Origin of the sequence: Kitasatospora sp. SolWspMP-SS2h (assembly GCF_003259315.1) — a bacterium.
In the GTDB taxonomy this organism is placed as follows: Bacteria; Actinomycetota; Actinomycetes; order Streptomycetales; family Streptomycetaceae; genus Kitasatospora; species Kitasatospora fiedleri.
Map to the genome: position 1 here is coordinate 230,687 of NZ_QLLT01000008.1, position 49,605 is coordinate 280,291.

Below are 49,605 nucleotides of genomic sequence, written 5' to 3' on the forward strand. Positions count from 1 at the left end.
CCGGGTGTTCACCGTCTTCCTGACCGGCGAGATGGAGCGCACCCGCGAGGTGATGGACGACGCGGTGGCCGGCGCCCGGGTGCACGGCGGCCCGCTCGACCTGGCCTTCGCCCTGCAACTGCGGGCCCGGCTGCTCAACGACCTGGCCGGCGCGCTGGACCAGGCGATCGCCGACAGCGAGGAGGCGCTCGCCCTCTACACCGCGCTGGGCGACCGCTGGGGCATGTCCGACGCGCTCTCCGGCAAGGCCGAGAACGCCACCAAGTACGGCGACGCCGTCCAGGCCGAGGCGGCCTTCCGGCAGGCCATCGAGCTCTCCGTCCAGCTCGGCGCGCACCAGGAGGTCCCGATGCTGCGGGCCCGGCTCGGCGAGGTGCTGGCCGAGCGCGACCCGGAGGCCGGCGAGCGGATGGTCCGCGAGGCGGTCGCCGCCGCGTCCGAGGACCGGACCGACGCCGAGGGCGCCCGGATGTACGGGCGGCTGGTGCTGTGCAACCTGTCCGCGCGGCGCGGCGACTACGCCGGGGCGCTCGCGGTGCTCGACGAGCTGCCGGTCGACCCCGGCGCGCGCGGCCCGGTGCCCTCGGTGTTCACCGGCATCGTCGGCTGCATCCGCGGCTGGGTGGTGGCCCGGGCCGGCGACCCGGTGGCCGGGCTGGAGCTGATGCGGGCCGGGCGCCGCGCGATGACCGAGGTCGAGGCCGGCGCCACCGTCTTCGTCGAGCACATGGCGATGATGCTGATGACCCCGGTGGCCGGCGCCCTGGTCGAGTACGCCCGCGCGTTCGACGATCCCGCCGCCGCCCGCCGCGCCGCCGAACTGCTCGGCGCCCACGACGGCATCAGCGGCATGCCCGGCTCGTTCATGGAGCGCAGCGAGCACGCCCGGTGCGTCGCCGCGGCCCGCGAACTGCTGGGCGAGGACGACTACCTGGCCGCGTACGCGCGGGGCGGACGCCTCACGCTGCGCGAGGCGTCCGCCCTGTTGAACGACCCCGGCCCGTTCGGCGCCGGGTCCCGCTGACCCACCGTCAGGTGCGCTTGCGGAAGCGGGCCACCGCCAGCGGCGCGGTCACCACGGTGATCGCCGCCGCCCAGAGCAGCACCGTCACCACCGAGTTGCCCACCGGCTGGTCGTTGATCAGGGCGCGGCAGGCGTCGGCCAGCGCGGACAGCGGGTTGTGCTTGGTGAACGCCTGCAGCCAGCCCGGCATGGTGGTCGGGTCGGCGAAGATCGAGCTGCCGAACTGCAGCGGCATCATCACGATCATCGACATGCCCTGCACGGCCTGGGCGCTGCGCAGCGACATGCCCAGCAGCATCGACACCCACATCAGCGAGGAGCCGAACACCAGCGACAGGCCGACCGCGGCCAGCAGCTTCAACGGGCCGCCGTCGATGTCCATCCCGAGGGCCATCGCGAAGCCGATCAGCACCGCGAAGGCGACCACCGCCCGCAGCGTCTCCGCGATCATCTTCGACAGCAGCACCGCGGAGCGCCCGATCGGCAGGGTGCGGAAGCGGTCCATCACGCCGGTCTGGAAGTCGGTGTTCAGGCCGGTGCCCAGCGCCATCGCCAGGTTGAGGCCGGTGGTGCCGAGCAGGCCGGGCACCATGTACTGCATGTACTGGTGCTGTCCGCCGGCCATCGCGCCGCCGAACACGTAGACGAACAGCAGGATCATGATGACCGGGACCAGCAGCGCGTCCAGCATCGACTCCGGGTCGGCCTTGATCCGCATCAGGTTCCGGCGGGTCAGCGCGCCCAGGTGGCGCAGGTTGGCCCGCAGGCCGATCCGGGTGTCGTCCTCGGTGACGGCGGCCGGCGCGGGGGCGGGGTTCAGGGTGGCGGTGCTCATGCGACGGGCTCCTTGTCACGGGTCTGGGCGGGGACGGCGGACTTGCCGGTGATGGACAGGAACACCTCGTCCAGGCTGGGCAGCTTGGTGTCGATGCCCGCCACCCCGTAGCCGCGGGTGCCCAGCACCCCGATCACGGTGGTCAGCTGCCCGGCGTCGGTCAGGTGCACCGACAGCAGCTCCGACTCGGCCGAGAAGGTGGCCGGGACGCCGGCCTCACGGAGCACCCGGGCCATCTCCGGCAGCTGCGCCGGGTCGGTCGGCCGCACCTGCAGGCTCTGCCCGCCCACCTGCGTCTTGAGCTCCTCGACGCCGCCGTTGGCGATCACCCGGCCCTTGTCGATCACGGTCAGGGCGTGCGCGAGCTGCTCGGCCTCCTCCATGTACTGGGTGGTCAGCAGCACCGTCGACCCCTCGCCGACCATCCGCTGCACCTCGTCCCAGACCTCGTTGCGGGTGCGCGGGTCGAGGCCGGTGGTGGGCTCGTCCAGGTAGAGCACCCGGGGGCGGCCGATCATCGAGGCCGCGAGGTCCAGCCGGCGGCGCATGCCGCCCGAGTAGCCCTTGGCGGGCCGCTTGGCCGCCTCGGTGAGCGAGAAGCGCTCCAGCAGCTCGGCGGCGCGGGCCTTGGCGTCCTTCGCGGACAGGTCCAGCAGGCGCCCGATCAGGTACAGGTTCTCGTAGCCCGACAGCAGCTCGTCCACCGAGGCGTACTGGCCGGTCAGGCCGATGGTGCGGCGCAGCTGCTTGGGCTGGCGCAGCACGTCGTAGCCGCCGACGAACGCGGTGCCCGCGTCCGGCTTGATCAGCGTCGACAGCACCCGGACCAGGGTGGTCTTCCCGGCCCCGTTCGGCCCGAGCAGCCCCAGCACCGTCCCCTCGCGCACCGTCAGGTCGACCCCGTCCAGGGCCTTCGTCTCCCCGTAGTGCTTCACGATGCCGTGGACCTCCACGGCGTTGCGCTCGATTCGTGTCATGGGACCACCGTGCCGGGCCCGGCTGTCACGACGCTGTCAGCCCGCTGTCAGGCGGGCTGACAGCGGGCTGACGGGGGTCCCTGGGGGTCCCGGGGGAGGGGCGGGGTGCTAGCTGAAGCTGTGCTCCGGGCCCGGGAAGGCGCCCTCGCGGACGTCGGCGGCGAACTCGGTCGCGGCCTGGGCCAGCGTCGCGCGGAGGTTCGCGTACTGCTTGACGAACTTGGGGACGCGGCCGGCCGTCATGCCGGCGAAGTCGGTCCAGACCAGGACCTGCGCGTCGGTGCCGGGGCCGCCGCCGATGCCGACGGTGGGGATCGCGGAGTGCTCGGTGACCTGCGCCGCGAGCTCCGCCGGGACGGCCTCCAGGACGACGGCGAAGGCGCCGGCCTGCTGGACGGCCTTCGCGTCGCGCAGCAGCTGGTGCGCCGCCTCGTCGCCGCGGCCCTGGACGGGGTAGCCGCCGAAGGCGTGCACGGACTGCGGGGTGAGGCCGATGTGGGCCATCACCGGGACGCCCGCCTCGACGAGCAGCTCGATGCTGCGGGCGCTGCGCTCGCCGCCCTCCAGCTTGACGGCCTGGACGCCGGCCTCCTTCATCAGGCGGGCGGCGTTGTGCAGGGCCTGGGCCGGGGACTCCTGGTAGGAGCCGAAGGGCAGGTCGGCGACGATGAGGGCGCGCCGGGTGCCGCGGACCACGGCGGCGGACATCATCACCATCTGGTCCATGGTCACCGGCACGGTGGTCTCGTAGCCGAGGTGGCAGTTGCCCGCCGAGTCGCCGACCAGCAGGACCGGGATGCCGGCCTCGTCGAAGACCCCGGCGGTGAGGGCGTCGTAGGCGGTCAGCATCGCCCAGCGTTCGCCGTCGCGCTTGGCCCTGGCGAGGTCCCGGACGGTCACCCGACGGTTGGTGACGCCGCCGTAGAGGGCGGTGCCGGCGGGGGCGTCCTGCGTCTGGGCAGGCTGGAGCGGAGAAGCGTTCATCGAACAGACTCCTGGTGTGTGTCGTCTCGTGGCGCCGTACGGCGTCCCCGGATCTGGCTCCATGCTTGCACGCCGCGGGCCGTGCGCAAAGGGTCGGGGGTCCTCGGCGTGCGCGGGGGACCGGGGGCCCTTGGGGAAGTCTTTGCCTTTCCTTGGCCCCCGGAACCTCAATACGAGACGGTTCCGTATTGAAAAGGCGTCTAGGCTGTTCGTATGACCTCGCCGACCGCCGCTGTCCAGGCACCCCGGGTGCCCGAAGCAATACACCGCCGACGCTGGTGGATCCTGGGCACCCTGGTGCTCGCCCTGCTCGTCGTCGTCCTCGACAACTCGATCCTCAACGTGGCGATGAAGACCATCGCCACCCCCGCCCCGGTGGGCCTCGGCGCGAGCCAGAGCGACCTGGAATGGGCGATCAACTCCTACACGCTGGTCTTCGCGGGCCTGCTGTTCACCGCCGGCCTGCTCGGCGACCGGTTCGGCCGGAAGTGGACGCTGCTGGCCGGCATGCTGGTCTTCGGCCTCGGCTCGCTGCTCTCCGCGCTGGCCGCCAGCCCGGGCGAACTGATCGGCTACCGCGCCGTGATGGGCCTCGGCGGCGCCTTCGTGATGCCCGCCACGCTGGCCATCATCATGAACGTCTTCGAGCGGCACGAGCAGCCCAAGGCGATCGGCATCTGGGCCGGCGCGGTCGGCCTGGCCATCGCCATCGGCCCGATCACCGGCGGCCTGCTGATCGAGCACTTCTGGTGGGGCTCGGTCTTCCTGGTGAACGTCCCGATCGTGATCGTGGCGCTCGGCCTGATGGGCTGGCTGGTCCCGGACTCCAAGGACCCCAACCCCGGCAAGCTCGACCCGATCGGCGTGCTGCTCTCCATCATCGGCCTGGTGGCGCTGATCTACGGCATCATCAAGGGCGGCGAGCTCGCCGACTTCACCGACCCGAAGGCCTGGGTCCCGACCCTGATCGGCCTGCTGGCCCTGGTCGCCTTCGTGCTGTTCGAGAAGCACAGCCGGCACCCGGCGCTGGACGTCACCTGGTTCCGCAACAAGGTGTTCTCGGCCTCGATCGGCGTGGTCGGCATCGTGTTCTTCGCGCTGATGGGCGTCTCGTTCTTCGGCGTCTTCTACACCCAGAGCGTGCGCGGCTACAGCGCCCTGGAGGCCGGCGAGCTGATGCTGCCGCTGGCCGTCGCCCAGCTGGTCTTCGCGCCCCGGGCCCGCCTGGTGGTCGACCGGTTCGGCGTCCGGCTGACCTGCGCCGGCGGCATGCTGCTGGTCACCCTCGGCTTCCTCGGCTACGCCTTCCTGACCGCGACCAGCCCGATCTGGCTGCTGATCGTGCTCGGCTTCGTGATGGGCGCCGGCATGGCGCACGTGATGCCGCCGGTGACGGTCGCCATCATGGGCGCGCTGCCGCGCGAGAAGGCCGGCGCCGGCTCCGCGCTGAACAACACCTTCCGCCAGGTCGGCGGCTCGCTCGGCATCGCGGTGCTCGGCGCGCTGCTCTCCACGGTCTACCGCAACGGCATGGACGACCACCTGGCCGCCGTCCCGGCCCCGGTCCGCGACCGGGCCGGCGAGTCGATCGAGTCCACCCTCGGGGTGGCCGAGCGGCTCCACCTGCCCGCCCTGGTCGACCCGGCGAAGGACGCCTTCATCCACGCCATGCACGTGGTCTCCGGCGTCTCGGCCGGCGTCACCGTGCTGGGCGCGGTGCTGGCCCTGCTCCTGCTGCCCGGCAAGGTCGCCGGCCCCGGCGGCCCGGGCGCCCCGGCGGCCGGCCCGCAGGACCGGACCGGCTCCGGCGCGAGCACCGCCAAGGTGTGACCGCGAGGGTGGAGAATAGGGCCATGACGAGCGCCGACACTCCGCTCCAGCCGTGCCACGGCCCCGCCGGGGAGCAGGACGCTCCCCGGCGGGGCCGCCCGCGCAGCGAGGCGGCCGAGCAGGCGATCTACGGCGCCGTCGAGAAGCTGATGGAGGACGGCACCGGCCTGGCCGAGCTGTCCATCGAGCGGATCGCCGCCGAGGCGGGCGTCGGCAAGGCCACCATCTACCGGCGCTGGCCCAACAAGGAGGCCCTGCTGGTGGACGTGGTGGCCCGGCTGGAGGAGCCGCTGCCCCCGCTGCTCGGCCCGACCTACCGGGACGACCTGATCAACGCCGTCGACTACATGCGCCGGCGCGGCCTGCTCAAGCGCTCCCGCTGGATCGTCAAGTCCGCGCTCGGCCAGATGAACACCTGGCCGGAGCTCAAGCACACCTACCAGGAACGGGTGGTCCGGCCGCGGCGCGAGCTGGTCCGGCAGATCGTCCGGCGCGGCGTCGAGGCGGGCGAACTCCGCTCCGACCTGGACGTCGAGCTGCTCTGCGAGCTGCTGATCGGCCCGATCCTGCTGCGCACCGTCCTGTGGGACGACTCCCCGCTGGAGGACCCGGACCTGCCCCGGCAGATGGTCGACGCCGCCCTCCAGGGCATCGGCGCCCGGCCCGCCCCGTCCCCCGCGCGCTGACCCGCCCTTCCCCCGTACCTCCTCCCTCCTCCCGCCCCGCCTCCCGCCCCTCCTCCCGTGCCGTTCGGCACCCGGTGGAACTCCCGGGGCGCTCCGCCGCGTCCATCCCGTCATAGGCTGAGCCGAGAATCGGATCGGAGCAGGTCAGGGACGGGGTCGGCGGGAGAGCCGGCCGGGTGCGGCGGCGAGGAGCGGACGATGGTGCGGGCGGACGGCCCGGCGGTGGCGGCGGTGCGGGACGGACGGGGCGGGGCCCGGCGGGAGGGGCTGCGCCGCTGGTTCGCCTGGCGCCGGGGATGGCCGCTCACCGTGCTCGGCCTGCTGGTCACCGGGCTGCTGGTGGGCCACGCCCGGGTGCCCAACGCGGTCGGCAACACGGGCAGCCTGCTGGAGACCTTCCTGCCCTGGCTGGGGCTGGTCGTCCCGGTGCTGCTGGCGCTCGCGCTGTGGCGGCGGGCCGGGGTGGCGCTGGTGGCCGCGCTGCTGCCCGGCGCGGTGTGGCTGAACCTGTTCGGCGCGCTGCTGGTCGACAAGAGCAGCGGGCCGGGCGACTTCACCGTGCTCACCCACAACGTGGCCGCCGCCAACGACGACCCGCAGGGCACCATCCGGATGCTCACCGGCTCCGGCGCCGAGATCGTCGCGCTGGAGGAGCTGTCCGCCTCCGCCGCCCCGGTCTACGCCGCCGGGCTGGCCGGGGCCTTCCCGTACCACGTGGTGGAGGGCACCGTCGGGCTGTGGTCCAGCTACCCGATCGACGGCGTCGCCGTGGTCGACATCAAAATGGGCTGGACCAGGGCCTTCCGCGCCCGGGTCAGCACCCCCGAGGGCCCGCTCGCGGTGTACGTCGCCCACCTGCCCTCGGTGCGGGTCAAGTTCGACAGCGGCTTCACGGCCGGCCGGCGCGACGTCAGCGCCCAGGCCCTCGGGGACGCGATCGCGCACGAGCAGCTGGGCAAGGTGCTGCTGCTCGGCGACCTGAACGGCACCATGAACGACCGCAGCCTGGCCCCGGTCACCTCGCAGATGCGCTCCGCCCAGGGCGCGGCCGGCGACGGCTTCGGCTTCTCCTGGCCGGCCGCCTTCCCGCTGGCCCGGATCGACCAGATCCTCAGCAAGGGCGGCCTGGTCCCCACCGACTCGCGCACCCTCCCGGCCGACGCCAGCGACCACCTCGCGGTGGCCGCCGACTACCGGTACTAGGGCCTGTCTTCACACCCCCGTCTGCCCCGCGACGCCTGGCACGCCCTCTCGCCGCACCGGGCGAAAGGCCGAGGACATCCAGTACGCGACCTTCCACCCGGCACGCCGAGAGCACGCACCAGACGCCGCGGGGCTGCGACAGGGGTGTGAAGACGGGCCCTAGCGCCTACCGGCATCAGTTCCTGGCGCCGACCACCACGGTGGCGTCCCGCTCGCCGTCCTGCTCGATCCGGGCCGCCAGGCCGTGCCCGGTCAGCAGTGCGGCGGTGGCCGGGGCCTGGCGGGCGCTGGTCTCGATCAGCAGGCGGCCGCCGGGGGCCAGCCAGCGGGGCGCGGCCGCGGCGACCCGGCGCTGGACGGCCAGGCCGTCGGCGCCGCCGTCCAGGGCCACCGCGGGCTCGTGGTCGCGGGCCTCGGGCGGCAGCAGCGGGATCTCGCCGGTCGGCACGTAGGGGGCGTTGGCCAGCAGCAGGTCGACCCGGCCGCGCAGGGCGGGCGGCAGCGGCTCGTCCAGGTCGCCCAGGTGGACCAGGCCGCCGTACGGGGCCAGGTTGCGGCGGGCGCAGGCCACCGCGGCCGGGTCGACGTCCGCGGCGTGCAGTTCGACGCCGGGGCCGAGCCGGGCGGCCAGTGCCGCGCCGATCGCGCCCGAGCCGCAGCACAGGTCGAGCAGCACCGCGCCGGGGCGGCCCAGCGCGGCGGCCCGCTCGACCAGGAACTCGCTGCGCCGGCGCGGCACGAACACCCCGGGGGCGAGCGCCACGCGCAGGCCGGCGAACTCGGCGAAGCCCACCACCTGCTCCAACGGGTGTCCGGCGCACCGGAGTTCGAGCATCCGGTCGAGCTGTCCGGGGTCGGGGGCGGCGGCCAGCAGCAGCCGGGCCTCGTCCTCGGCGAAGACGCACCCGGCCGCGCGCAGCCGGTCGGTGACGAGGGTGTGGGTGGCGAGGGGGTGGGGGAGTGACACGGGGACCTCTCGAAGAGCCTGGCGGGCTCCCCGTCCGGTCAGGCCGCGACCCGGCGGCGGGGGAGCACCTCGACGACCTGCACGGTGATCTCTCCCACCTCCTCGGTCCGGGCGCGCCGGGCGTGACCGGGCGCGCACTGCGGCGCTCACCCTAACCCCTCGCGCCCCCGCTGTCAGCCCGCCCCCGTACCGCCTGGCCCGGCGCCCCGCTCAGCCCTGCCGCCAGCGGTTGGTGATGGGCAGCCGGCGGTCGCGGCCGAAGTTCTTCGGCGAGACCTTCGGGCCCGGCGGGTACTGCCGGCGCTTGTACTCGGCGGTGTCGACCAGCCGCACCACCCGGTCCACCACCTCGGCCGGGAAGCCGGCCGCGACGATCGCGTCCCGGCCCTCGTCGCCCTCCACGTACCTGGTCAGGACGGCGTCCAGCAGGTCGTAGTCGGGCAGCGAGTCGGTGTCCACCTGGTCGGGGCGCAGTTCGGCGGACGGCGGCTTGGAGATGGTGTTCTCCGGGACCGGCGGCACCTCGCCGCGCGCCTCGGCCGCCGCGTTGCGCCAGCGCGCCAGCCGGAAGACCAGCGTCTTGTAGACGTCCTTGATCGGCCCGTACGCGCCCACCGAGTCGCCGTACAGCGTCGAGTAGCCGACCGCCAGCTCGCTCTTGTTGCCCGGGGCCAGCACGAGCTGCCCCTCCTGGTTGGAGATCGCCATCAGCAGCGTGCCGCGCAGCCGGGACTGCAGGTTCTCCTCGGCCAGCCCGGTCAGCTCGGTGGCGCCCAGGTACGCGTCGAACATCGGCGCGATCGAGACCGTGCGGAAGTGCAGGCCGGTGCGGCGGGCCAGTTCGGCGGCGTCGTCCCGGGAGTGCTGCGAGGAGTAGCGCGAGGGCATCGAGACGCCGTACACGTTCTCCGCGCCGATCGCGTCCACCGCGATCGCCGCCACCAGCGCCGAGTCGATGCCGCCGGACAGGCCGATCAGCACCGAGCGCGCGCCGTTCTTGCGGACGTACGCCCGGGTGCCCTCGACCAGGGCCGCGTACACCTCGGCCTCGTCGTCCAGCCGCTCGGCCACCCGCGGCTCGGCCGGCTCGGCGGGCCGCTCCTTCGGCGCGCCGCCCAGGTCGACCCGGGTCAGCCGGAGGCCGTCGGCCAGCACCGTGCCGTCCGGCAGGCCGCCCTCGGCCGCGGCCGGCAGGTCGAGGTCGACGACCAGCAGCGCCTCCTCGAACTGCGGGCCGCGGGCCAGCAGCTCGCCGCCCTCGGTGACGACCATCGACTCGCCGTCGAAGACCAGCTCGTCCTGCGCGCCGACCATGTTCAGGTACACCAGCGGGCAGCCCGCCTCGGCGGCCCGGCGCCGGACCAGCTCCAGCCGGACGTCGTCCTTGTCGCGCTCGTACGGCGAGCCGTTGATCGACAGCAGCAGGCCCGCGCCGGCCTGGCCGGTGGCCGCGACCCGGCCGCCCTCCTGCCAGATGTCCTCGCAGATCGCCAGCGCGACGTCCACGCCGTGCAGCCGCAGCACCGTCAGCTGGTCGCCCGGCACGAAGTACCGGTACTCGTCGAACACGCCGTAGTTCGGCAGGAAGTGCTTGGCGAACCTGGTCACCACCGCGCCGCCGCGCAGCACCGCCGCGCAGTTCTGCGGCTTGCCCGCGTACCGGGTGCCCGGCTCGCCGCGGCCCAGGTAGCCGACCACCACCGGGGTGTCGCCCAGGCCCTCGGCCCGGAGCTTCTCCGCCAGGTCCACCAGGGCGGCGCGGGAGCCCTCGACGAAGGAGCCGCGGAAGGCCAGGTCCTCCACCGGGTACCCGGTCAGCACCATCTCCGGGAAGGCGATCAGGTCGGCGCCGGACTCGGCGGCCCGCTTCGACCAGCGCAGCACCTCCTCGCTGTTGCGGGCGAGGTCACCGACCCAGGGGTCGATCTGGCACAGGGCGAGACGCAGATTCGGCATGCCCCCGAGTGTAATCGTCTAACTGACGTTATGTCGCGGGGGGACCCCCTCCGGCACGGCGGACGCCGCCGTTCCGGTCCGGACCGTCCCGGGGTCGGCAAGTCGGCGAAGATCCGCCATGATGGGGGGCGACGCGGTCCGTGCGAGGTCCTCGCCGGTCCGGGCCGCCGGTGCGGGCGGCGTAACACGGGCGTAAAGAGCAGAGGTGAGACTGTCCCCATGGGCAAGCAGCAGGAGTTCGTGCTTCGCACGCTCGAAGAGCGTGACATCCGGTTCGTCCGGCTGTGGTTCACCGACGTGCTCGGGTTCCTCAAGTCCGTGGCGGTGGCCCCGGCGGAACTGGAACAGGCCTTCGACGAGGGCATCGGCTTCGACGGCTCGGCGATCGAGGGCTTCGCCCGGGTCTACGAGTCCGACATGATCGCCAAGCCGGACCCGACCACCTTCCAGATACTGCCGTGGCGCTCCGAGAACCCCGGCACCGCCCGGATGTTCTGCGACATCCTGATGCCCGACGGCTCCCCCTCCTACGCCGACCCGCGCTACGTCCTCAAGCGCACCCTGGAGAAGGCCTCCAACCTCGGCTTCACCTTCTACACCCACCCCGAGATCGAGTTCTTCCTCCTCAAGGACCTCCCCGGCGACGGCACCCCGCCGACCCCCGCCGACCAGTCCGGCTACTTCGACCACACCCCGCGCGGCATCGGCCACGACTTCCGCCGCCAGGCCATCACCATGCTCGAATCCATGGGCATCTCGGTCGAGTTCAGCCACCACGAGGGCGCCCCCGGCCAGCAGGAGATCGACCTGCGCTACGCCGACGCGCTCTCCACCGCCGACAACATCATGACCTTCCGCCTGGTCATGAAGGAGGTCGCCCTCGAACAGGGCGTCCACGCCAGCTTCATGCCCAAGCCGTTCTCCCACCACCCCGGCTCCGGCATGCACACCCACGTCTCCCTCTTCGAGGGCGACCGCAACGCCTTCCACGAGTCCGGCGCCGAGTACCAGCTCTCCAAGGTCGGCCGCTCCTTCATCGCCGGCCTGCTCAAGTACGCCGCCGAGACCGCCGCCGTCACCAACCAGTGGGTCAACTCCTACAAGCGCATCTGGGGCGGCTCCCAGCGCACCGCCGGCGCCGGCGGCGAGGCCCCCTCCTACATCTGCTGGGGCCACAACAACCGCTCCGCCCTGATCCGCGTCCCCATGTACAAGCCCGGCAAGCAGGGCTCCACCCGCATCGAGGTCCGCTCCCTCGACACCGGCTGCAACCCCTACCTCGCCTACGCCGTCACCCTCGCCGCCGGCCTCAAGGGCATCGAGGACAACCTCGAACTCCCCCCCGGCGCCGACGACGACGTCTGGGCCCTCACCGACGCCGAACGCCGCGCCCTCGGCATCCAGCCCATGCCCCAGAACCTCGGCGAGGCCATCGACCTCATGCAGCGCAGCGAACTCGTCGCCGAGACCCTGGGCGAGCACGTCTTCGACTTCTTCCTGCGCAACAAGCGCCAGGAGTGGGAGGAGTACCGCTCCGAGGTCACCCCGTTCGAGCTCCGCAAGGTCCTCCAGGTGCTGTAGTCCCTGGTCGGCGGTCCATACGCGGACATGAGAGAGGCCCCGGCCCGGGTGCGGATTCGCACCGGGACGGGGCCTCTCTTCCTTCCTGGGCCGCCTGTGGGCCGTCGGCTCGTCAGACCGGGGGCAGCGCGGGCGCTCCCCACGGCTCGGGCCGCGACCGCGCCAGCACCACGCGGCTCAGCACGAAGTGCTCCCGCTCGGCCGGGCCGTACCGGTCGCTCATGTCCTCGACGCTCAGCACCTCCATGCCCTGTTGCTCGCAGTGCATCGCGAGCCACTGCCGAGCGAACCACGACGCCAGGGGCTGCTCGGGTGCCGGGGCGATCTCGACACGACCGAACACCGGCCCGCCGGCCGACTCCTGGACACCCACCACCCACCGGTCGCCGTACCGGCCGCCGTGCAGATGGACGACCGCGATCCCGTCGCGGAACAGCTCCTCCGGGAGGTCGAGCGTCGTGGATGCCACCTGCTGGAGCAGCATGCCCGCGTACAGGCCCAGCAGATCCGGCTGGAACGCCTGGTCCAGCAGGCCGCGCGAACGGTTCGCGGCGTCCTTGACCAGGTGGGCGTAGACGCGCAGGGTGAACCCCGGATCGCTGTGGCCGAGGTAGCTGCTCAGCGCCTTTGGGTTCTCACCGCGGTGCAGCAGGACCGACGCGAAGTAGTGCCGGAGCGCGTGCATGCCGTGCTCACGGGCGGCCGGCGCGCGTTTACCACGCTCGGGCGCGGGGATGACGCCCGCCTCCACCAGCGCGGGCTTCCACGCATAGGTGTTGAAGTCGCTGCGGCGGATCGGTCCGCCGTCGTCCTTGGTGAAAGCCAGAAGCTTCGTCACCATGCGCCCGCCCGGCCTGATCCATGGCAGGGTCACCTCGACGGGCGGGTACTCCGCCAGGTGGCCCTGCAAGGCCCGTCCGGTGGCCGGAGCCATCGGCGTGTCCCGCTCCTTCTCGCGCTTCGGCGGAGCGAACACCAGGTGGCCGCCGATGTCCTTGATCTGGCAGGTGACGTGCACCCAGCCGGTGGCGAAGTCGATCTCGTCGACCGGCAGGCCGAAGATCTCCCCTTGCCGAAGACCACAGCCGCCGCCCACGTCCACCATTCCCCGGTACCGGCCGGGCAGAGCGGAGCGGACGGCTCCCACCTGTTCGTCCGTCCAGGGCCGCACCCTGGCCCGGGTGCTGCTGGGCTTGGTGACGGAACGGGACCGGCACGGGTTCGTCGTCAGGATGCGGTCTTCGACGGCAGCGGTGAAGATGGCTGAGACGCTGGTGAAGATGACGCGCCGGTAGGACGACGCCGGAACGGCCTTCTCCAGCGCGAACAGCCAGGCGCGGATGTGCGAGGGCTGGAACGACTCCATCGGGCGGGTACCCAGGTACGGGATCGCGTGCAGGGTGATCTGGCTCCGCACCGACGCCTGTGTGGTGCCGCTGGTGAGCTGGTTCTCCAGCCACCGCTCGGCGTACTGGCGGAACGTGGTCCGGGCGGCCTTCGGGTCGACGTACTGGCCCCGGGACATGTCCGTCTCGATCTCGGACAACCAGATCTCGGCCTTGCGCTTCTGGCGGTCGGGGAAGCTTTTCGACTTCTCAGTGCCGTCGGGGCCGATGTAGCGGGCCCGATAGCGCATGCCGATGCCGTGGCGGTCCGACTTGACCCGGATGGGCTTGCCGTCGGGTCCGGGCTCGGTCTTGAACCAGCGGTCCTGGACGTGTCCGGCCAAGGTCAGGCCACCTCCCGTCCCTTGGCGGCCACCCACTGGGCGACCTCGGCGGGGTCGTAGCGCAGGTGCCGGCCGACGCGGAATCCGGGCGGGCCGGTGCGCTTGCGACGCCACTGGTAGACGGTCTCGACGGACGGGAGGTCGAACAGCTCTACCAGGTCCTCGGGCTTGAGGTACCGGTCGGGGAGCGGCGCCGCGGTCTTGTCGGCGCTGTGCACCAGGTGGACGGACGTCGGACGTTGGGGCTTGGGCATGCGAGTTCCTTGTGTGAGTGAGCGGGGATGGTCTGAACCGAACAGGTAGTGATGTGACAGGCGAAGGGGGTGTCACAGCGGGGTGTCACTGCGATTTATGCAGCTCAGAGCCCCGTAGTGACAGCGGTGACAGCTGTGACAGATACAGGCGCGGCGGAACTGTCACACCGGCTCGGGAACGACGTACGCGCCGCTGGCGTCGGTGCTGAGCTGGCCGTCCTTGGCCATGCGGGCGCACGTCTGGCGGGTGTTGGCGTAGTCGAGTCCGGTGGCGGTGGCGATGTCTTTGGGGCGTGTGCCGGGGTTGTTGCGGACGTGGTTGAGGATGGTGGAGCGGGTGTCGCCGATGGTGTGGTCGCCGGCGGGTCCTTCGAGGAGGAGCCAACTGCCGCTCTCGGGTTGGAAGCTGAGGGCGTGTTCGGCTTCGTCGACGTCGCGGCCGGTGATGTGGAGGACGCCGTCGGCTTTGCCGCGGGAGCGTTTGAGGACGAGTGTGGCGTCGGCGGCTCCGGCGAGGCCGTTGGTGCCGGAGACCTCGGCGAGGAAGTCGTCGGAGCCCATTTTGCGGACGTGGTGGACCAGGATCGTTGCGACCGAGTGTCGGTCGGCGACTTGCTTGGCGTAGCCGATGGCGGCGTAGTCGGCGTCGTAGGCGGCGATGCCGGGCGGGGAGGTGCCGCGGACTTTGGCGAAGACGTCGATGACGACGAGTCGGGCGTCGGGGTTGCGGGTGAGCCAGTTGTCGAGGGCGTCGGCGCCGCCCTGGGGCAGGGCGGGGAATTCGGTGGCGATGGTGAGGTCGCGGGGTGCGGGGCGGCCGTTGAGGAGTTTGCCCATGCGGGTCTTGAGGCGTCGGGGGGTGTCTTCCAGGGCGAGGTAGAGCACCGGGCCCGCTTCGACGGGAACGGAGCCGAAGGCGGGTCGGCCGGCGGCGACGTCGAGGCCGAGGCCGAGGGAGAGCCAGGACTTGCCGACCTTGGGCGGTCCGGCAAGGAGGCTGACGCCTTCGGCGAAGAACCCGGGAACGGCCCAGCGGGGTTCGGGGAAGTCGGTGGCCATCAGGTCGGCCGCATTCCACACCGCGCGGGGCCTGGGCGGGCCCTGGGCCGCAGAAGCGCCTTGCGGGGGTGCGGGGGTGGCAGCGGCCCACGGGTCCGTGTCGGGGGCGGGTTCGTCGGGCCAGGAGGCGTCTGCGGGGTCGTCGTGGACGACGCGCAGTCGCGGCGTGGTGGGGCGGGGGTCTTCGGGCCCGGCGGGGCGGGTCACGCGGCGCGTCCGACGGTGGCGTAGCCGTTGGCGACGGCTCGGGCGGCGTAGGCGTGGGGGACGCCGACGGACACGGCGGCGGCGATGAGGTGTTCGGCGGCGGCGTCGAGGGCGCAGGGACCGGGGCAGCGGGTGTGCTGGGCGGCGAGGAACCCGGCGACGAAGTAGGTCTGCGAGCCCGCGCCGGTCTCGGTGCGGCTGCGGATCCTAGCGACGGCGCGTTCGATGCCGGTGCGGATGAACGTGTCGTTGTGCCTGCACCCGTGGCCCAGTGTCCGCGTCCAGGGTGCGGCGGGGGTGGAAAGGCCCACCCCTCCCGCGGGGGCGGGGGTGGTGCTTTCACTGCGGGAGGCGAGTGCCCGGACGGCGTCGGGCAGGGTGGTCATGGTGCCGGTGCCAGGGCCGAGCCAGCGGACGTAGGACGCGTGGGACTTGATGTCGACGCCGGGGCGGACGGAGTTCGCGGAGGGCATGACGTCGCGGTAGACCCAGTGCTCACCGCGGTCGGTGGGCACGGTCTTGGTCGGCGGCATCGCGGAGCGGGCCCAGGCGACCGCGGCGGGGGTGTCGAGGTCGAGGACGGTGACCCCGGCGCCGCCCGGGTGGTAGGCGACCGTGGTGGCCTCGCGCCACGCGGCCACCCAGGCCGGGCTGGTGAGAACGCCGACGTCGGTGGTCGCGGCGGCCCAGCCGTGGCATGGCCTGGGGCACGCGCAGGACCCTGCGGCCTTCATGTTCGGTCGGCCGCCGCACGCGTTCGCGGCGCAGTCCCAGCAGTTGCCCACGGGGAGCTTCCCGTTCCGCAGCGGCAGGGCGGGCAGATTCGCCCGGGCGAGGTGGACCGCGAGGCGCAGGATGCTGCTCATGCTGGTTCTCCTTTCAGCGGTGGGGTGTGTGGCGGGCCGGCGGGGCCCGCCGCGGGGAGGGACGGTCAGGCGGCGCGGAGCGCCCGAGCGGGCTGCGGGTTGGTGGTGAGGGCGTCGGTCCATGCGGTGCGCAGGTGGGTGCGGTCGCGGTGGTCGACGGCGGAGGAGTCGAGGCGGATGGGCATCTGGAGGCCGAGGAAGTCGTGGCCGGCGGCGATGAGGAGGGGCTTGTCCGGTCCGGCGGACCAGAGGGTGAGGGGTTCGTGGCGTTCGGCGGGGGCGTGGTGCCAGCGGGCTAGGAAGTCGGCGCTGTAGTGGGCTTCTTGGGTGAGCTGGGGTTCGGCGGCGAGGGCGTCGGCGAACAGGTGCCGCCACTTGGGGAAGTGGGAGGCTTCCTCGGCGTGGGCGGACAGCTGAAGGGCGCGGTCGCCGTCGCTGACGGACAGCCATGTCTCGGCACCGGGCCACGCCTGCTCGTAGGTGAGGGTGTGCTCGGTGCGGTGGCGGCGGCAGGTGAAGAGGGCCTTGAGGGCGGTGAGGTCGGACTTGGCGATGAGGGCGCGCCAGGGGCCGTTGGCGGTGTCGTCGGGGGTTTCGTGGCGGGTGAGGGCGAAGGTGTAGCGGTCGGTGGCGCAGGCGAACAGGTGGGTGCCGGTGGCTTCGAGGTAGATGCCGTTGATGCTGGGGAGGGTGGTGTCGGTGCTGATGTGCGGGGCGAGGCGGCGGATGATGCCGGGCAGGTCGGGCAGGGTGACGGGCACGGCTAGTTCCTCCTGGTCAGAACAGGGCGGCGGGTTCGGCGGGCGGCTGCGCGGCCGCGGCGCTCTTGCGGGCGGCGGTGCGGGCGGCGTGGTGGCAGGTCGGGCACCAGGCGGCGAGGCGGGCCGCGGGGAGGGCGGCGGCCCGGTGGTCAGGCAGGGCCAGGTCGGCGGGGTCGGCGGGTGCGGCGAGGAGGCGGACCCGGCCGCCGCCGTGGGTGCGGTGGGAGCCGTCCTCGCGGGGCACCGGTCGCCGTCCTTGGCGTGAGACTTGCCGCAGGCGCCGGAGCACTGGCAGCGGTCGGCGGCGGCGGCCATGACGGCCCGCCACAGGCCGGTGTCGCCCAGCGGAGCGGGCGCGGTCGGGGCGCTCACGCGGCCCATCCGGTGGCGAGTTCCTGGCCGGTGACGGCCTCCACCAGGGCGGAGACCAGGACTTCGGCGACGTTGCTGGTGACGGCGTTGCCGAACTGGCGGACCTTCTCGCGCTTGTTGCCGACGACCACGTAGTCCGGGAGGAAGGTCATGGCCGCGCCGATCTCGTGCGGCTCCAGCATCCGGAACAGCACGTCGTCGACCGCGGCAGGGCTCCCGCCCACGGCGGCGAGGCCGTAGCGGTCGCGGGTGGTCATCGTGCCGACGGGCTCGGCGACGGGCGGGCGGCGCCGGTGCCGTAGTACGGGGTGAGCAGCGCCGACCAGTCGACGGGGCCGCCGGTGGGGAGGGCGAGGCCGTGGTGGTTGCCGGAGGCGGTGACGGTGGCGAGGGCGTCGAGGACGGGGCGGGCGTCGGAGGAGCCGCCGCGCAGTTCGGCGATGAACGGCAGCCACGCGAGGCCGGTCTCGTTGCGGGCGGTCTGGGTGCGCAGCGGTTCGATCGCGGCGGTGGCGCTCTTGCCGTCGCGGCCTTCGGTGGGGACGAGCAGGGGCGGCGGGGCGGTGGTGGTGAGGCCGTGGTTGCCGCCGTCGGCGACGACGGTGGCGAGCGGGTCGCGGCCGGCGAGGAGGGAGCGGTTGCGGTCGGAGCGCAGCGGGACCAGGAACGGCGGGGTGCCGTCGGGGGTGGCGTAGCGGCGAAGGCCGGCTTGGATGCGGGCGAGGGTCTTGTCGGCGAGGGGCTTGGCGCGGCCGCCGACGCGCTGGCCGGGCAGGGACCAGTCGATGATGCTCGCCGCGGGGACCACCGGCGGTTCGACGATCTGGTTGCGGCAGGTGACGTGGGGGCAGCGGTAGGCGTACTGCTGGCGGTAGCGGCCCATGTCCGCGCCGGGGCGCTTGAACGCCTGCACCGCGCGCACCCACTCCTCGCACGTCGTGCACCACGCCTTGGGGCGCAGCCACTTGTCCCAGTCGGGGGTGCGGCCCAACTCGCGCCGCCAGTAGGCGAGGTAGAGGCGGTCGCGGGACTGCGGCGCGACGGGGGTGACGGCGGGTCGGGCGTGCATGGAGTTGAGGGCGATCAGGCGGGTGGCGTAGCCGAGGTCGCGGATGTCCTGCACCCAGCGGGTCCACAGGTCCCAGGCGCGGACGTCGATGACGTTCTCCACGACGCCGGCGAGGACGGGTTTGCCGCGGCAGGCCATGGCCTCCAGGTAGCGGGGGACGTCCCACATCAGGGCGCGGGAGCGGTCGGTGGCGGCGTCGGGGAGGGTCTCGCCGAACAGGTCGGGCTGCTTGTCGAAGTCCCGCTTCACCCCGCGGGCGGTGGACCACTTCGGGCACTCCGGGGAGGCCCAGAACAGGTCTGCGGCGGGGAACTTGGCGACGTCGGCGTCGTGCAGGTCGCCGAGGAAGTGGTCGGCGTCGGGGAAGTTCGCCGAGTGCGAGGCGATGGCCTTGTCCCAGTGGTTCGCCGCGAGTGCGGCCTTCACCCCGGGCACTCGCTCCGCGCCGGCGCTGCTGCCGCCCGCGCCGCAGAAGAAGTCGATGTAGGTCAGCGTCACCGGGCACCCCCGGCCTGGATGGTGCGGTGGTCGCCGCTGTCGCGGTCGTTGTCGTCGATGAGGGCGGGCGTGCGGGTGGTGAACTCGGGCATGCTGGTCTTCCTGATCTCGTGAGAGCGGGTCGGGAAGGGCCCCGCGGCAGTCGCGTGCTTGGCGGCTTGTTCGGCTGCTGCGGGGCCCGTTTGCGCTGTTGGGGCGGGGCCTAGAAGGGCGGTTCCTCGCTGAATCCGGCCGGGCTTCCGCCGAAGCCGCCCGACGGCGCCGCGGGTCCCGCGGTGGTGGCTGCGGCGGGGGCGGCGGTGGCCCAGGGGTCGGTCTGGGCGGGGGTGTTGGTGCGCTGGGCGCGGGTGACCTTGGCGGTGGCGAAGCGCAGCGAGGGGCCGATGTCGTCGAGGTCGAGGCCGAGCATGGAGCGGTTCTCGCCCTGGTCGGTCTGCCAGTTGTGCTGGACGAGTCGGCCGGTGGCGACGACGCGCATGCCCTTGGTCAGGCTGTCGGCGGCGTGTTCGGCGATCTCGCGCCAGGCGGTGGCGCGCAGGAACAGGGCGGTGCCGTCCTTCCACTGCCCGGTGGTCTTGTCGTAGGTGCGCGGGGTCGAGGCGATGGTGAACTTCGCGAGGGCGACGCCGGCGGGGGTGAAGCGCAGTTCGGGGTCGTCGGTCAGGTTGCCGACGACGGTGATCGGGGTCTCTCCCACGGACACAGGGCCTCCAAGGGCACTCGGAGTGTCGGGAGCGGGTCTGTCCGTCCCCCGCACCGCCCAACAACCACCTACGGAGCGGTCGTTGGGCGGAACGGCCGGTCGGCACAGGCCGGGGTTCAGGCGACGCAGAGCAGGTGCTCGATGCGGTACGCCTCGTCCTCGTCGCGGTCGACGGAGGCGTCGTGGTCGGCGAGCCAGCGGCGGTTGCGGTGCTCGTTGCCGAGGGCGTGGCGGGTGCGGGCCAGGGCGTTCGCGGCGATGCTCGGGCGGCCCATCTGGACGGCGTGGACCAGTTCGTGAATCAGGACGGTGTGGAGCTGGTCCGGGTCGCGGACGGCGGCAATGTGCAGCAGGACCAGGGCGCCGCCGTCGTGGGTGGGGACGGTCAGGCCCTGGGCGTCGCGGGCGAGGCGGCGGTGCAGGGTGTTGACCAGGGTGGTGCGCCACAGGCTGGCGCTGGCGTCGGCGGCGGCCAGGACGGCGGGGCCGAACTCGGAGGGGTGGGCGAGGCGGACCGTGGTGGGCGGCAGCGTCTCGCGCATGTGGCGCTCGACCGTGCGGGCGGCGTCGGGCAGCAGCCGCGCGACCTTGCGGCGCAGGAAGTACGGTCCTTCAGGGTTCAGAACGACGTTTCCGGTCATGGCAGTTGGTCCTTCGGGTCAGGTGCGGGAGCGGGCGGCGGCGATGTCGAGGGCGCGGTGGACCTGGGCGGCGGTGCGGCCGGGGTGGTCGTTCCACTGGTCGACGGACCGGATGGCGGGGTCCTGGGCGACGAAGTGCTCCATGAGGTGGCGGCGGGCGCGCATCACGGTGTCCCCGGTGCCGTATCCGGCTTCCAGGACGGCGAGTTGGGCTCCGAGGATGCAGCGGCGGCCGCTCTCGTCCCACAGGGCGCCCTGGCACCAGCCGTGGACGGTCAAGTAGCGGGACAGGAGCCGCAGGTGTGTGGCGGTGTCGATCGGGGTCGGCGCGGCGGGTCGGCGCATCAGCCGGTCGGTGAGGGTCGGTTGGGGACGGGTCATGCCGAGGTCCCAGGCGATCGGGGCCTGCCCGAGCGTGCTGACGACGGGTACGGGGATCCGTGCGGCGTGGGGCTGGGCGGCGAGGTAGCGCTCGATCTCGCGGACCAGTTCGGCGCCGTCGGCCACGAACGCGAGGTCAGGCAGGGCAAGTCGGGCGGGGGTGCGGGTGGTGCCGTGCATGGGTGGTTCCTCCGTTCGCGGCGGGCGGCGCAGGGGCGGGTCAGCGGGTGTGGTGGATGAGGTGGCCGAGGAGTTCGGGGCGGTTGGCGGAGCCGAGGTAGCGGCCTTTCGCGGTCCACAGGTGCCACCACTGGCCGGGGTGGGCGGTGCTGGCGGTGTGGGCGACGGTCAGGCGGGAGCGGGTGAAGACGTCGAGCAGGACGTCCTGCTGGGGGTCGGGCTCTGCGGAGGTGTGGGCGGCGGCGGTCACGGCGTGCTCCTTCGGTCAGTGGAGGCCGGGAAGGGCGTGCAGAAGATCGGTGATGGTGCTGTTCACGACCGGGGCGATGCCGGTGGAGGCGACGAAGAAGCCGAACAGCGCGGCGACGGTCGCGCCGCCGGCGCTCACGGCGCGGAAGCGGAGCATCAGGGCGAGGACGATGCCGAACAGCGCGACGGCGGAGATGCTGAAGACCATGAGGTGAACTCCCCTTCCAGGGGGCGACTTTGGGATGGATTGCCCGTTTCGCTGGGCCTGGCGGACCCCTGCCGGGCATGGAAAGTCGCAGGTCAGAGCGGTGCCGACCGCCGCCACCGCCCTGACGGGGGCGTCCTGGCGGAGTGGCAGTGGCGGTGTCTGGCGTCGGTCGGGACGCGGTGCACAGGGCTGTGACCTGCGGCTTTCCGGGGCTGGCGGCGGTGCGGCGGCGGTCGAAACCGGGACAGAACGGGCGTCAGGCGGCCTTGTCCATGGCCTCGGCGGCGGCGCGGAGGTCGGCCAGTGCGTAGCCCATCGGGCGGGAGCCGTCGGGCAGGCTGATGCGGACCTGGTCGACGTCGACGCCGAGGGCGGCCAGTTCGCTCTTGAGGGCTTTTGAGGCGCGGGACTGCCAGGCGTTGGCGGTCTCGCGGTCGGTGCGGGCGTAGCGGTCGGGGGCGATGTCGGCGAGGCGGGCGAGGAGGTCCATGACCGGGATGACGCCGCCTTCGGCGTCGGCTGCGGCGATCATGTGGTCGAGGACGGTGCGGTGGATGACGGTGCCGAGGCCGTCGGGTCCGCCGGCGGCGGCGGAGACGCCGGTGGTGCGGGCCATGGCGGCCTCGATCGGGTCGTCGCAGTGGCCGGGCAGGCACCCGGCGTCGGTGCGCAGGGCGATGCCGCGCTCGATCAGCGGGAGGATCTCCCCGGCGTTCTCGTCGATGAACAGGGAGCGGACCTCGATGACGCCGGTGTCGGGGGTGGTCAGCCAGGCGCGGCCGCGGCTAGTCTTCTCGATCGGGATCTTGGAGGCGTCGTAGCCCTGGCCGACCATGCCGTCGCCGAGGACGACGTTCGAGGCGCCCGGGGATTCGACGCGCATGGCCATGCGGGCGGAGAGGTTGCCGCGCAGGCGCGGGGTGACGATCTCCGCCTCCGGGTACTGCGTGGCCAGCGCGAGGACGATGCCGACGGCGGCGCCGACGGCGGCGATCTGGGCGAGGAGTTCGGTGATCTCCTCCGCGTACTTGCCGGAGGGGCCGTTCTTGGCGGTGTAGGTGGCGAGTTCGTCGATGATGACCAGCTCGATGCCGCCGAGCTTGTCGATCAGCTTCTCGTTCGCCTTCGACAGGCCCGCTTCGACCAGGATCTCGGTGCGGCGGTTCATCTCGCCGACCATCAGCCGCAGGAACTGCACCAGCCGCCTGGGGTTGCGGCGCACGAACGTGGACAGCGCCCGGGCGTGGGGGACGTATTCGCCCGCGCCCTTGCCGTCGAACAGGCGGATCCGGACCCGGGGGTCGAGCATTGCCGCGGCCAGCAGGTTCGCGAGGCCCATGCCCTTGCCGGAGCGGGTCGCGCCGGCGAACAGGAACGAGTAGTCCGAGAGCGTCGGGCGCAGGACGTTGCCGCGCTTGTCGAAGGCGAGGGGGAAGCCGTCGCGCCACGTGTTCACGGACTTGGCGTTCGAGGCGACCAGGGGGTTTCGGCGGGTGGCGAGGAACGGGTCCTGGCCGCAGGCCCAGATCGCCATCCGGCGGCCGTTGGAGCCGACTTGGCGGATGTCGAGGTTGGTGCGGTCGATACCCATCGCGGCGGCGATCTCGTCGGCCTTGTCGCGGGCCTTCTTCACGGTGACGTCGGGGAGGTCGATGACGGCGTGCCAGGCGTTCGGCACGGCCGGGTCGATCGCGCACGGCGTGACCATGGTGAGGCGCTGGGAGTCGCCGATGACCTTCGCGGCCTTGAACGCCCGGTCGAGCATCGACTCGGTCAGCGGGTCGCCGTCCGAAAGGGCCCGGGTGTCGGCGTCCCACACCGTCTCGCGGTCCGGTCGGCGGCCGAGGAACGCCTCCGCGGCGAGCACCGCGCCCAGGCCGAGCCAGAGGCCCGCCGCGCCGAGGGCGACGTAGGCGGCGAGCACGACCGCGGCGGGGATGCCGAAGGCGACCAAGGCGCGCAGGAACCGGATCCGGCGCCGGTTGGACTTCGCCTTCCTGTGTGCGGCGACCGCGGCCACCGCGACCGCGAGGGCGGCCTCGGACTGCTTCTGCGCGAGCGCCCGGTCGCCGGGCAGGAGGGTGAAGCGGGCGCGGCGCGCGAGGTCGCGGGCCTCGCGGGTGGCGATGTGGGCCTGGTGGCCGGCCGCCTGGACGTGCGCGCCCTCGAACCCGGCCGTCCACTGCGCCGAGCGCCGTATCCCGCGCCATGCCTGGGCGCCGTGGCCGCGGTGGGTGCGCTGGCGGGCCAGCCACCTGCGCGCGGCCCGGCGGGCCTGGGTGGAACGGGCGCGGGCCATCGTGCGCCGCCCGTCCTTCGTGCGGATCCACTGCGGCATCAACGGCCGGTCCCCGGCCACGTCCTCACGCAGGCTCGCCGCCACCACCGCCGACACCTCGGCCACCGGGTCCGGGTCGGCGAGGTAGACGGAGTCGTCTCCGGAGGCCGTACCCGGGCGGGTAACCGGCGCGGGGGCGGGCTTGGTGAAGCGGTCAGGGAAGGGCAGCACCGCGGCGTCCTCGGCTCTGTCCTGTTCGGTCGGCTCCGGGCCGCTGTCCCCGGCCTGGGCGTGTTCGTCGTGGTTCACTGAGGGGTCCTTCCTCGCTGTTCAGGTGGGTTGAGGGACTCCGGGGCGGCCGTCGCGCCGGCAAGCAAGAACGGCCGCCCCGGACAGAGGAGTCACGCGCCGGGGGCCTGCGGCATCGGGATGGCGCGGCATTCGGAGGCGTGGGTGTTGGCGGTGTTGCGGGCGTTGGTGCGGGCGGCCGAGCGGGAGCCGTCCCAGCAGCCCATGCACGCCCAGCGGTAGGCGGGCTCGTTGTGGGGGATGCGCTCGTCGGGGACGTAGAACAGGGCGACCATGGCGGAGCCGAGGGTGAGGAACACGGCGTCGGTGCCGACGGGCAGGCCGGTCGACTGGTCGAGCGGGATGCTCATGCTGGACATGCGGGGTTCTCCCTTGTCGGGTCAGGCGGAGACGATGAGGGCGGCGGCGGTCTCGAAGGCGTGGTGCCACGCCTGGTCGAGGGCGTACGCGCCGTTCATGCCGTGGTCGGTCAGGCGCACGAAGTTGGCCTTGCCTGTGGCGTCGGCGAGGCGGCGGAGCGGTTCGCGCCGGTCGGCGATGTAGTGGGTGACCGCCGACAGTGCCAGGCCGGCAGCGAGGGGGCCGGGGCGCAGGCGGACGCCGAGGAGTCGGGATCCGGCGAGCAGGGCGGCGGCCTGGGTGGCGGTGTAGGTGGCGACGTGGGCGGCGCACGCTGCGCGGCCGGCCGTGCTGGACTGGCCTTCGTTGTGGTCGTGCTGGCCCTTCGTCGTGGCCTGGTGGTCGCTCTGCACCCAGTGGTCGGCGACGTCGGCGGCGGCACGGAGCAGGGCGTACGCGGCGGCGAAGCGGGCGGCGCGGGTGTTCACGGTGACGGGCATGGCGGTGTGCTCCTTCAATCTCGTGACGGTGGCGGTGGGTTGGGTGTGCGTCAGCTCGCGGCGGCGGCCCGTGCGGGGCGGGTGCGGGCGGCGAGCGACATGGCGCGGCGGGCGGCCGGGGAGTAGGCGAGGGTGTCGCCGGCGCGGCGCACGGGCGGGGTTCCGCCGTTGTTGCGGCGGCCGTCGGGGCGCTTGGCGGCGGGGGTCTTCGCGGGGCGGGTCATCTGGGATTCAACCTGCACCTTTTCGACCTTTTCGACCTGGTTCGTCCGGTCGTTCGAGGCGGTCCGCACGGCGGCCTTGGCGGCCACCTTCGCGGCGATGGAGTCGGCGGTGTCGCCGAGCGTTGCGCCCTGGGTGTCGTCCCAGGCGCGCTTCCACGTGGCCTCGCTGGGGTACAGCTCGCCCATGGCGGCGGCGAGGGCGACGGTGCGCTCCCACACCTGCGGCCACTGCACCGCGCGGGTCGCGGCCAGCGCCTCCCGCTCGCCCTCCGACCGCTGTTCGGCGGCGAGCTTCTCGGCGGCCTCGGCCGCCGCGTGCTTGGCCTGGGCGCGGCGCTGGCGGCGGCTCACCTTGCCGTCGCGCTTGCGGATGCGGCCGTGCTCGTGCAGGTCCCACACCATCGGCCCGGCCAGTGAGCAGAACGCCCCGCCCAGGCCGGTGCCGAGGCCGAACGCGGTCGAGCCGTGCAGGTAGTTGACCGTCGCGGCGAACAGCGCGACCGCCCCGGCCAGGGCCCGGTAGTGCCAGGACGGGCGGTGGTCGTCGATCGCGGCCTCGGCGCCCTTCAGCAGCGCCCAGGCCAGGCCCTCCAGGACGAGCGGTGCGGCCAGCAGGAACGGGGCGTGTGGGGACCAGAACGCCATCATCTGGAGCGGCAGCGACACGACCACGCAGATCACGGCGATGGCGCGGGCCCAGCTCCGCCACTGGGCGGCGGAGCGCTCCGCCTTCTCGCGGGCGGCCTGCGTCTCGGCCCGCAGGCGGGCCGCTTCGCGCTGGGCGTCGGCGGCTTCCTGGCGGATCCGGTCGGCCTCCGCCTGGCCCTTGGCGATGTCGGCGGCGGCCTTCGCCGCCTTGAGCTGGTTGGCGATGTCCGCCGCCGCCGCGCCGGCCGCGGTCTTCGCGCGCAGGGCCTCGGCCTCGGCGGCTTCCTTCGCGCCCGACTTCGGCGCCGGGCGGGTACGGCCGGTCGGCCGCAGTTCGGTGACGCTCATTCAGTCCCCCTCGGGAGAGATGTCGAAGTCGTTCAGGACGCCGCGAGGCGCACCAGGCGGCGCACCGTGCGCAGGCGGCGAGAGGCCCGGCGGCGCAGGCCCGGCAGGGCGGTGGCGAGCAGCAGCCCGCCCGCAAGGCCGAACGCGGCACTCGGGTGTGCCAGCGCTGCTGCGGCGACGGCGGCCAGCGCGCCGAACAGGATCCGGGCGGCGGCGGGGAACGCCACCGCGAGCAGCAGCAGCGCCAGGCCCAGGCGCTTGGACGCGGTGGTCATGCCGCCACCGCCTTGCGGCCGGTGCGGCGCTTGAGCTGGCGGCGCTCCTCGGCGGTCAGCCCGCCGAAGACGCCGTGCGGCTCGCTGCGGCGCACCGCGAGCGCCAGGCACATTTCCTTGACCGGGCAGCCGGCGCACACCGCCTTCGCACGCCGGGTCGCGAACTCGACCCACTGCGGGTCGAGTTCGTTCTCGTCCGGGTCAGGGGCGGCGTAGAACAGGTCGGGGTTCATGCCCTGGCACGCGGCGCCGTGCAGGTCGCCGTCCGGCGACGGGACGAGCGCGGCGGCGGAGGCGACGGGGTTGGCGCTCAGGTGCGGGCGGGCGGTGCCGCGAAGGCCGCGGCGCACGATCCGGGTCATCACGCGGCCGCCTTCCACACCAGCGTCCGGTTCCGCTCCGCGGTGCGCATCAGCGCACTGGCGTAGCGGGCGGGCTCGGGGGCGAGGTCGCGCAGCACGTCCCGGGCGACGTCCAAGCGCACCACCGTGTCGGCGGCCGTCTCGTCGTCGGCGCCGGTGAACAGCTCCACGTCGATGCCGAAGGCCAACTCGGCGAACTCGGAGGCCGTGACGGCTTCCTGGCCTGCAACAATCAGTCTCACGGGTCCTTCTCCAAGGGTTGAGGGCCCGGCGGGGCGGCTTCTCTCCCGGCCAAGGTCAGGAAGCCGCCCCGCACTTCGGGCAGAAGGGGACCACCGGCCGGCACGGCCCGTGGTCGAGGACTGCGGCCGAATCCCGAAGGGCCGGACCGCAGGTGATCAGTTGCGCGATGGGACCGAGACCGAAGACCCGGTCCGCTGCCGCGCGGCCCCTTTCGAGGGCCGTAGGACGGCAGCGTTGTCAAGGAACAGCGCTTCCCTGGCCGACCCCCGCAGGAGCCGACTTCCGGGCGTATTCGTGCAGCTCAGGGCAGCCCTATAAAGGGCTGGCAGTTCATCGGCCTCGCCGTGCGAGACATGTTGAACATGTCTCTTACGATGACGCTGAACCGACGCATCGTCAAGTCCTTCGTTGATTCGAGTCGGAGACTCCCTGACCGCGTGCCACTAGATTCGCGGTTCGGAGCCTGTCGATCTCCGACGAGACTGGACGACCCCGAACCGGCTTCGTTACGGTCAGGTCGTCCCGCATCGTCCAAGCGCCACCACATCGTCCGGGGGAGGGCGACATGGCCAATGAGCGGCTTCGAGGAGCGATCCTGGCAAGCGGCCTGACGGTCGAACACATCGCAGAACGGCTGGGGGTTAGCACCCGCACGGTCGAGCGGTGGGTCGAGGCCAAGGACCAGCGTCGGCCGTACCGACGCTTCCAGTACGCCCTCGCGAACCTCCTGCAACGTGACCTGTCGGACCTCTGGTCGGACGAGCAAACCACCAGCCAGACGGCCGAGGCCGGCCGCGCCGAGCTGACCAAGCTCTACCCGCACCGTGCCGTAGCGCCGAAGGAGTTGTGGACCTCGCTCTACTCGGGGGCCACCCGGAACTTCGACCTGGTCGTCTACGCGGGCTTCTGGCTCTCCGAGGACCCGCTCTTCTTCCGACTGATCAAGGAGAAGGCGAGCGCGGGCGTCCCCGTTCGGATGATGCTCGGCGACCCCGACTCGCCTCAGGTCGCACAGCGCGGCGAGGAGGAGGGGATCGGCCCGGCCATGGCAGGGAAAATTCGCAACGCGCTGGCCAACTACGCGCCGGTCTTCAACGTCCCGGGAGTCGAGTTCCGGCTGCACTCGACCACGCTCTACAACTCGCTCTACCGGGCCGACGACGAGATGCTCGTCAACGGCCACGTCTTCGGCGTTGGGGCCTTTCTCGCGCCGGTCCTCCACCTATCGCAAGTGCCCGGCGGTGAGCTGTTCAGCACGTACGCCGCGAGCATCGAGCGAATCTGGGAGAGTTCCCGGAGGATCACTTCCCCCCTGTTCGAAGGCGAGGCGGCATGAGCCGGATCGACTACATCAACGACCCCAACGCCCCAGCGGCCAACTCCGTCGTCCCATCGGTCGTGGCCATCGTCCAGGACGACCTCGGGCGAGTGCTCCTGATCCACAAGACGGACAACGGGCTCTGGGCTCTCCCCGGCGGTGGGCACGACATCGGTGAGTTCGTCGCCGACACGGTGGTCCGGGAAGTCCGGGAGGAAACCGGCATCGACGTCGAGGTCGTGACGGTGACGGGACTCTACACCGACCCCGGACACGTCATGAAGTACGACGACGGAGAAGTCCGACAGCAGTTCTCCATCGCCTTCCGGGCGAAGGCGATCGGCGGAACCCTGCGGACGAGCGAGGAATCGAAAGAGGTCCGCTGGATCGACCCAGCGGACCTCTCCGGCCTCGACATCCACCCGTCCATGCGGCTCCGGATCCAACACGCGCTCGACCCGGACCGCGTCCAGCCGTACATCGGTTAGACCGCGGGGCCCGCCAGCTCCAGCCGGTGCTCCACCCGCTGGGCCGCCGCGTGGATTTCCGGCTCTGCCCGCCGGATGAACCTGCCCACGATGCTGTCCGGTCCATACCGACCCACGATCTCCGCGATCCGCGCCGGCGTCGTGGTCGCGGTGCCGTCCGGGGTGGTGGTCATGTCGCAGTAGATCAGCGCGTCGACCAACTCGGGCTTCTCCAGCGGGAACTCAGCCTCCAGCTCCTGGCGCAGCCCCCGCTCCTCGGCCTCCAGCAAGGCACAGGAGTGATGCGCGACGAGCCGGACGACCCGCTCGTCCAGGTGCTCGACGTGGCGAAGGAACCGCGCGCCGTCGAGTGGGTGGAAGCCGGTGTCGGTGATGCGCGGCGAGTAGCCGATGTCGTGCAACACGGCGGCGGATTCGAGCAGTTCCGCGTCTGGCCCGAGGATCGGCGCCAGCAAGCGGGCCCGGCTGGCCACTCCCAGCGAGTGGGCCCAGCGGCGGGGAAGGTCATCGGAGAGCAGGGCTTCGGCGAGGTCGTAGGCCCACATGGTGATGTCCTTTCTAGGAAGTTGGCGGTGCGGTGTTCGTCCCGGGCAACGCACGGATGAAGCGGCCCTTGCCCCGTCGGACCTCCAGCACGCCAGCACCTTCAAGCTGGGCCAAGGCGCGGCGGACCGTACCGCGGGACGCATCGGTCAACTTGCAGAGGTCGCTCTCCGACGGGAACTCGTCGCCAGGCTCTAGCCCTTGCGCGGCAATTACTCCCGAAATCTGGTCATAGACCGTAGGCGGTTCCTCGGCGGCCGCGACCGTCCGGCGAGCACCCTGTCGCGAGCGGATGAGCCCTTCGTCCGCCAGCACCTTGAGAGCGCGCCCGACGGTCGTCCGAGCCACCCCGTACCGGGCCATGAGTTCCGCCTCGGACGGGAGCGTCGTCGGTCCGGAACTCTCGTCGAGTTCGGCGCGCAACGCCTCAGCGATCTGTAGGTACGTACCGCGTGGACTTCGATCACTCACTGGCCGCCCCTTCTCATCCTGCGATCTTCAGCCACGATGAAGGATGCCGCACTGCGGGAGCCTCATCGAGGGCTTGGCCAGTATGGCCGAGAGGCGACGGTGCTCGGACAGTGCCCGAGCCGTAGCAACCCATCTCAGGGGCTGCGGAACCCACATCAGGAACCGACCGGAAGGCCAGTGACTAGGGTCTACTGGCCGGGCTGTCCGGTCATACCACCTGAACTGGGAAAATAGACCGGACAGCTTGCATGGCTTGTCCGGGCCTACGCCTACGCCTAGACCGCTGATAGTTCAGTCACAGGCACCCCACACCGATCGCGTTTATGTTAAGGCGCGCACAGCACGCCAGCGCGCGACACTGCCACTCGCCAAAACGTCCGGATTTCATTCCCATCCCGGGGCGTTCAGGCTGCACATAGAATTGCGAAATAACTATCCGAGGCGCTTGGAATAAGTTCCATCGCTTCATCGCATTGCAGGCCACATGAAAGCGCCCCATCCGTCCTCAATCAAGCAGCCCTTCCCTGTTGAATCCTCTTCCGGGCCAATTCAAATGACCTATTCGGTACGGGCGAGTCCGTGGATACGATTTGGAGATATTCTTCATTTAGGAGTCTTACTCTCTCCACAACTCTTTCCATTTCTTCAGCTTGGGGTATGAGTTGAAGCTCAAGCTTGATTTTGTGTCGCAGCACAGTGTAAGCCCGAGCAGACCCAAGAAAATCTACCGACTTCTTGGCCCCTCCCAGGAATGAAGCAGTAGCAGCCACGGCACCAGCCACTGCTGAAACCGCACCCCATATCGGCCTACTTGCCAGCGCCGACATAAATCCAGAAGTGGCAGATGCGCAGGCAGGCAAGAAGATCATCAGCCTTCCCCAGCGCTCAGATCGCTTTGATGCTTCGAAATACGCCTGCGCGCTATACAGGCAGTTCTCGTGCATATCTTGCAGCTGTGCCTTTAGTAGGTCGCCCTGCTCTTGAGTCAACACTGGAATTACACCTCTCAACAGATCGGAATATTAGGACGATCACTCAAGTACCGGCAAACCCATTTCAGGGATGGCAGGTACTCTTGTACTTCATTAAGGTAATTTCGGGAAATATTTCCCGATTCATAAAGTGCCATCAGAAGGGATCGACGCATCGCAATACTGGGCTCATCCTCAAATTTATGCCGAAGCAGCTGCGCCTCCCCGATCGACGCATCGCGTCCCAGGTATCTAGCCGCAAACTCGCGAGGGAAGTCCTCACGATTCCTGTCGTCGAAAATATTCCAGGCGGCCTCCTTGAGCTGGGCAGTTCGCTCCCCTGAGACCAGGAAGTAGCGTAGGATCCTCTGCTCCAGATAGGGATAACTCGCACTTCCCCCCGAGGTCATAAAGCGCGAGAGTTCCCGCTCTATATCCCCTGCCCGACTCTTGCATGCCCCCAGATACCTGAATAGCTCCTTGGCGACATGTGGCAAGTAGGCAAGGTTATCAAGGCACCAGTTGACGGCATAATCGTCGCCAAACCTGGCAAATCGATTTAGAGCAAACCGAATCTGCGTCTGCTTTACTTTATCCTCCTTGATTGTCTCGTCAAAGAAGGCGCGTACCTCGCCCTGAGCGCCAGGGATTTCCATATGGCAGGCCGCACTCAGCGAAGTCATCCTCGGATCTCGAATCTGCGCCAGGCTCTCAAGGCGGTCCAGAATCGCCGTCTTCTGCGAAGATACAGAAAGCCGTCGAGACCGGAAGATCCGACTAACCTCCCCGAGAATGTCTCTTAGCTCGGTCCAGTCAGAGTGAAATATTCTGATGTCATCAGAATATCTAGCGAAACCCGCGCCTGATCTCCCTAGAAACTCGTCAACCGGAAACAGGTAAAGGTTTGCCAATATCGCGGAAGCATCGGACCCCTGTGGAAGTCCCCAGGCATGGTTAATTCGCTGAAAGGCAGAGAGGAATCGAATCAAATTCTGCGTATCACCCCGCCCGCCGGTGAGGCAGGATAGATCATCAGAGAGAATTCCTACGTCTATGTGCTCATAAAAGGATGAGACATCCAGCGTTGCCATTCTCATCCAGGGACTGCTATTCAGAAATTTTTGCGACACCTTCTGCATTGCATCCCAGAGCTTTGACCAGAATATCGGCTCGCGACGCCCATGATCCCAGCGGTAGCTCAGAACCCGGCCATCCGTATGCCTATCGACAATAGGTGCAATCGAATATATGAGGGCATCATAGATTAGCCTATCTCGCGCCGAAAACCTTGCCAGCGGCCTAAATGTAATCGCGTCTTTTGGGAAATCAACAATCTCGGTATAAGTGGGCAGGCAATCCCCGTCGCGAATTGAAGCGATAAGCGCCTTCTTGTAGCCCTGATCCCACTGGTGTGATATGTCCGCATAGCCAGCCACATCAGGGATGGCCGAAAAATCTTGATTTCCTGCCAGTAGGCGTTTCGCGAGATCCAGCGCATTGGCTGTCACGGCGTCCCCAGCCGACGGCACCACTCGCCCCCCAGCGATCACCCAGCATGATTGTAAGAGGTGGAAGTCTACGTCGCCTCGGCCTGGCTTCCCAAGGCTTAGACGGTCTCAGGCTTGGTCAATCAGCTTTAGGCGCCTGGCGGTTCAGGCAGTTGTGTAGTGCCACCACAGGCGGCACTGCCGCTCGCCCCTGGGCCATCTGTGGGCCGTGCAAGGGTGGTCGATGGCGCTCAACTTTGACGGTTGATAACGAGTTCCCGCAGGTCATCGCTCTTCCCGTTAGCAACGCCGCAGGCCACATCGGCGGTGCGTCACTCCTGGTACTACTGGCACGTCAGTTCCTGCGCAACAGGCGTCAGGAGGGTGAGGCGTCGACTGTCGCCTGAGGCGTGAAAACTCCGGCGGTCGCCTACTGTCACACCTGTCACTCTGTCACTGAAGGGCCGCTGACCTGCCCGAATCGCAGTGACACTGCAGTGACAGCCTCTGCCAGCGGTGTCGCGGTCGATGAGGCTGAAACACCCCTAGCTGGTGGTTCAGTCGCCGCGTGCGGGTGCCCGTCGAGGGGCAATGGCCGACGCGTCTCCGGGGGAATCTCGAGCGGGACAGTCGTGATGGCTGGGATGTGTCCGGGGTGTCCTGCTGTCCGGGCAGCCCATCTGAGCTGGGAGAATAAGCCCGGACAGGGTCGGACAGCGTGCAGAGCCTGTTCGGCCCGGCGCTGCTGGCCGAGACGCTCAATGGTTGAGCTATTGAGCTGGGCTACAGCTCCTGGACCGACAGCGGGAACTCCCTTTCGGGCAGCCACTGGACGTTCTGCTCTGGCGAGAGGGCGTGGGAGATCCACTCCGGCAAACCGAGGCCCGTCTCGTACCACTCGACCCATTGGCGGCATCAAGCGGCAACGTGCCAACCTCCGGCGCGCTGCACCAGGAAGAGCTGGTCGGCATCACGGTGTTCCCCCAGAGCAGCATGCCGCCGGGTGCCGGCAGCAAGGGGTCCGGGATCCACTCGTTGCGGGTGATCGGGGCCCCGAGCTCCTGATGGACGTCCAGGATCGCCCCGGGGTGGTGGATCGCGAGGAAGCCCTCGATCACGAGCCCGCCGTAGGCGTTCAGGAAGTCTCGGGCGTCGCGCGGAACGGCGGTCGACAGCTCGGCTTCGATGTCGCTCCAGGTGGAGTCCGCGTCTGAGCCGAGTGAGCGCGGGTCGCCCAGGATGGAACGAAGGTCGACTAGTGCTGACATTGAGCCCCGTCTCGGAGAGGTATCTGGGCGTCGGCCGAGCGTACAGGGGCGAGCCCGCGCACAATCGCGCCAGGCGGAGTGGGAGGGAAGGGAGGAGCGCCGAGGGGGAGCCGAGATCTCCGATGCGCCGTCAGCGGACCCTTGTCGAGGTCGCCGTGCACACTGGGCAGAGGTCTGGTGGTGCGCTCGGCCTTGTGAAGCAGGCACCCCTCTCTGGGCCGTCTGTGGGCCGTGCGAGGCGGGTCGAAGGCCACCGGCATAGACAAACGCTAACGGCTCTAGAGCTGGCCAAGGCGGGTTGGCCAGGTGGGGCCGCAGCTCGATATGGGGTTCCCTCAGATCCTGCGCAACAAGCGCCAGGAGTGGGAGGAGTACCGCTCCGAGGTCACGCCGTTCGAGCTGCGCAAGGTGCTCCAGGTGCTCTGACCTCCGGTCAGTCGTGTGAACTTGAATCCGTGAAGGCTCTGGACCGGGCGGCGAACCACCTGGCCCAGAGCCTTCACGCTGCAGTACCGGTCCGCCTACTGATCGGCTGCTGCTTCTCCCTGCTGACCGGTGCGGCGCAGCCACTCGTCGTAGCGCCATCTGAGCGCCTCCGGGTGCGGCGAGCGCTCCAGGGCGAGCTTCGGGTGCACGATTCCCATGCTTTCCAGGCTCGGTCCGCCGGGACGTGCTTCAGCGGTCAGAGTGTCGGGGTTGATGGCGAAGAGGTGAGCGTCGAAGGCTCTGTGTAGCGCTGCGTTCATCGGCAGGCCATTGCGGGCATCGGAGGAGCCGCCGTCTGCGTCGCCTCGGAGGTGTGCCGCCTCGATCATCTGAGGGACGCTGATACCTGAGAACGGGCAGCGCGGGCCGTACCGCTGGAACACTTCGAGCTTAAACCGGGCCTGGTCCGGTCGAGTTACCACGGTCCCGCTCCGTCGCTGGCGCCTGTTTCCTTCGAGCTGGAACGGTTGCTCTTCCGAGCGGTCGCGGTCCAGGACCTGCACGGGCGGGGTCTCACCGAAGCTGACCAGAAACAGGTCGCTCTCGTCTTCCCACCCCTCCACCCATGCCAGGTGCACACCGCGGAAGTCCCCGTGCTGGGTGATCACGAACAGGGGGAGCTGGAGTTCGGCAGCTGCCTTCGTGGCGTTGACCTCGGCGAGATCACGGCTCGGTAGTTTGGTGGAGGGGTAGTGGTAGAGAGCTCCGCTCTCGCTCAGGTCATCGGGGTAGTGATGGCCGGTGTGCTTGAGCCCGATCGTCACGCCGTGGGGGTGGATCCTCTGGGTGCGGGCCTTGTCTACCCAGATGCCGCGGTAGTTGCCGTACGCGCCCACTGAGCGAACGGCGTCCGTGGTGACCAATCCCGAGCTGTTCCGCCGCTCTAGCAGGTTCCGCCACACGGCTAGACGCCACTCCCGCTCTTCCTCCACGGTCTCCGTGTGGCTGTTGAGGACCTTGAACCCCATAGCGCGCAGGACGGGATTCGTGGCTGCCTCGCCACCGTGGAACTGAGTGTTCGACAGCGGGCCAGTGGCTTGGTGCTGGTAGCCGTAAGCAACCCCGGCGATTGCCTTGGCGTCGTACAGCAGGTCGGCGTGACTGAGGTAGTACTGCGTAGAAGGGCCGAACCCGTGCTTGGTGCGGAAGGCATGTCCCCCCAGGCTGTCGTACTCCCTGAGGGCCTCCTCCATGGCTGAGGCGCTCGTCAGGTCCTTGATGCTCATGCCCTGTCCCCCTGGGTCTCAACTGGCGACGTGAGCCTAATAACGCGGATCTTCCGAGAATAGTTCGCTAGCGGAAGGTGAGCCCGGTCTCAGTTTCGGAGCGGGCGCTCGCCGGGATCGTGTTGTGCACGGGGGCGGGACGGGGTAACCAGAACCCTGTCGATCGTCATGGGCCGGGAGGGCAGATGGAACTGCGGTTGAGGTACGCGCCGGAGGCGGCGAACGCGGGGCGGTTCGCGGCGGACATCGTGGCGTCGGCGGCGCAGGTCAGCGGGGTGCAGCTGGACTACTCGGTAGGGAGCCTCGCGCTGGTCGACGAGATCATCGAGGACTTCCGGGGCAGCGGCATCGGCAGCGGGCAGGTCGGGGAGACCCTGTTCGCGTTCGGCTGCTACGTCGGCGAGGTGATGGTCCGCCAGGGCGGCGCGGCCTGGCGGGAGGTGGGCGCGGAGGAGGCGCCGGTGTTCGGGTTCCCGCTGGTGGTGCAGCTGCCGAGCGGGCAGGTGTGTAACCCGATCGGCAAGGTGTTCAAGCGGATGGACAACGGGCCGGAGGAGAACCTGCCGTACTTCTACACGGTGTTCGCGCAGCCGTGGCGGCGGGTGTAGCGCGGGCTTGGACGGTTAGATCCCGTTGCCCTCCTGGCGGGGGCGAGTCGTACCCTCGTGCCATGCGGCGAGGAGAGATCACCAGAGAGTCTGTGCTGAAAGCCATCAAGGAGCACGATGACATGGGACGTGAAGACTTCCTGTCCCATCATGGCTTCCACAGAGCGCAGTCTTACATCCTGGTGCACGAGGGCAAGGAATACGACTCGAAGGCCATCGCGGGGGTCGCCCACAAGTGGACGCAGGGCCAGGTGCTGCCTGCGGACGATTTCAGTGGCGGCAAGGACCACGCGGCTGCCTGGCTGAGACAGCTGGGCTTCACGGTCAAGGAGGTCAAGAATCCGGACTGGGTCTGGGACGAGGTGATTCTCGCCTGCGATCTCGTGGCATCGAATGATTGGCACGAACTCGATGCCAACGACCAGAAGGTCCGGGAACTCTCCGACCTGCTCCAACTGCTCCCGTTCCACGGGGAAGAGGCGCGGGGTGAGAAGTTCAGGAACCACAACAGCGTCGCCCGCAAGACCGCTGACATCGCGACCAGGCACCCCGACTACAAGGGGAAGGCGACCAAGGGCGGCGAGACCGACCGGAAGGTACTGCGTGAGTTCCTCGACCGCCCGGAGGAGATGGCGGAGGCGGCACGGCTCATTCGGGCGCAGTTGGCAATGGGGGAGGCCCTGACCGGGACATCAGCGGACACGGAGGAGGACGAGGAGTACGAGGCGCCCGAGGGGCGGTTGCTCATGCGTCGGCACCGGGCGAGGGAGCGGGACCGGAAGCTCCGGAAGAAGAAGATCGAATCGGTGCTGCGGAAGGGGGGACCCTGGCCTGCGAGGTCTGCGGGTTCGATTACGAGGCGGTGTACGGGGAGCGCGGCGCGGGCTACGTCGAGTGCCACCACGTGGTGCCCCTGCACGTGGCGGGTGAGGGGACGACGAAGCTCGCGGACCTCGCGCTGATCTGCGCCAACTGCCATCGGATGATCCACCGGAAGGCTCCGTGGCCCACGCCGGCCGAGCTGCGGGAGACCGTCGTCGGGCAGCGGCGGGGTGCGGGGCCGGTCTGCTGAGGCGGGCGGTGCGCAGGTCGCCGTTCCGCCGGTGAGGGACGGCGGGGTAGTTGCGGAACTGCCCTGCTGCGCACGAGCGTTGCCCCGCGGCGGCTCGGCCTACCGCTGTCGCGCCGCGGACGGCGCTTCGGGGGCCCGGCGTCCGGTCGATCCGTCGGCGGGACGGGGGCGGGGGCGCGGCAGGCGGGTGGAGGAGGGCGGGGTCGGGCGGTCGCGGAGGAGGCGTTCCAGGGGGTGTTCGACCCAGTGGTGGAGGGTGGCGGCGAGGGTGAGGGAGGTGGTGAGGAGGAGGAGCCAGGTGGTGGCGGTGGGGAGGCCCGGGGCGGGGTGGCCGTAGTGGTGGAGCCAGGGGCGGAAGGTGATTTCGTGGATCAGGTACCAGGCGAAGGACCAGTCGCCGAGCAGGGTCCAGGGGCGGCGGGTGAGCGGGCCGCCGGGGCGGTGGAGGTCGGCTTGGGCGGCGGCGGTGATCAGGGCGGCGAACAGCGGGGCGGAGAGGAGTTGGGAGGCGATGTAGGGGCTGTGCCAGGCCGGGTCGGGGACGGCGTGGTGCCAGGGGACCAGGGCGAGGTGGAAGGCCGCGACCGCGAGGGCGGTGGGGAGGAGCGGCAGGGCGGGCAGCCGGCCGTGGCGGAGGGCCAGGGCGAGGGCGACGCCGAGCAGGAACTGCGGGGTGCGGCTGAGCGGCAGGTAGTCCAGCAGCCAGCTGCGCAGGGACGGGTCGGTGACGGCGGAGCCGGCCAGCCAGAGCAGGGGGCCGCTCGCGCAGCACAGCGCGGCGGTGCGCAGCCCCGGGCGCAGGCGCAGCAGGAGGGGGAGGAGCAGGTAGAACCAGCCCTCGTCACCGAGTGACCAGCCGGCCGGGTTGCCGCCCATCACGGTGGCGCGGTCCCACGGGTGCAGCAGCGGGAGCGACCACAGGGCGGCGGTCACCGGCACGGCCGCTCCGACCGCGGCGAAGACCGCCAGCGAGGCGCCGGTGGTGAGCGCGTGCAGCGGCCAGATCCGGGCCAGTCGGCGGCGGTAGAAGCGGTGGGCGGGGACGGGGGAGTCGGCGTACGTCCAGGCGAGCACGAAGCCGGAGAGCACGAAGAAGAACGTCACGCCCGAACGCCCGTACCAGGCCAGCGGGCTGAGCACCGGGAGGGCGCCGACCTGGCGGGAGAGGTGGTAGCAGACCACCAGCAGCGCGGCGAGGAAGCGCAGCCCGGTGAGCGAGGGCAGCCGGGCGGGGAGGGAGGAGGGGAGAGGGGGAGGGGAAGGGCGGGAGGAAGGGGGAGGGGAGGGGCGGAGGAAGGGTGTCACCCCGTGGCCAACGAGCCGGGTGGCGGGGGTGTCACGGGCGGGCGAGGGGGGACGGGGCCCAGGCGGCGGTGCGTCACGGGGAGCGTGCGGGGCGGGTGGGAACGTACCCTTCGGGCAGGGGCGGGGAGCGGGCCCCGGACGGGGCGCGGGCCCCTCGGGCAGGGATTTCGGGCGTGGGAGGCGGGAGCGCGGTGGAGGAACGGGCCGGGAGCCGGGTCAGCCGGCTGGAGACCCGACTGGTGCGGCGGGGGTTCTCCGACCCCGACCAGGCGGTGCGGCTGCTGGACGAACCGGCGCTGCACGGCCTCGCCGCCGACCCGGTGCTGCTGGACGCGCTGGGCGCCGCCGCCGACCCGGACCAGGCGCTGTTCGGCCTGGCCCGGCTGCTGGAGGCGCTCGACCCGCACGAGCGGCACACCCTGCGCGACACCCTGACCACCTCCAAGCCGCTGCGCGACCGGCTGCTCGGCGTCCTGGGCGCCTCCACCGCGCTCGCCGACCACCTGGCCCGGCACCCCCGGGACTGGCACGCCCTGGTCTCCTTCGAGCTGCGCGACATCCACCCCGGACGCGGCGACTTCCTCGGCGAGCTCACCCGCCGGGTCCGCTCCGAGCCGGACGCCGACCGGGCCGACGCGCTGCGCGCCGCCTACCGGCGCTGCCTGCTCGCGATCGCCGCCCGCGACCTGTCCGGCACCACCGACCTGCCGCAGACCGCCGCCGAACTCGCCGACCTGGCCGGCGCCACCCTGCAGACCGCCCTGGACCTCGCCGCCGAGCAGGACCCGGACGCGTCCGCCGCCTGCCGGCTGGCCGTCATCGGCATGGGCAAGTGCGGCGGCCGGGAGCTCAACTACGTCTCCGACGTGGACGTGATCTTCGTCGCCGAGGCCCGCGAGGGCGTCGAGGAGCAGACCGCGACCCGGGCCGCCACCCGGCTCGCCGCGCACGCCATGCGGCTGTGCTCCGACACCACCGGCGAGGGCACCATCTGGCCGGTCGACGCCAACCTGCGCCCCGAGGGCCGCAACGGCCCGCTGGTGCGCACCCTGGCCAGCCACCTCGCCTACTACCAGCGCTGGGCCAAGACCTGGGAGTTCCAGGCCCTGCTGAAGGCCCGCCCGATCGCCGGCGACGCCGAGCTCGGCCGCGCCTACGCCGAGGCCATCGCCCCGCTGGTGTGGCAGGCCGCCGCCCGGGAGAACTTCGTCGCCGACGTGCAGCAGATGCGCCGCCGGGTGGTCGACGCGATCCCGGCCGGCGAACTCGACCGGCAGCTGAAACTCGGCCCCGGCGGCCTGCGCGACGTCGAGTTCGCCGTCCAGCTGCTGCAACTCGTGCACGGCCGCACCGACGAGTCGCTGCGCAGCGGCAACACCCTGGAGGCACTGGCCGCGCTCAGTGACGGCGGCTACGTCGGCCGGGCCGACGCCGCCTCGCTGGACGCCGCCTACCGCTTCCTGCGCGCCCTCGAACACCGCATCCAGTTGCAGCGGCTGCGCCGCACCCACCTGATGCCCACCGACCCGGCCGACCTGCGCCGGCTGGCCCGCACCATGGCCCCGCAGCTCGGCGGGGACGCCAAGGGCGACCCGGTGGCCGCCCTCCAGCGGGAGTGGAAGCGGCACGCGGTGGAGGTGCGGCGGCTGCACGAGCGGCTGTTCTACCGGCCGCTGCTGGACGCGGTCGCCGAGCTGCCGGTCGCCGAACTGCGGGTCACCGGCTCCGGCGCGGCCGGGCTCAGCACCGAGGCCGCCAAGCAGCGGCTGGCCGCCCTGGGCTACGCCGACCCGGCCGCCGCGCTGCGGCACATCTCGGCGCTCGCCTCCGGGGTCAGCCGCAAGGCCGCCATCCAGCGCACCCTGCTGCCGGTGCTGCTCGGCTGGTTCGCCGACTCCGCCGACCCCGACGCCGGGCTGCTCAACTTCCGCCAGGTCTCCGACGCGCTCGGCCGCACCCCCTGGTACCTGCGGCTGCTGCGCGACGAGGGCGCCGCCGCCGAACAGCTCGCCCGGGTGCTGTCCGCCGGCCGGCTCGCCCCCGACCTGCTGCTGCGCGCCCCCGAGGCGGTCGCCATGCTGGGCGACGCGGGCGGCCTGCTGCCGCGCGGCCGGGCCGCCCTGGAGGCGGAGGTGCTGGCCGCCGTCGGCCGGGCCGGGACCCCGGCCGCCGCCGTCTCCGCCGTCCGGGCCGTCCGGCGCCGCGAGCTGTTCCGGACCGCCGCCGCCGACGTGCTGGGCCGGCTCGACGGGGACCCGGCCCGCGCCCTGGACCTCACCGGCGAGGCGCTCACCGCGATCACCGCCGCCACCCTCCAGGGCGCGCTGCGGGCCGCCGCCGACGGCTGGGCGGCCCGCAACGGCGAACTGCCCGTCCGGATCGCGATCGTCGCGATGGGCCGGTTCGGCGGCCACGAACTCGGCTACGGCTCGGACGCGGACGTCCTCTTCGTCCACGAACCGCAGCCCGGCGCCGGCGACGAGGAGGCCGCCCGGGCCGCCCGCGAGGTGATCGGCGAACTGCGCACCCTGCTGGCCGCCCCGTCCGTCGAACCCCCGCTGCTGGTCGACGCCGACCTGCGCCCCGAGGGCCGCAACGGGCCGCTGACCCGCACCCTGGCCTCCTACGCCGCCTACTACGCGCGCTGGTCGCACGCCTGGGAGAGCCAGGCGCTGCTGCGGGCCGAGCCGATGGCCGGGGACGCCGGGCTCGGCGCGCGCTTCCGGGAGCTGGTCGACCCGCTGCGCTACCCCGCGGCGGGCGTCCCGGACCGGGACCTGGTGGAGATCCGCCGGATCAAGGCCCGGATCGAGACCGAGCGGCTGCCGCGCGGCGCCGACCCCACCACCCACACCAAGATCGGCCGCGGCGGGCTGGCGGACGTCGAGTGGACGGTGCAGCTGCTCCAGCTCCGGCACGGCCACGCGGTGCCGGAGCTGCGCACCACCCGGACCAGGGCGGCGCTGGCCGCCGCCGCCGGGGCGGGCCTGGTCGACCGGGAGGACGCGCAGGTGCTGGACGCCGCCTGGGTGCTGGCCTCCCGGGTCCGGGCCGCGGTCATGCTGGTGCGCGGCCGGGCCGGGGACGGCTTCCCCGGGGACGCCCGGGAGCTGGCGGGCGTGGCCCGCTACCTCGGCTACGGGGTGGGGCACTCGGGGGAGCTGGTGGACGAGTACCGGCGGACGACGCGGCGGGCCCGCCGGGTGGTGGAGCGGCTGTTCTACGGCGGGGAGTAGGGGGCGGGGAGTAGGGCCCGCCCGCGCCCCCGAGTCCCGCGCCCCCGGTCCCGGATCTCCGGGCGGGGGCGCGGTGCTACGCGTCGACCTTGGTGTCCCACTGGGCCGGGACGGTCAGTTCCCGGTCGGCCGGCCCGCCGGTGCGGCGGGGGAGGCGGTAGACCCAGGTGTGGTAGAGCAGGCGGGCGGCCAGGAAGCCGACGGCCAGGCAGACCAGGCCGCCGATCGCGTCCAGCCAGAAGTGGTTGGCGGTGGAGACGATCACGCTGAGGGTGACCACGGGGTAGGCCAGGCCGAGGGCGCGGACCCAGCTGCGGCGGGCCAGGAAGAAGATGGTCAGGCCGCACCAGGTGGACCAGCCGATGTGCATGGAGGGCATCGCGGCGAACTGGTTGGAGACCGTCGCCCCGGCGCCGGAGGCCAGCGAGCCCCAGGTGTGGTGGACGCTGACGGTGTCGACGAAGCCGCCGCCGGCCATCAGCCGGGGCGGGGCCAGCGGGAAGCAGTAGAAGCCGACCAGCGCGATGCCGGTGGTGACGAACAGCACCGTCCGGGAGGCCGCGTAGCGGCCGGGGTGGGCGCGGTAGAGCCAGACCAGCACGCCGATGGTGACGATGAAGTGCAGGGTGGCGTAGTAGTAGTTCATCCCGACGATGAGCCAGGTCACCGAGTTCACGCCGTGGTTGACGGAGCGCTCGACGGCGATGCCGAGGGTGTGCTCCAGGTGCCAGACCCAGGTGGCGTGCTTCTGGGCGATCTCGGCCTGCTCGGGGACGGCGTTGCGGACCAGCGAGTACAGCCAGTAACTGAGGCCGATCAGGGCGAGTTCGAAGAGCAGGCGCGGACGGCGCGGGGTGCGGCGCTGCTCGCGCAGGCGGTTGCGGACGGCGGCGGTCGGCGACTGGGCGACGCGGGTGGCTCCGCCGGGCGTACGGGCGGTGTGGGCCGCGCCCGGGTCGGAACCGTCGTGCGTGGTCCGGTCGGCGCGTTCGGCGCCGGCTGTGTGGATCTCGGTCGGTTCCCCCATGGACGAGAAGTCTGCCAGACGGGCTGTGGCCGCCCGCTCATCCTCTGGTTGGGGATTCTTCACCGACTGTCCCCCTACGGGGGTAGGGGTCGATCGGTTGTCGAGGCGCATGCCGTCCATTGTGGCGCGCGGGTTACGAGGGGTCGAACCGGGGTCTGGTTCGGACACGGACGCAGTCGGGGCGGGGCGGGGGCGGGGGTGCGGCCCGGGGGCGGCGGGGGCCGGGGATTCAGGTCACGACTCGGTACGACTCCGGGACGAAACAGCTTTCGCATCTTGCTGAAACATCTTGCAGGGCGCTAGGTTCCACGCCACCCACCCCTTGCCCGAGCGCCCCCGAGGGAGAGCCCTGCCGTGGCCGACGCCCCGTACCGCCCCCAGCGCCGCACCACCCCCCACCGCCGCCCCGCCCGGGCCGCCGTCCTGCTGGCGGCCTCGCTGATCGCCGCCACCCTGGGCGCCGTCCCGTCGGCCGTGGCCGCGCCCGCCAGGCCCGCCGCCCCGCCGTCCGACAAGGACCTGGCGGCCACCGCCGCCCGGCACGACCTGACCCGCGAGCAGTTCTACTTCGTGCTGCCGGACCGCTTCGCCAACGGCAGCACCGGCAACGACACCGGCGGCATCACCGGCGGCCGGCTGGAGAACGGGCTCGACCCCGCCGACAAGGGCTTCTACCACGGCGGCGACCTCAAGGGCCTGATCGACCGGCTCGACTACATCCAGGACCTGGGCACCACCGCGATCTGGATGGCGCCGATCTTCAAGAACCAGCCCGTGCAGGGCACCGGCGCGGACGCCTCGGCCGGCTACCACGGCTACTGGATCACCGACTTCACCCAGGTCGACCCGCACTTCGGCACCAACGCCCAGCTCAAGGAGCTGATCGACAAGGCGCACAAGCGCGGCATCAAGGTCTTCTTCGACGTCATCACCAACCACACCGCCGACGTCATCGACTACGCGGAGAAGACGTACGACTACCGCTCCGAGGGCGCCTACCCGACCCTCGACGCGGACGGCAAGCCGGTCGACGAGACCGCGGTCGCCGACGCCCGGGCGCAGTGGCCGGACACCGGCAAGGACTCCTTCCCCTACACGCCGGTCTTCCGCGACAAGGCCGGGACCACCGCGAAGACCCCGTCCTGGCTGAACGACCCCTCGCTCTACCACAACCGGGGCAACTCGACCTTCGTCGGCGAGTCCGCGACCGAGGGCGACTTCTCCGGCCTGGACGACCTGGACACCCAGAACCCCGAGGTCGTCGCGGGGATGGAGAAGATCTACCGGCAGTGGGTCGCCGAGACCGGCGTCGACGGCTTCCGGATCGACACCGTCAAGCACGTCAACCTGGCGTTCTGGGAGCAGTGGGCGCCCGCGCTCAAGCAGTTCGCGGCCGAGCACGGCAACAAGAAGTTCTTCATGTTCGGCGAGGTGTACTCGGGCGACCCGGCGGTCACCTCCCCGTACGTCACCCGGGGCAAGCTCCAGGCCACCCTGGACTTCGCCTTCCAGGAGGCGGCCCGCGCGTACGTCTCGCAGAACGGCTCGGCCAAGGCGCTCAGCGCGCTGTACGCGCAGGACTACCGGTACACCACGGCCGACACCGACGCCTACGAGCTGCCGACCTTCCTCGGCAACCACGACATGGGCCGGTTCGGCTCCTTCCTGCGGAGCGACGACCCGGGCGCCTCGAACGACGCGCTGCTGGCCAAGGACCGGCTCGCCGACGAGCTGCAGTTCCTGACCCGCGGCCAGCCGGTGGTCTACTACGGCGACGAGCAGGGCTTCACCGGCGCGGGCGGCGACAAGGACGCCCGGCAGGACATGTTCGCCTCGAAGACCCCCTCCTACAACACCGACACCGTGATCGGCGGCGCCCCCGGCTCGAAGGACCGCTACGGCGAGGACGGCGCGCTGTACCGGGGCATCGCGGGCCTGGCGAAGCTGCGCAAGGACAACCCGGCGCTGGCCGACGGCGCCCAGGTCGAGCGGTACGCGGCGGACGGGCCGGGCGTGTACGCGTTCTCCCGGATCGACGCCAAGGAGCAGGTCGAGTACCTGGCGGCGGTCAACAACGCGGCCGAGCCGAAGACCGTCGCGCTGGACACCTTCTCGGCGGGCATGGACTTCGACGGCCTGTACGGGTTCAAGGGCAGGGTCACCAGCGGGGCGGACGGCAAGGTGACGGTCACCGTGCCCGCGATGTCCTCGCTGGTGCTGAAGGCCGAGCACAGGCTGGCCAAGCCGGCGGCCGGTCCGTCGGTCACCGTCAGCGTGCCGGACAGCGGTTCGTACGGGACGGTCACGCTGGGCGCGGACGTGCCCGGCGGCGGGTTCAACCGGGTCACCTTCGCGGCGCAGGTCGGGGACGGCGCCTGGCAGACGCTCGGCACCGCCGACAACGGGGCGTCCGGCTCCGCCGGCCACGTCACTTTCAAGGTCACGCAGGACCTGGCCGGCGTCGCGCCCGGCACCGTGGTGCGCTACAAGGCCGTGGTCCAGGACTCGGCGGGCCGACTGGCCTCCGCCACCGGGCAGTTCACCACCGGGCAGCAGCCGCCCGCGCCGGTGCCCAGCGCGGTGACCCGCGAGTACGCGGTGGTGCACTACCAGCGCGAGGACGGCGACTACGACGGCTGGAACCTGTACGCCTGGGGCGACCTCGCCGACGGCGAGGCGACCACCTGGCCGGCCGGGCACGGCTTCGTCGGGCGGGACGCGTACGGGGCGTTCGCGTACGTGAAGCTCAAGGGCGGGGCGTCCGACGTCGGGTTCGTGGTGGAGAAGGACGGCGCCAAGGACGTCGACCAGGACCGGCACGTCGACGTCTCCGCCACCGGCGAGGTGTGGATCAAGCAGGGCGACGCCACCGTCCGCACCGCGAACCCGGACGGGGCGCAGCCGGTGCCCGAGGGCAAGGCGGTCATCCACTACCGGCGGGCCGACGGGAACTACACCGGCTGGGGCCTGCACGACTGGACCGGCGCCGCCACCCCGACCGACTGGGGCAGCCCGCTGGCGCCGGCCCGGCAGGACGCGTTCGGCGCGGTCTTCGAGGTGCCGCTGGCCGAGGGCGCGACCAGCCTCAGCTACATCATCCACAACGGCGGCGACAAGGACCTGCCGCAGGACCAGTCGCTGGACTTCGCCACCGCCGGCCGGGAGGTCTGGATCATCGGCGGCCAGGAGGGCCACCTGCTGCCGCAGGCCGGCGGCACCTCCTCGCAGCTCGACCCGGGCTCGGCCAAGGCCCAGTGGATCGACGCCAGGACCGTCGTGGTGCCCGCGAACTACGGTGCGGGGGACGCCCAGTTGAAGGGCGGCACCAGCGCCCAGCTGGTCTACGACCCCGCGGGCGGGCTGAGCGTCGACCAGGGCGTGCTCTCCGGGCCCGGCCACTGGATCAGGCTGAACCCGGCCGCCGGGCTCACCGACGCCCAGAAGGCGAAGTTCCCGCACCTGGCCGGGTACCGGGCGTTCACCGTCGACCCGCGCGACGCGGGCCGGACCACCGCCGCGCTGCGCGCCCAACTGCTCTTCACCGAGCACCTGCCGAACGGCGCGGCGCTGGCGGCCACCGGCGTGCAGACCCCCGGTGTGCTGGACGACCTGTACGCGGCGAAGGCGGCCTCCGCGCAGCTCGGCCCGGTGTACTCGGTGCGGAAGGGTCACGGCTGGTTCGGCCGCGACGAGCGCAAGGTGACGCTCTCGCTCTGGGCGCCGACCGCGACCGGGGTGGCGGTCCAGCTGTTCGACAAGGCCGTCGGCGGCACGGCGAGGACCGTCCCGCTGAAGCGCGACGAGGCGTCGGGGGTCTGGTCGCTGACCGAGGACGCCGAGGAGCTGGACGGCAAGTACTACCTGTACCAGGTGAAGGTGTGGGCGCCGAGCGTCGGGCAGAACGTGGTGAACACCGTCACCGACCCGTACTCGACCGCGCTGTCGACGGATTCGAAGCGCAGCCTGGTCGCCGACCTGTCCTCGGCGGCCACCAAGCCCGAGGGCTGGGACCGGCACCGCAGCCCGGAGCCCGTCCCGGCGGTGAAGCAGCAGATCCAGGAACTGCACGTGCGGGACTTCTCGGCCGCCGACAGCACCGTCCCGGCCGACGAGCGCGGCACCTACCTGGCGTTCACCCGGTCGAAGTCGGCCGGCATGCGGCACCTGAAGGAACTGGCCGACGCCGGGGTGACCACGATCCACCTGCTGCCGACCTTCGACATCGCCACCATCCGGGAGAACCGGGCCGAGCAGAAGCTCCCGGCCTGCGACCTGGCCGCGCTGCCCGCCGACTCGGACAAGCAGCAGGAGTGCGTGGCCGCGGTGCAGGCCGACGACGCCTACAACTGGGGCTACGACCCGCTGCACTACAACGTGCCCGAGGGCTCCTACGCCACCGACCCGAACGGGACGGCGCGCACCGTGCAGTTCCGCGAGATGGTGCAGGCGATGCACGAGGCGGGCCTGCGGGTGGTGCTGGACGTGGTCTACAACCACACCGCGGCGGCCGGGCAGGACGACAGGTCGGTGCTGGACAAGGTCGTGCCCGGCTACTACCAGCGGCTGAGCGACAGCGGCAAGGTCACCACCGACTCCTGCTGCGCCGACACCGCGCCCGAGCACGCCATGATGAACAAGCTGGTCGTGGACTCGGTGGTGACCTGGGCCAGGCAGTACCGGGTGGACGGCTTCCGGTTCGACCTGATGGGCCTGGACCCGAAGTCGACCATGCTGGACGTGCAGGCGGCGCTGCGCGGGCTGACCCCGCAGCGGGACGGCGTCGACGGGAAGAACGTCTTCCTGTACGGCGAGGGCTGGAACTTCGGCACCGTGGCCGACGACGCCCGGTTTGTCCAGGCCACCCAGGCCAACATGGCCGGCACCGGCATCGCCACCTTCAACGACCGGATGCGGGACGCCGGGCGCGGCGGCAACTACCAGCTCTCCTCGGCCGCGCAGCAGGGCTTCGCCTCCGGCCTGTTCACCGACCCGAACGGCTCGGCGGACAACGGCACCCCGGCCGAGCAGCAGGCCCGGCTGCTGCACCAGATGGACCAGATCAAGGTCGGCCTGACCGGCAACCTGGCCGGGTACCGGTTCACCGACACCGCCGGGAAGGCCGTCACCGGCGCCGGCGTGGACTACAACGGCGCGCCGACCGGCTACGCGGCCAACCCCGGCGAGGCCGTCGAGTACCTGGACGCGCACGACAACGCGGACCTGTACGACGCGCTGGCGTTCAAGCTCCCGCAGGGCACCGCGCCCGCCGACCGGGCCCGGATGCAGGCGCTCGGCCTGTCGCTGACCGCGCTGGGCCAGGGCCCGGGCTTCGCCCAGGCCGGCAGCGACCTGCTGCGCTCCAAGTCGCTGGACGCCAACTCCTTCGACTCCGGCGACTGGTTCAACGCGATCTCCTGGGACTGCCGGCAGGGCAACGGCTGGGGCCGCGGCCTGCCGATGGCGGCCGACAACAAGGAGATGTGGGACCGCGCCAAGCTGCTGCTGGCCGATCCGAAGCTGCGGGCGGGCTGCAACGAGACGGGCAGCTCCACCGCGATCTACCAGCAGTTCCTGCGGATCCGGCAGTCCTCGCCGCTGTTCGCGCTGCCCACCGCGGCCGAGGTGCAGCGCCGGCTGTCCTTCCCGCTGTCCGGCACGGCGGGGGAGCACCCGGGCGTGATCACCATGCACCTGGACGGCACCGGGCTGAAGGGCGCCGAGAAGGGCCTCACGGTGGTCTTCAACGCCACCCCGACCGCACAGAACCAGACCGTGGCGGGCCTGCGCGGCAGCCGGCAGCAGCTGCACGGGGTGCAGGCGCGGGGCGGTGACCCGGTGGTCAAGCGGGCAGCCTTCGACCCGGCCACGGGGACCTTCACGGTGCCGGGCCGGACGGTGGCGGTGTTCGTCCAGAACTGATGGTTTCCCAGCGGTAACAGGGGCCTCACCTCCGGGTGGGGCCCCGTCCCGTGTTGGCCGAAAACCGATGCCACGCGGCGATGTTTGGCACGGACCTCCTCGAATGCGTCCCATCTACCGGACCGTGGGCGGCCGTTGACCGGACCGGGGCGCGGTCATTAATCAGTCAATCCGTGGCATGCATCTGTCATTCACGAGGTGTTTGCTGCCAGGATTCCCCCGGCTGCGGAGCGACAGGTAGCCCCGACCCCCGCCGGTGGAACCCTCCCCAGGACTCCGGCGGCCGCAGCCCGGCACGCGTACCCCACGTGCCCGGTACCGCGTACGTGCACCGCACCCCGCGCCGCGAACCGGCGGCAGGGGCCCCCGCTGCGCCGCAACCGCGGCCAGATTCTCTCCACCGCTCGTGACCCCGCGACGGTCGGTAAAGGAGTCCCGCATGTCTCGCCGCACGCATGCCCGCGTGAGCATGGCCGCCCTCGCGGCCACCACCGCCCTACTGGTGACCGCGATCCCGGTGGCGGTGGCCCAGGCCGCCCCCGCCACTCCCTCCCAGACCGGCCAGGCCGCCTCCCCGCAGGCGGTGGCCGGCCACGCCCAGCTGCTCTCCGACGCGGGCAGCCGCTCGGCGACGTTCGCCCAGGACCTGGGCCTGGGCTTGGCCGAGAAGCTCGTGGTCAAGGACGCGTCCAAGGACGCCGACGGCACCCGGCACTTCCGCTACGAGCGGACCTACGACGGACTCCCGGTGCTCGGCGGCGACCTGATCGTCCACCAGGCCGCCAACGGCACCACCAAGGGCGTCGACCGGGCCTCCTCGGCCACCCTGACCGGCCTGTCCACCACCCCCAAGCTCGCCGCCGCCAAGGGCCAGGCCGCCGCGCTGGCCGCCCAGTCCGGCTCCGCCCTGGAGACCGCGCCCCGCCTGGTGGTCTGGGCCGCCGACAACAGCCCGCGGCTGGCCTGGGAGACCGTGGTCTCCGGCGTCCAGGAGGACGGCACCCCGAGCAAGCTCCACGTGGTCACCGACGCCACCACCGGCGACGTGATCCAGAAGTGGGAGGGCATCGAGACCGGCACCGGCAACGGCGTCTTCGTCGGCAACGTCACCCTCGGCACCTCGCAGTCGGGCTCCAACTACCAGCTCAAGGACCCGACCCGCGGCAACATGTACACCACCAACCTGAACAACGGGACCAGCGGCACCGGCACGCTGTACTCGAAGACCACCGACACCTGGGGCGACGGCACCGTCTCCAACAAGGAGTCCGCGGCCGTGGACGCCCACTACGGCGTCGCGTCCACCTGGGACTACTACAAGAACACCTTCGGCCGCAACGGCATCCGCAACGACGGCGTCGGCGCGTACAGCCGGGTCCACTACGGCAGCAACTACGTCAACGCGTTCTGGGACGACAGCTGCTTCTGCATGAC

45 protein-coding genes and 1 pseudogene (1 of these 46 running past the window's edge) are annotated in these 49,605 nt (G+C 71.4%); 14 read left to right on the forward strand and 32 right to left on the reverse strand.

The window, feature by feature from the left end:
• Positions 1-1,024, forward strand: the final stretch of a protein-coding gene (locus K353_RS12330; RefSeq protein WP_111553617.1) for a BTAD domain-containing putative transcriptional regulator. The gene continues 2,312 nt to the left of window position 1, outside the view; 1,024 of the gene's 3,336 nt are visible here — the last part of the coding sequence; its start codon lies off the left edge, out of view; the stop codon is at positions 1,022-1,024.
• A gap of 7 nt (positions 1,025-1,031) precedes the next feature.
• Here the strand turns inward: K353_RS12330 and K353_RS12335 are convergent, their stop codons facing one another.
• The 3 genes from K353_RS12335 to panB all read right to left on the reverse strand — a co-directional run bounded on the left by K353_RS12335 (position 1,032) and on the right by panB (position 3,820).
• Positions 1,032-1,859, reverse strand: coding sequence for an ABC transporter permease (locus K353_RS12335; RefSeq protein WP_111553618.1), 828 nt, complete (start codon positions 1,857-1,859; stop codon positions 1,032-1,034).
• Entirely contained in the window at positions 1,856-2,836 is a 981-nt protein-coding gene (locus K353_RS12340; protein ID WP_111553619.1) for an ATP-binding cassette domain-containing protein, read from the reverse strand. Before K353_RS12340 ends, K353_RS12335 begins: the two co-directional genes overlap by 4 nt.
• Before the next feature lie 108 nt (positions 2,837-2,944).
• Complete coding sequence (panB, locus tag K353_RS12345) at positions 2,945-3,820, reverse strand: 3-methyl-2-oxobutanoate hydroxymethyltransferase (RefSeq protein WP_111553620.1); 876 nt, start codon at positions 3,818-3,820, stop codon at positions 2,945-2,947.
• A gap of 213 nt (positions 3,821-4,033) precedes the next feature.
• Here panB and K353_RS12350 point away from each other — a divergent pair, with 213 nt between their 5' ends.
• The 3 genes from K353_RS12350 to K353_RS12360 all read left to right on the forward strand — a co-directional run bounded on the left by K353_RS12350 (position 4,034) and on the right by K353_RS12360 (position 7,539).
• On the forward strand, positions 4,034-5,650 hold the full coding sequence (locus K353_RS12350) for an MFS transporter (RefSeq protein WP_111553621.1): 1,617 nt from the start codon (positions 4,034-4,036) through the stop codon (positions 5,648-5,650).
• A 23-nt stretch (positions 5,651-5,673) separates the two neighbouring features.
• Complete coding sequence (locus K353_RS12355) at positions 5,674-6,336, forward strand: TetR/AcrR family transcriptional regulator (RefSeq protein ID WP_111553622.1); 663 nt, start codon at positions 5,674-5,676, stop codon at positions 6,334-6,336.
• 198 nt (positions 6,337-6,534) lie between these two features.
• A complete protein-coding gene (locus K353_RS12360; protein ID WP_111553623.1) occupies positions 6,535-7,539 on the forward strand; it encodes an endonuclease/exonuclease/phosphatase family protein in 1,005 nt (334 codons plus the stop codon).
• A gap of 175 nt (positions 7,540-7,714) precedes the next feature.
• Here K353_RS12360 and K353_RS12365 read toward each other — a convergent pair whose 3' ends face one another.
• Both K353_RS12365 and K353_RS12370 read right to left on the reverse strand, forming a co-directional pair.
• Positions 7,715-8,506 (reverse strand): putative protein N(5)-glutamine methyltransferase, encoded by a 792-nt coding sequence (locus K353_RS12365; protein ID WP_111553624.1) that lies wholly within the window; start codon positions 8,504-8,506, stop codon positions 7,715-7,717.
• Positions 8,507-8,716: 210 nt separating this feature from the next.
• Entirely contained in the window at positions 8,717-10,462 is a 1,746-nt protein-coding gene (locus K353_RS12370; protein WP_111553625.1) for an NAD+ synthase, read from the reverse strand.
• 219 nt (positions 10,463-10,681) lie between these two features.
• On the opposite strand from K353_RS12370, the gene glnA reads away from it, so the two are divergent.
• Positions 10,682-12,043: a type I glutamate--ammonia ligase gene (gene glnA, locus K353_RS12375; RefSeq protein WP_111553626.1), complete on the forward strand. Its 1,362-nt coding sequence runs from the start codon at positions 10,682-10,684 to the stop codon at positions 12,041-12,043.
• Positions 12,044-12,155: 112 nt separating this feature from the next.
• Here the strand turns inward: glnA and K353_RS12380 are convergent, their stop codons facing one another.
• The 20 genes from K353_RS12380 to K353_RS12470 all read right to left on the reverse strand — a co-directional run bounded on the left by K353_RS12380 (position 12,156) and on the right by K353_RS12470 (position 26,745).
• Positions 12,156-13,772, reverse strand: a complete 1,617-nt coding sequence (locus K353_RS12380) for a site-specific integrase (RefSeq protein ID WP_111553627.1) — start codon at positions 13,770-13,772, stop codon at positions 12,156-12,158.
• Between the two features lie 2 nt (positions 13,773-13,774).
• Positions 13,775-14,026 (reverse strand): AlpA family transcriptional regulator, encoded by a 252-nt coding sequence (locus K353_RS12385; RefSeq protein ID WP_111553628.1) that lies wholly within the window; start codon positions 14,024-14,026, stop codon positions 13,775-13,777.
• A gap of 162 nt (positions 14,027-14,188) precedes the next feature.
• Positions 14,189-15,085, reverse strand: coding sequence for an AAA family ATPase (locus K353_RS12390; protein WP_111553629.1), 897 nt, complete (start codon positions 15,083-15,085; stop codon positions 14,189-14,191).
• Positions 15,086-15,288: 203 nt separating this feature from the next.
• Positions 15,289-16,158: a DNA primase gene (locus K353_RS12395; RefSeq protein WP_111553630.1), complete on the reverse strand. Its 870-nt coding sequence runs from the start codon at positions 16,156-16,158 to the stop codon at positions 15,289-15,291.
• Positions 16,159-16,223: 65 nt separating this feature from the next.
• Positions 16,224-16,919 (reverse strand): hypothetical protein, encoded by a 696-nt coding sequence (locus K353_RS12400; RefSeq protein WP_111553631.1) that lies wholly within the window; start codon positions 16,917-16,919, stop codon positions 16,224-16,226.
• Positions 16,920-16,935: 16 nt separating this feature from the next.
• Positions 16,936-17,163: a hypothetical protein gene (locus tag K353_RS35515; protein ID WP_233533527.1), complete on the reverse strand. Its 228-nt coding sequence runs from the start codon at positions 17,161-17,163 to the stop codon at positions 16,936-16,938.
• A gap of 124 nt (positions 17,164-17,287) precedes the next feature.
• Entirely contained in the window at positions 17,288-17,548 is a 261-nt protein-coding gene (locus K353_RS35520) for a DNA cytosine methyltransferase (protein ID WP_233533528.1), read from the reverse strand.
• Complete coding sequence (locus K353_RS12410) at positions 17,545-18,858, reverse strand: DNA cytosine methyltransferase (RefSeq protein ID WP_233533529.1); 1,314 nt, start codon at positions 18,856-18,858, stop codon at positions 17,545-17,547. Before K353_RS12410 ends, K353_RS35520 begins: the two co-directional genes overlap by 4 nt.
• A gap of 202 nt (positions 18,859-19,060) precedes the next feature.
• Positions 19,061-19,561, reverse strand: coding sequence for a single-stranded DNA-binding protein (gene ssb, locus K353_RS12415; RefSeq protein ID WP_111553632.1), 501 nt, complete (start codon positions 19,559-19,561; stop codon positions 19,061-19,063).
• Between the two features lie 116 nt (positions 19,562-19,677).
• Positions 19,678-20,202 carry a hypothetical protein gene (locus K353_RS12420; protein WP_111553633.1) on the reverse strand — a complete coding sequence of 175 codons (525 nt, stop codon included), beginning with the start codon at positions 20,200-20,202 and terminating at the stop codon, positions 19,678-19,680.
• Positions 20,203-20,220: 18 nt separating this feature from the next.
• Positions 20,221-20,763, reverse strand: coding sequence for a hypothetical protein (locus K353_RS12425; protein ID WP_111553634.1), 543 nt, complete (start codon positions 20,761-20,763; stop codon positions 20,221-20,223).
• A gap of 40 nt (positions 20,764-20,803) precedes the next feature.
• Positions 20,804-21,013 carry a hypothetical protein gene (locus tag K353_RS12430; protein WP_111553635.1) on the reverse strand — a complete coding sequence of 70 codons (210 nt, stop codon included), beginning with the start codon at positions 21,011-21,013 and terminating at the stop codon, positions 20,804-20,806.
• Between the two features lie 15 nt (positions 21,014-21,028).
• The gene (locus K353_RS12435) at positions 21,029-21,220 is read right to left on the reverse strand and encodes a hypothetical protein (protein ID WP_111553636.1); all 192 of its coding nucleotides are present in this window, start codon (positions 21,218-21,220) and stop codon (positions 21,029-21,031) included.
• A gap of 256 nt (positions 21,221-21,476) precedes the next feature.
• The gene (locus K353_RS12440) at positions 21,477-23,807 is read right to left on the reverse strand and encodes an FtsK/SpoIIIE domain-containing protein (protein WP_111553637.1); all 2,331 of its coding nucleotides are present in this window, start codon (positions 23,805-23,807) and stop codon (positions 21,477-21,479) included.
• Between the two features lie 92 nt (positions 23,808-23,899).
• Positions 23,900-24,166, reverse strand: a complete 267-nt coding sequence (locus tag K353_RS12445) for a hypothetical protein (protein ID WP_111553638.1) — start codon at positions 24,164-24,166, stop codon at positions 23,900-23,902.
• A gap of 21 nt (positions 24,167-24,187) precedes the next feature.
• Positions 24,188-24,646, reverse strand: a complete 459-nt coding sequence (locus K353_RS12450) for a transcriptional regulator (RefSeq protein ID WP_111553639.1) — start codon at positions 24,644-24,646, stop codon at positions 24,188-24,190.
• 50 nt (positions 24,647-24,696) lie between these two features.
• Positions 24,697-25,866, reverse strand: a complete 1,170-nt coding sequence (locus K353_RS12455; RefSeq protein ID WP_111553640.1) for a hypothetical protein — start codon at positions 25,864-25,866, stop codon at positions 24,697-24,699.
• Positions 25,867-25,898: 32 nt separating this feature from the next.
• A complete protein-coding gene (locus K353_RS12460; RefSeq protein ID WP_111553641.1) occupies positions 25,899-26,141 on the reverse strand; it encodes a hypothetical protein in 243 nt (80 codons plus the stop codon).
• Positions 26,138-26,503, reverse strand: a complete 366-nt coding sequence (locus K353_RS36515; protein WP_111553675.1) for a WhiB family transcriptional regulator — start codon at positions 26,501-26,503, stop codon at positions 26,138-26,140. Before K353_RS36515 ends, K353_RS12460 begins: the two co-directional genes overlap by 4 nt.
• Entirely contained in the window at positions 26,503-26,745 is a 243-nt protein-coding gene (locus K353_RS12470; protein WP_146616453.1) for a hypothetical protein, read from the reverse strand. The genes K353_RS36515 and K353_RS12470 overlap by 1 nt, the downstream gene beginning before the upstream one ends.
• 566 nt (positions 26,746-27,311) lie before the next feature.
• Between K353_RS12470 and K353_RS12475 the strand changes: the two genes are divergently transcribed.
• Both K353_RS12475 and K353_RS12480 read left to right on the forward strand, forming a co-directional pair.
• On the forward strand, positions 27,312-28,082 hold the full coding sequence (locus tag K353_RS12475; protein ID WP_111553643.1) for a helix-turn-helix domain-containing protein: 771 nt from the start codon (positions 27,312-27,314) through the stop codon (positions 28,080-28,082).
• Positions 28,079-28,552, forward strand: coding sequence for an NUDIX hydrolase (locus K353_RS12480; RefSeq protein WP_111553644.1), 474 nt, complete (start codon positions 28,079-28,081; stop codon positions 28,550-28,552). The genes K353_RS12475 and K353_RS12480 overlap by 4 nt, the downstream gene beginning before the upstream one ends.
• Here the strand turns inward: K353_RS12480 and K353_RS12485 are convergent.
• The 4 genes from K353_RS12485 to K353_RS12500 all read right to left on the reverse strand — a co-directional run bounded on the left by K353_RS12485 (position 28,549) and on the right by K353_RS12500 (position 32,087).
• Positions 28,549-29,097, reverse strand: a complete 549-nt coding sequence (locus K353_RS12485) for an HD domain-containing protein (RefSeq protein ID WP_111553645.1) — start codon at positions 29,095-29,097, stop codon at positions 28,549-28,551. The genes K353_RS12480 and K353_RS12485 overlap by 4 nt on opposite strands.
• Positions 29,098-29,110: 13 nt before the next feature.
• Positions 29,111-29,566, reverse strand: a complete 456-nt coding sequence (locus K353_RS12490) for a GntR family transcriptional regulator (RefSeq protein WP_111553646.1) — start codon at positions 29,564-29,566, stop codon at positions 29,111-29,113.
• 509 nt (positions 29,567-30,075) lie between these two features.
• The gene (locus K353_RS37160; RefSeq protein ID WP_370447593.1) at positions 30,076-30,510 is read right to left on the reverse strand and encodes a hypothetical protein; all 435 of its coding nucleotides are present in this window, start codon (positions 30,508-30,510) and stop codon (positions 30,076-30,078) included.
• Positions 30,511-30,572: 62 nt separating this feature from the next.
• A complete protein-coding gene (locus tag K353_RS12500) occupies positions 30,573-32,087 on the reverse strand; it encodes an RNA-directed DNA polymerase (protein WP_111553648.1) in 1,515 nt (504 codons plus the stop codon).
• 1,535 nt (positions 32,088-33,622) lie between these two features.
• On the opposite strand from K353_RS12500, the pseudogene K353_RS12505 reads away from it, so the two are divergent.
• Positions 33,623-33,718, forward strand: a pseudogene (locus K353_RS12505) (glutamine synthetase); the annotation flags it as partial.
• A gap of 95 nt (positions 33,719-33,813) precedes the next feature.
• Here the strand turns inward: K353_RS12505 and K353_RS12510 are convergent.
• On the reverse strand, positions 33,814-35,004 hold the full coding sequence (locus K353_RS12510; protein WP_111553650.1) for an HNH endonuclease: 1,191 nt from the start codon (positions 35,002-35,004) through the stop codon (positions 33,814-33,816).
• Between the two features lie 185 nt (positions 35,005-35,189).
• On the opposite strand from K353_RS12510, the gene K353_RS12515 reads away from it, so the two are divergent.
• From K353_RS12515 to K353_RS35530, 3 genes are all read left to right on the forward strand, one after another.
• The gene (locus K353_RS12515; protein ID WP_111553651.1) at positions 35,190-35,612 is read left to right on the forward strand and encodes a hypothetical protein; all 423 of its coding nucleotides are present in this window, start codon (positions 35,190-35,192) and stop codon (positions 35,610-35,612) included.
• Between the two features lie 62 nt (positions 35,613-35,674).
• On the forward strand, positions 35,675-36,574 hold the full coding sequence (locus tag K353_RS12520) for an HNH endonuclease (protein WP_233533531.1): 900 nt from the start codon (positions 35,675-35,677) through the stop codon (positions 36,572-36,574).
• Positions 36,475-36,684 carry an HNH endonuclease gene (locus K353_RS35530; RefSeq protein WP_233533532.1) on the forward strand — a complete coding sequence of 70 codons (210 nt, stop codon included), beginning with the start codon at positions 36,475-36,477 and terminating at the stop codon, positions 36,682-36,684. The genes K353_RS12520 and K353_RS35530 overlap by 100 nt, the downstream gene beginning before the upstream one ends.
• A gap of 99 nt (positions 36,685-36,783) precedes the next feature.
• On the opposite strand, the gene K353_RS12525 is transcribed toward K353_RS35530, so the two are convergent.
• Positions 36,784-37,989, reverse strand: a complete 1,206-nt coding sequence (locus K353_RS12525) for an acyltransferase (RefSeq protein ID WP_158585396.1) — start codon at positions 37,987-37,989, stop codon at positions 36,784-36,786.
• A gap of 173 nt (positions 37,990-38,162) precedes the next feature.
• Between K353_RS12525 and K353_RS12530 the strand changes: the two genes are divergently transcribed.
• A complete protein-coding gene (locus K353_RS12530; RefSeq protein WP_233533533.1) occupies positions 38,163-41,225 on the forward strand; it encodes a bifunctional [glutamine synthetase] adenylyltransferase/[glutamine synthetase]-adenylyl-L-tyrosine phosphorylase in 3,063 nt (1,020 codons plus the stop codon).
• Between the two features lie 76 nt (positions 41,226-41,301).
• On the opposite strand, the gene K353_RS12535 is transcribed toward K353_RS12530, so the two are convergent.
• Positions 41,302-42,252 carry a phosphatase PAP2 family protein gene (locus tag K353_RS12535; RefSeq protein WP_111553653.1) on the reverse strand — a complete coding sequence of 317 codons (951 nt, stop codon included), beginning with the start codon at positions 42,250-42,252 and terminating at the stop codon, positions 41,302-41,304.
• A 354-nt stretch (positions 42,253-42,606) separates the two neighbouring features.
• Here K353_RS12535 and pulA point away from each other — a divergent pair, with 354 nt between their 5' ends.
• Together pulA and K353_RS12545 are read left to right on the forward strand one after the other, a co-directional pair.
• A complete protein-coding gene (pulA, locus tag K353_RS12540) occupies positions 42,607-48,171 on the forward strand; it encodes a pullulanase-type alpha-1,6-glucosidase (RefSeq protein WP_111553654.1) in 5,565 nt (1,854 codons plus the stop codon).
• 439 nt (positions 48,172-48,610) lie between these two features.
• A partial coding sequence (locus K353_RS12545) for a M4 family metallopeptidase (protein ID WP_370447592.1) occupies positions 48,611-49,605 on the forward strand: 995 nt, incomplete at its 3' end.

Excerpts from the sequence above, each read along its gene's own strand:
- K353_RS12485 (WP_111553645.1), bottom strand. The coding sequence starts at position 29,097 with ATGTGGGCCTACGACCTCGCCGAAGCCCTGCTCTCCGATGACCTTCCC.
- K353_RS12385 (WP_111553628.1), bottom strand. The coding sequence starts at position 14,026 with ATGCCCAAGCCCCAACGTCCGACGTCCGTCCACCTGGTGCACAGCGCC.
- K353_RS12350 (WP_111553621.1), top strand. The coding sequence starts at position 4,034 with ATGACCTCGCCGACCGCCGCTGTCCAGGCACCCCGGGTGCCCGAAGCA.
- K353_RS12355 (WP_111553622.1), top strand. The coding sequence starts at position 5,674 with ATGACGAGCGCCGACACTCCGCTCCAGCCGTGCCACGGCCCCGCCGGG.
- K353_RS12390 (WP_111553629.1), bottom strand. The coding sequence starts at position 15,085 with ATGGCCACCGACTTCCCCGAACCCCGCTGGGCCGTTCCCGGGTTCTTC.
- K353_RS12520 (WP_233533531.1), top strand. The coding sequence starts at position 35,675 with ATGCGGCGAGGAGAGATCACCAGAGAGTCTGTGCTGAAAGCCATCAAG.
- K353_RS12435 (WP_111553636.1), bottom strand. The coding sequence starts at position 21,220 with ATGGTCTTCAGCATCTCCGCCGTCGCGCTGTTCGGCATCGTCCTCGCC.
- K353_RS12335 (WP_111553618.1), bottom strand. The coding sequence starts at position 1,859 with ATGAGCACCGCCACCCTGAACCCCGCCCCCGCGCCGGCCGCCGTCACC.
- K353_RS12455 (WP_111553640.1), bottom strand. The coding sequence starts at position 25,866 with ATGAGCGTCACCGAACTGCGGCCGACCGGCCGTACCCGCCCGGCGCCG.
- K353_RS35520 (WP_233533528.1), bottom strand. The coding sequence starts at position 17,548 with ATGACCACCCGCGACCGCTACGGCCTCGCCGCCGTGGGCGGGAGCCCT.
- K353_RS12395 (WP_111553630.1), bottom strand. The coding sequence starts at position 16,158 with ATGAGCAGCATCCTGCGCCTCGCGGTCCACCTCGCCCGGGCGAATCTG.
- K353_RS12460 (WP_111553641.1), bottom strand. The coding sequence starts at position 26,141 with ATGACCACCGCGTCCAAGCGCCTGGGCCTGGCGCTGCTGCTGCTCGCG.
- K353_RS12450 (WP_111553639.1), bottom strand. The coding sequence starts at position 24,646 with ATGCCCGTCACCGTGAACACCCGCGCCGCCCGCTTCGCCGCCGCGTAC.
- K353_RS12425 (WP_111553634.1), bottom strand. The coding sequence starts at position 20,763 with ATGCACGGCACCACCCGCACCCCCGCCCGACTTGCCCTGCCTGACCTC.
- K353_RS12480 (WP_111553644.1), top strand. The coding sequence starts at position 28,079 with ATGAGCCGGATCGACTACATCAACGACCCCAACGCCCCAGCGGCCAAC.
- K353_RS12340 (WP_111553619.1), bottom strand. The coding sequence starts at position 2,836 with ATGACACGAATCGAGCGCAACGCCGTGGAGGTCCACGGCATCGTGAAG.
- K353_RS12445 (WP_111553638.1), bottom strand. The coding sequence starts at position 24,166 with ATGTCCAGCATGAGCATCCCGCTCGACCAGTCGACCGGCCTGCCCGTC.
- K353_RS12475 (WP_111553643.1), top strand. The coding sequence starts at position 27,312 with ATGGCCAATGAGCGGCTTCGAGGAGCGATCCTGGCAAGCGGCCTGACG.
- K353_RS12420 (WP_111553633.1), bottom strand. The coding sequence starts at position 20,202 with ATGACCGGAAACGTCGTTCTGAACCCTGAAGGACCGTACTTCCTGCGC.
- K353_RS37160 (WP_370447593.1), bottom strand. The coding sequence starts at position 30,510 with ATGCACGAGAACTGCCTGTATAGCGCGCAGGCGTATTTCGAAGCATCA.
- K353_RS36515 (WP_111553675.1), bottom strand. The coding sequence starts at position 26,503 with ATGACCCGGATCGTGCGCCGCGGCCTTCGCGGCACCGCCCGCCCGCAC.
- K353_RS12515 (WP_111553651.1), top strand. The coding sequence starts at position 35,190 with ATGGAACTGCGGTTGAGGTACGCGCCGGAGGCGGCGAACGCGGGGCGG.
- K353_RS12360 (WP_111553623.1), top strand. The coding sequence starts at position 6,535 with ATGGTGCGGGCGGACGGCCCGGCGGTGGCGGCGGTGCGGGACGGACGG.
- K353_RS12535 (WP_111553653.1), bottom strand. The coding sequence starts at position 42,252 with ATGGGGGAACCGACCGAGATCCACACAGCCGGCGCCGAACGCGCCGAC.
- panB (WP_111553620.1), bottom strand. The coding sequence starts at position 3,820 with ATGAACGCTTCTCCGCTCCAGCCTGCCCAGACGCAGGACGCCCCCGCC.
- glnA (WP_111553626.1), top strand. The coding sequence starts at position 10,682 with ATGGGCAAGCAGCAGGAGTTCGTGCTTCGCACGCTCGAAGAGCGTGAC.
- K353_RS12510 (WP_111553650.1), bottom strand. The coding sequence starts at position 35,004 with ATGAGCATCAAGGACCTGACGAGCGCCTCAGCCATGGAGGAGGCCCTC.
- K353_RS12370 (WP_111553625.1), bottom strand. The coding sequence starts at position 10,462 with ATGCCGAATCTGCGTCTCGCCCTGTGCCAGATCGACCCCTGGGTCGGT.